Genomic DNA, 54,734 nt, shown 5'->3' on the forward strand with positions numbered 1-54,734 from the left:
GAACTCGTTCAGCGTCGCGCCGACGCTGGCCGCGGCCGTCGCCGCCGGCCTGGTCCTGGTCTTCGAGGGCGGCCTGCTCGTCGACCGCCTCCGCGGTGACGACGGGGCCGACGAGCCCGACGTGCCGGCCCCCGAGTACGGCGGCGACTACGAGCCCGACCCCGCCGAGGGCGAGGCTGGGCCGGGCGGCCGCGACCCCGACGGCGAGGACGAGCGTCGGGACGGCGGGGAGCCGTGACGCGGGTCCTCGTCGTCCGGCACGGCGAGACCGACTGGAACCGGCAGGGGCGCGTCCAGGGGTGGGCTCCGACCGGACTCACCGACCGCGGCCGCGAGCAGGCCGCGGCGCTGGGGTCGTGGCTCGACGGCCGCGAGATCGACCGCGTCCTCGGGTCCGACCTCCGGCGAGCGCGGGAGACCCTCGCGGTGGCCGGCGAGACGGCCGACGGGCTGCCCGACCCGGCCGTGGACCGCGCGTGGCGCGAGCGGGGGTTCGGCGTCTATCAGGGCTTTCTCGCCGAGGAGCTGTTCCGGCGGACGGGACAGACGGACGGGACCAGCGTCTCCGCGCTCGACGCCGCCCCGGAGGGCGGCGAGAGCGTCGACGAGTTCGTCGAGCGCGTCACGGACGCGTGGACGGGCCTGCGCGATCGGGTTGGCGACGACGAGACGGTCCTGCTGGTCACCCACGGCGGGGTCGTCAAGGTGCTGCTGTCGGTCGTCGACGGGCGCGAGGCGGCGCTTGACGCCCACTCGCCGCCGAACTGCTCGGTGACGGAGCTGCGGATCGGGGAGTCGGCGGCGGAACTGCTGACCGAGGGGGCGACCCCGTGGCGGGCGTAGGTCAGTCGACGCTGGGGTAGTCGGCGTCGAAGACGTCCGAGACGACGTCGTCCTCGCTCTCGTCCTCTGGACTGACGCTGCCGGTCTGGTACCCGTGCAGGTCCAGCGTCACGTGGTCGAACCCGCAGTCCTCGACGTGGTCCCGGGCGGCGCGCACGAAGTCGGGGTCCAGCGCCGTCTCCAGTTCCGCCTCGCCGACCTCGATGCGGGCGAGCCCGTCGTGGTCCCGGACCCGGAACTGCTCGAAGCCCCACGTCCGCAGGAGTCGCTCGGCCTTCTCGACGCGGGAGAGCTTCTCCTCCGTGACTTCCAGTCCGGTCGGGATGCGCGAGGAGAGACAGGCCATCGAGGGCTTGTCGGCCACCGAGAGGTCGTACTCGCGGGCGATCTCCCGGACCTCCTCCTTCTCGATGTCGTGTTCCAAGAGCGGCGAGTAGGCGTCGAGTTCGTCGACGGCCCGCAGGCCCGGACGGTGGCCCTCGCCGACGTCGGAGGCGTTGGTGCCGTCACAGACCACGTCGATGCCGAGTTCGCGGGCGCGGTCGTACATCGCGCCCAGGCGCATCGACCGGCAGTGGTAACAGCGCATCTCGTCGTTCTGGACGAACTCGTCGCTGTCGAGTTCGGAGAACTCCACGATCTCGTGGCGGACCCCGATCTCCTCGGCGACCCGGGTGGCGTCCTCCAGTTCGGCGGCGGGCAGCGTCTCGGACTTGGCGGTACAGGCGACGGCGTCGTCTCCCAGCGCGTCGTGGGCCAGCGCCGCGACGACGCTGGAGTCGACGCCGCCGGAGAACGCGACCACCACGCCGTCTCGCGACGCGAGGTCCTCGCGGGCGGCGGCCAGTTTCTCCGCGACAGCGGACATAGCCACGCCTACTGGGCCGACGCTGAAAACGGCTTCGTGTCCGCCGTTGCCGGGCCAGCGACGCGAACGGGAAGTATTTACCGCGCCGCTCTGAACGCTCGGCCGATGCCCTCCACGACTCACCGCCTCGCCGCGGCAGCGGCCGCGCTCGCGGTCCTGCCCGGCGTCGCCGCCGCACAGCAACCGACCGGCCAGTTCTCGCTGTCGCCGCTGGCGCAGTTCGCCGTCGCCGGCGGTTACAGCCTCGTCGTCGGCGCGCTCATGCTCGCCGCCGCACCGGTCTGGACCCGGAACGCCATCGAGGACATCTTCGACGACCCCGGCGTGGTCGTCGCCGTCGGGACGCTCGGCTACCTCGGGATCGTCATCGGGCTCGTCCTGCTGGCGCTGACGCTCATCGGCCTCATCGTCACCATCCCGGGGCTGCTGGCGCTGTTCGTCGTCGCGCTGATCGGGACGCCACTGGGCGCGTACGCCGTCGGTCGGTGGCTCACCGGGCTGGGCGACGTCGACAACCGCTGGGCGGCGCTGGCCGCGGGTGCCGTCGTCATCGGGGCCGTCAGCGCCATCCCGCTGCTGGGGGACCTGCTGAACGCGGTGGTCGCCAGCCCCGGCATCGGCCTGCTCCTGCTGCGCGGGAAAGAGAGCCTGCTGGGCTGATGCTGGCGGCCGCAAGTGCGTAAAGAGGGGCGTCACCCCGGAGTGGCGAAAGCCTTCAGTTACAGTCGCCAGGGTCAGCGAGCGGAGCCTTCTTGCCGCCGACCCGCCCAGTACGGGTATGGACCAGACACGTCGCCCGCGCCGTCTGCGGACCGACGGCGTGCGGCCGCTCGTGCGCGAGACGGAGGTCTCGGCGTCGGACCTCATCGCCCCCGTGTTCGTCGACGCGACGACCGACGAGCGGGTGCCCATCGAGACGATGCCGGGCCACGAGCGGGTGCCGGTCGAGGAGGCCGTCGCCCGCGTCGAGGAGGTACTGGAGACCGGCGTCGAGGCCGTGATGGTGTTCGGCGTCCCCGAGTCGAAAGACGAGCGGGGGAGCCGCGCGTGGGCCGAGGACGGCGTCGTCCAGCGGGCCGTCCGCCGAGTGACGAGCGAGACGGACGCCTACGTGATCACGGACGTCTGTCTCTGCGAGTACACGAGCCACGGCCACTGCGGGGTCCTGGAGGAGGACGCGGCCGAGGACCCGGACCTGACCGTGCGCAACGACGAGACCCTGGACCTGCTGGAGCGCATCGCGGTCAGCCACGCCCGGGCCGGCGCGGACATGGTCGCGCCCTCCGGGATGATGGACGGGATGGTCGGGGCCATCCGCGCGGCGCTGGACGGCGAGGGGTTCACCGAGGTGCCGATCATGAGCTACGCCGCGAAGTTCGAGTCGGCCTTCTACGGCCCGTTCCGGGACGCCGCCGACGGCGCGCCCGCCTTCGGCGACCGCCGCCACTACCAGATGGACCCGGCCAACGCCCGCGAGGCCCGCCGCGAGGTCGACCTGGACGTCCGGCAGGGCGCGGACGTGCTGATGGTCAAGCCCGCGCTCCCGTACCTGGACGTGGTCCGGGAGGTCCGGGAGCGCCACGACCACCCCGTCGCCGCCTACAACGTCTCCGGCGAGTACGCGATGTTGCACGCCGCCGCCGAGAAGGGGTGGCTGGACCTCGAATCGGTCGCCCACGAGTCGCTGCTGTCGATCAAGCGGGCCGGCGCGGACCTGATCCTGACGTACTTCGCCGAGGACGTGGCCGGGCGGCTGTAGCGGTGGCGGTCCGGCCGGCGGCGGGCCACGAGGGCCAGCGTCCGTCCACCGACGGACGACGACACACCGCACAGTCGAGGTGTTCCGGCGGGTGCGCGTGCGCTATTTCGGCTGTTTCGGCCGGAAACGGCCGGAACGCCGGTTGACGAGCGTCCAGAATCCCCGGAGACGATCGGCCGGTTTCTGGACAGAGAACAACCTTATATCCATAATACCGTGGGATAGAACTGACGTTCGTCTACTTCCAGGGCACGAATATCTACTTCTGTAAAGCAAACTATTATGTAGTGCTGTTCCCAGAGGATTCCCCGTGAACCAGTTGACGAAGTTGGCGTCTGAGACGATAAAGTTGGACGAACAAACGCAAACTCAGCAATAGACAACACATATGGTACTCGCACCACTCCAGGCGAGCGTCGACGCGCTCAACTACACGTGGATACTGGTCGTATCGTTCCTGATCTTCTTCATGCACGCCGGCTTCGCGATGCTCGAGGCGGGGCAGGTCCGCTCGAAGAACGTCGCGAACCAGCTGACGAAGAACCTCCTCACCTGGTCGGTCGGGGTGACGGTGTTCTTCCTGATCGGCTCCGGCATCGCGTCGCTGGCCGGCGGTGGCGGCTGGGGGGCCGCCTACCTGACCAGCGGCACCGGCTGGATCAGCTGGCTGTACGGCGCGGTGTTCGCGATGACCGCCGCCACCATCGTCTCCGGGGCGGTGGCCGGTCGCGCGAAGCTCCGTGCGTACGTCACCTACACGTTCCTGCTGGCCGCGGTCATCTACCCGGTCGTCATCGCGATGACCTGGAGTTCGACGGGCCCCGGCCTGGTCGAGCTCATCACGGGCACGGCCTTCACCGACTTCGCCGGCGGGATGATCGTCCACGGGATGGGCGGCATCGCCGGCCTCACCGCGGCGGCCATCCTCGGCCCCCGGATGGGGCGGTTCAACGAGGACGGCAGCGTCAACGTCATCCCCGGTCACTCGATGACCTTCGCCGTGCTGGGGACGCTGATCCTCGCCTTCGGCTGGTACGGCTTCAACGTCGGGACTTCCGCCATCATCGGCAGTGAGGGCTTCCTGGCCGAGCAGCTCGGTCGCGTCGCGATGACGACGACCATCTCGATGGCGATGGGTGCCATCGGCGCGGCGAGCGTCGCGTGGTACAAGACCGGCAAGGTCGACACGCTGTACGTCGCCAACGGGCTGCTGGCCGGCCTGGTCGGCATCACGGCGATCCCCCACACGACGGCGTGGTGGGGCGCGTTCGTGGTCGGCATCCTCTCGGGTGCCCAGCTCCCCGTCGTGTTCGGCTTCGTCGAGAAGACGCTCAACATCGACGACGTCTGTGCCGTCTTCCCGGTCCACGGGAGCGCGGGCGTCCTCGGCACGCTGCTGTACCCGTTCGTCGCCGCCGGCAGCGTCAACGTCGCCGGCGCGTTCATCGCCCAGCTGGTCGGCGTCGTCATCATCGGCGGCTGGACGATCACCGCGACGGCGGTCATCTGGTACGCGTTCAAGATGGTCGGACAGGCACGCGTCACGCCCGAACACGAACAGGAGGGGCTGGACGTCAGCGAGCACGGCGTCGAGACCTACCCCGAGTTCGGCTCCGGCGAGAGCGTCGTCGCCGACGGTGGCATAGTGAACGAGAACGTGCGGTCCGACGGAGGTTCCACGGATGACTGACGACGACACCGAGATCAAGATGGTAGTCGCGATGGTCCGCCCCGACAAGCTCGGGGACGTGAAACAGGCGCTCGCGGAGATCGGCGCGCCCTCGCTGACGGTGACGAACGTCTCCGGCCGCGGGTCCCAGCCCGCGAAGAAGGGGCAGTGGCGCGGCGAGGAGTACGTCGTCGACCTCCACCAGAAGGTCAAGATCGAGACCGTCGTCGCCGACATCCCCGCGGAGGACGTCGTCGAGGCGATCGCCGAGGGAGCCCACACCGGCGAGAAGGGCGACGGGAAGATCTTCGTCCTCCCGGTCGACGACGCCTACCAGGTCAGGACCGGCAAACAGGGCCCAGAGGCCGTCTGATCGGCCGCCGATGGTCGACGACATCGACAGACGAATCGTGAACGCCCTGCTCGACGACGGCCGGGCCAGCGTCCGGGACATCGCCGTCGAGACCGGGGTCGCCGCGACCACCGTCTCCCGGCGGATGGACGACCTGGCAGAGACCGGCGTCGTCGAGAACTACACCGCCCGCATCGACTACGGCGCGCTGGGCTACGACGTGACCGCCGTCTTCCAGCTCTCGGTCGAGGGGGACGGCCTCGCGCGCGTGACCGAACGGCTCGCCGAACAGCCCAACATGATCGCCGTCTACGAGGTGACCGGGAGCCACGACGTCGTCGCCGTCGGGAAGTTCCGCGACACGGACGAGATGAACGCCCGGATCAAGGACCTCCTGACGGCCCCGGACGTGCGGTCGGCCGCCACTTCGGTGGTGCTGAACACCGTCTGCGAGCACGAGCAGTTCCCCCTCGAGGACGGGGCGTAGCGCCCCCGTCCTCCCGTCGACGCGTCGGTTCGAGCGCGGGGCCACCGCTCCCCGGCGGAGACGACGCGGCCGGCGGGAGGCGAGCGTCCCGGGAGGATTAAGCCGCTCGCGGCGCTCGACGGCGTATGGGCCTGCAAGTGGACGTGCGGAAACTCGATCTCTTCAACCAGATGGCCAGGGAGGGGTCGGAGACGGTCGCCGACCACCTCGAACAGATGACCGGGCTGGCCGCCTCGGTCCACACCTCCCAGATCAACTTCCTGGACATCGCCGACGTGAAGACCCACATCGGGAGCCAGCGGAAGGTCGGGATCTACGTCGAGCTGAACGAGCCGCCGTACGGCTACGTCCTGTTCGTGCTCGATCCGGCCGACAGCAAGCGCCTGGCCGGGGCGATGATGGGCGGGCTGGGCGAGACCAGCGACGGCGACGGGTTCACCGAGATGGAGCGGTCGGCGATGCAGGAGATCGGCAACATCATGACCTCCGCGTTCATCGACGGGTGGGCGAACGTGCTGGACACGACCATCGACATGGGGACGCCCGGGTTCATCTTCGGGCCGGCCAACGGCATCGTCGACGAGATGGGCGGCTGGCCCGACTCCGAACTCGCCTTCGTCGTCGACTCCCAGATCACCGTCGAGGACGGCGACTTCGGGATGACCGTCTACACCTTCCCGGACCTGGCGTCGCTGGTCGAGCTCATCCAGGGGATCGACCTCGACACGGACGTGGCCGCCGACACCGAGGCCGGCGACGTCGTCTGAGCCGTCCGGTGGTCCCCGAGCGGGCGAACGGGTGACCCGTCAGGTTCTTTCTCCGGGCGGCCGAACGCCGCGGTATGAACCACGAGCAGTCGCGTGACCTGTACGACCGGGCGCTGTCGGTGCTGCCCGGCGGCGTCAACTCCTCGGTCCGGGCGGTCCGCCCGTACCCCTTCTTCGTCGAGTCCGGCGACGGCGGCCACGTCGTCGACGCCGACGGCAACCGCTACCTGGACTTCGTGATGGGCTACGGCCCGCTCCTGCTGGGCCACGACCTCCCCGAGCAGGTCCAGTCGGCGATCCAGGAACACGCCGCCGCGGGGCCGATGTACGGCGCACCGACGGAGGTCGAGGTCGAACTCGCCGAGTTCGTCACCCGCCACGTCCCCAGCGTGGAGATGCTCCGGTTCGTCAACAGCGGGACGGAGGCGACCGTCTCGGCGGTCCGGCTGGCCCGGGGCTACACCGGCCGGGACAAGATCGTCGTGATGCAGGGGGGGTACCACGGCGCACAGGAGTCGACGCTGGTCGAGGGCGAGCGCGACCACACCCAGCCGTCGAGTCCGGGCATCCCCGAGAGCTTCGCCGAGCACACGCTGACGGTGCCGTTCAACGACCCCGAGGCCGCCAGGACGGTGTTCGCCGAGCACGGCGACGACATCGCCGCGGTCCTCACGGAACCGATCCTCGGCAACTACGGCATCGTCCACCCGGTCGAGGGGTACCACGAGACGCTGCGGGACCTCTGTGACGAACACGGGTCGCTGCTGATCTTCGACGAGGTCATCACCGGCTTCCGGGTCGGGGGCCTCCAGTGTGCCCAGGGGAAGTTCGGGATCGAGCCCGACCTCACGACGTTCGGGAAGATCGTCGGCGGCGGCTTCCCGGTCGGGGCCATCGGCGGGAAAAGCGAGATCATCGAGCAGTTCACGCCCGCCGGCGACGTCTTCCAGTCGGGCACCTTCTCGGGCCACCCGGTGACGATGGCCGCCGGGCTGGAGACGCTGCGGTACGCGGCCGAACACGACGTCTACGACCACGTGAACGGCCTGGGCGAGCGGCTGCGGTCGGGCCTGCAGGACATCGTCGAGGACCAGGCCCCGTCCTACACCGTCGTCGGCACCGACTCGATGTTCAAGGTGATCTTCACCCGCGAGGGACCGGACACCTTCGAGGGCCACTGCGAGGCCGGCTGTTCGCAGCGCGAGGACTGCCCCCGTTTCGACCACTGTCCGAAGAACGGGGGCGACGTGGCCGACGCCCAGACCGAGCGCTGGGAGCGGCTGTTCTGGCCGGCGATGCGAGACCGGGGCGTGTTCCTCACGGCCAACCAGTTCGAGTCCCAGTTCGTCTGTGACGCCCACACGGAGGCGGACATCGACGAGGCCCTGGAGGCGTACAAGGAGGCCCTCTGAGTGCCGGACGACGACCTCTCCCTCTCGGAGAAGCGCATGTACGGCGAGACCCGTCCGGAGACCCACGCCTACGTGGCGTCGGGGCTGGGCGTGACCCGCGTCGAGACCGCCGGCGGCCAGGTCGGCCGGTTCAGTCTCGAACACCGCTGTACGGCCCGGGACGTCGCCGGCAGCAACGGCGAGGTCGCGGTCGCGACCGACGAGTCGGTGCTGGTCTCGACGGCCGAGGGGTTCGCCGCGACCGGGTTCGGTCCGGCGACTGCGGTGGGTTACGACGCCGACGGCCTGCTTGCCGCGGGGGACGGCCGCGTGGCCCGATACGCCCACGGGGAGTGGGAGCCGCTGGGCGAGCTGAGCGGCGTGCGGGCGATCGACGGCGACCTGCTGGCGGCCGCCGACGGCGTCTACCGCCTCCCCGACTGCGCGTACGACGGCCTCGACGACGCCGCGGACGCGACCCCGGGCTACGCGGCCACGAGCGCCGGCCTCTACGAAGCGGTCGACGGCGAGTGGGCCGAGACCAGAACGGGACCGCACCACGCCGTGGCCGCCGACGGCCGGCGGGTCCACGCGGCCGACGGCGCGGGGCTCTACGAGCGGACCGCCGAGGGCTGGCGGGCCTGCGACCTGCCGGTCGCCGAGCGGGTCGTCGACGTGACCCACGGCGACGACACCTACGCGGTCACCGAGGACGGGACCTTCCTCGTCGCCACCGACGACGAGGCGACCGCCGACGGCCGCGGCGGCTGGCGGCGGCGCTCGCTCGGGGTTCCCGAAGTCGTCGGCGTCGCCGTGGCGTAGGCGGGAGTACCGCCGCCGACAGCGCCGACCAGTTCCTGCCGACGCGACGGCCGACCCGTGTCTGCCAGTGACACAGCCGACCGGTTTCTGCCACCGCCACAGCCAGCGGGTGGGACTGAAAGGGGCGCGGCGCTCGACGAACCCCGACGAAGTAAGGACCGCAGGGAGCGAAGCGACCGAGGACCGCAGCGAGTCGCGGGAGTCGAGCGCCGCGGGGCTTTCGGGCTGGTCACCGTTGCGGCAGTCGCGTCGACACCATCGAGAACAGCGATTGCTAGCCCCCGAATCGAAAAGCGGTTTAGCCCGGCCGGACACCCCTCGCGTATGATACTCCCGGGGGCGGACACGCAGGCGTTCGCGGCGGCGCTGGCCGAGGCGACCGGCGAGACGCTGGGGCGCGTCGAGTACGAACGGTTCCCCGACGGCGAGCACGTCGTCCGCGTGCCCGAGGCCGTCGCGGGCGAGCGCGCGGTCGTCGTCGCCTCCACCGTCGACAGCGACGCGCACGTCCAGGTCCTGCAGCTGCAGGACGCCGCCCGGGAGGCGGGGGCCAGCGAGGTGGTGACGGTGCTGCCGTACATGGGTTACGCCCGGCAGGACGAGGCCTTCAGGGCCGGCGAGCCGGTCTCCTCGCGGGCGGTCGCCCGGGCCATCTCGACGGGGACCGACCGCGCGGTGACCGTCAACCCCCACGAGCCGGCCGTCTGTGACTTCTTCACCGTGCCGACGACGGCCGTCGACGCCGCGGGCGTGCTCGCGGACCCCCTGCCGGAGAACCTCGAGGACCCGCTGTTCCTCTCGCCGGACGAGGGGGCGGTCGATCTCGCCGTGACGGCCCGGGACGCCTACGGCGAGGGGGAGACCGACTACTTCGAGAAGGACCGCGACTACGACACCGGCGACGTCGAGGTGACCCCCAGCGACGCCCCGATCGAGGGGCGTGACGTGGTGCTGGTCGACGACATCGTCGCCACCGGATCGACGATGAGCGAGGCCGTCGGCGTGCTGGCCGAGCGGGACGCCCAGCGCGTGTTCGTCACCTGCGTCCACCCGATGCTGGCCGGCAACGCGCTGACGAAGCTCTCGACGGCCGGCGTCGAGGCGGTGTACGGCACCGACACGCTCGAACGGGCGGTCACCGAGGTCAGCGCCGCGCCAGTCGTCGCCGACGAACTCTGAGTCCGCCGCCTACCACTCCGCGATGCCCCGCGGCCCGTAGCGGTAGGTCAGGATGCCCAGGAACGCGGCGACGCCGGTGAACGCGGCCCCCGCGCCGAGGTAGAACACCGCCGCCATCCCGACGTTCGTGGTGAGCCAGCCGCCGGCCAGCGGCGCGAGCACCGAGCCGGGCCGCCAGACCAGGTCCCGCACCCCGAAACTCGAGGCGACGCCGTTGCCGGCCCCCTCGTCGGCGAACAGCGCCATACTCGCGGGCTCGCGGATGGAGTCGGCGATCCCGAGCAGCCCGTTCAGCGCCACCAGCGGGAGGAACGCCGCAGAGAGGTGACCGAAGAAGGGGTAGGTCGCGGGCAGGCCCAGCGCCGCGCCGATCGCGGGCGTCGAGGGGACGACCAGCGCCACCAGCCCGTAGCAGAGGCCGCCGACGAAGACGAACCGCGCGCGGCCGAAGCGGTCCGAGAGCCCGCCGGTGTGGGGCTGGGCGAGCATGTTGGTGAACTTCTCGGCGGCGATGACGACGGCGACGGCCGTCGCGCCGTTGACCGCCGCGTTGTAGCCCAGCCCCCCGCGGGCGGCGGCGACGCCGGCGAAGATGGGGACCCACGTCCGGACGAGGGTGACCGCGACGGCGTACTGGGCGCGGAAGCTCGTGATGGTGAGGATGCGGCGGTTCAGCGCGAGGTCCGCGAGCCGGAACCGCTCGGTGGACGTCTCGTCGGGGTCGACCACGGCCCAGACGGCGAGGCAGGCGAGGCCTGTGACCCCCATCAGCAGGCCGAAGACGGCGTCGAAGCCGAAGGCGTCGTACAGTGCCCCCGCCGAGAGGGCCCCGCCGATGGCCGCCGCGAACCGCCAGGCGTTCGAGGTCCCGATGGTGGTGCCCCGCGCGTCGTCGCGGGAGAGTTGTCCCACGAGCGCCAGCGAGAGCAGGCCGGCGACGGTGGTCGCGATGCCCTGCAACCCCCGGACGAGGATGAACCCCCAGCTGGAGGAGACGTGCGGGAAGAGGCCGTAGACGACCGTCGCCAGCGCCAGCCCCGCGAGGAGGACGGTCCGCTTGTCGAAGCGGTCGCCGAGGTAGGCGACGGGGACGACGGTGCCGGCCTGGGCCAGCGTCAGCCCCGTGGCGAACATCCCCAGCACGAGCCCCGAGGGGTCCAGCAGGTCGACGTACGTCGACAAGAGCGTCAGCAGGGTCACGAGCCCGAAGGCGTTCGCGAAGCGCGTCAGGAACAGCGCCTGCAGTTGTCGGCGAGTGCTCACTGGGCGAGCGCAGGCGAGGCGGGGTGTAACGTCTTACGATGGCGAGAAGATTCCGTCCGTCGAGGCCCGGAACGAAAGGGGACGAGCCGGCCCGTCAGTCCGACGCTTCCGCCGCCGCCACCGGACTGATCGCGATCTCCACCGCGACGCCCTCGACCTCCCAGGTCCGCCGGTGGCCGTCCTCCACGTCGCCGAACTCGTCGGCCCGCACTTCTTCGGCGATCAGGGCCTCGCGCTCCCGGACGAGGTCGGCAACGCGCTCGTCGGCCACGTCGAGGTCGACGACGATGCGCTCCTCGATGTCCAGTTCGAGGTCCTTGCGCATCTCCTGGACCCGGCGGACGACCTCGCGGGCGTACCCCTCGCTCTCGATGTCCTCGGTCAGCGAGGTGTCGACGTAGACGACGCCGCCGCCGTCGAGTGCGCTGAACTCCGTCCCGGTGACGCCCTCGGGCGTCTCCCGGCGGAACGCGACCATCTCCTCGGTCAGGTCCACGCCCTCGCCCAGCGCCTCGGAGACGGCGGCTTCGAGGGCGTCGAGGGACCGCTCGGCGACCCGGGCCTCGTTGAGCGCGTTCATCACCCGGCCGGCGTCGTCGCCGAAGGCGGGGCCGAGTTCGCTCATATCGGCCTCGGCGGAGTAGTGGAGCTCGCCCCACTCGTCGTCGGCCCCGACGACCTCGACCGAGCGCGCGTTCAGCCGGTCGGCGACGATGGCTCGCTGTCGCTCGACGGCGTCGGCGACGGCCTCGCTGTCGGCGTCGTCAGACGACGTCTGACTGCCCGCCGGACCGCGTCCGGCGATGTCGACGACGACCCGCGGGACGGGCCAGCGTAGTTTCCGCTCGGCCTGCTGGCGGGCGTTGGAGCCGGCCTCCTCGACCTCGCGGACGACCGCGACGTCGTCCTCCAGTTCGGGTCGGTGGAGGGCCTCGTCGGGCTCGGGCCAGTCGCACATGTGGACCGTCGGGTGGCCCGAATCGCCGGTCAGCGCGCCGTAGACCCGCTCGGCGACGAACGGCGTGAACGGGGCGAAGAGGGCTGCGACCTCCTCCAGCACGCGGTAGAGGGTGGCGTAGGCGGCCCGCTTGGAGTCGCTGTCCTCCGCCTCCCACATCCGCTCGCGGACGACCTGGATGTAGAAGCGAGAGACGTCCTCGACGACGAAGTCGAGCAGTTCGCCGACGGCCTTGTCGTTGTCGAAGGCGTCCATGTGCTCGGCCATCGCCGCCTCGACGCTCTGGAGCCGCGAGAGGACCCACTCGTCGACGAGTTCGAGGTCGGCTTCGACGTCGGCGAGGGCGACGCTCTCTGGGTCGAAGTCGTCGGCCCGCATGTACGGCAGCGGGAAGCGGGCGACGTTCCAGAGGATGTTGAGCCGGCGTTGCATCTCCTGGGTCTCCTCCCAGGAGAAGTTCATGTCCTCGCCCTGGGCGGTCACCGACAGCAGGAACAGCCGCATCGGGTCCCGACCGTGCTTCTCGATGACCTCGTGGGGGTCGATGAGCACGCCCTTGGACTTGGACATCCCGCGGCCGTCGGGCATGTTGGCGTAGCCGTGCATCAGCACCTCCTCGTAGGGGATCTCGCCGACCGACGCGCCGCCCATCCCGAGCTGGGACCAGAACCAGCCCCGCGTCTGGTCGTGGGCCTCGATGATGAGGTCGGCCGGCCACAGCTCGTCGAAGGCCTCGGTCTGCTCGGGGTAGTCGATGGTGCCCCACGTCGCCACCGAGGAATCCAGCCACACGTCGAAGACGTCGCCGACGCGGGTGTAGGTGGTGCCGTCCTCGGTGATGGTCAGGTCGTCGACGGTCCCCTTGTGGAGGTCCACCGTCTCGGGGTCGACGTCCTGGTCGACGCGCTCGGCCAGCTCCTCGCGGTCGCCGATCACGATCACGTCGTCCATCGACCCGTCCCAGTCGACGGCTTCGCCGTCTCCGTCCGAGGCTGTCGCCTCGCTATCGGGCGTCCAGATGGGAATCGGGATGCCCCAGTAGCGCTGCCGGGAGACGTTCCAGTCGGGGGCCTCCTCGACGAAGTCACGGAAGCGGTTGTCCCGCGCCCACTCGGGGTGCCACTCGGAGTCCTCGATGAGGTCGAGCAGTTCCTCCTTGATGTCGGTGATGGTGATGAACCACTGGTCGGTGACGATGCGGACGATGTCGGTGTCACAGCGCCAGCACTGCCCCTCGCGGACGGTGTGGCCCTCCTCGCTGGAGAGCAGGTGGCCGCCGTCGTCGAGGTCGGCGACGATCTCGTCGTTGGCGTCCCGGACGAAGGTGCCGGCGTACTTCCCGGCGGCGTCGGTGTAGACGCCGTCGCTGCCGACCGGACAGAAGATCTCCAGGCCCAGTTCCTGGCCGCGCTCGAAGTCCTCCTCACCGTGGCCGGGCGCGGAGTGGACCAGGCCGGTGCGGTCGGCCTCGACGTAGTCGGCGGTGTAGACCTGGCCCGACCCCTCGCCGTCGGCGTGGTCGGGCACCGCCTCGGCCAGCGGGTGGTCGTATGCCCAGCCGACGAGGTCCTCGCCGGTCAGTTCCTCGACGACCTCGTAGTCCTCGTAGCGGCCCGCCTTCAGCACGCCCTCGACGCAGGGCTCGGCGACGTAGAGGCGCTCGGTCTCGCCGTCCTTCGTGGCGTCGACGCCGACGTAGGAGAGGTCGCCGTCGACGGCGACGAACGTGTTGGCGACGATGGTCCAGGGCGTGGTGGTCCAGATGACGAGGCTGCCCTCGCGGCTCGCGGTTTCACCGCTCGCGTCGTCCGAGACCTCCCCTCGGTCGGTCTCGCTGAGCGGGAACTTCACGTAGATCGACGGCTTGCCGACGTCGTGGTACTCGACCTCGTTGTTGGCGATGGCCGTCTCACACCGGGGACACTGGTTGATCGAGCGTTGCCCCTGCTCGACGAGGTCCCGCTCGTGGGCCTGCTGGAACCCCCACCAGGCGGCCTCCATATAGGAGGGGTCGACCGTCTTGTAGGGGTCGTCCCAGTCCATCCAGACCCCGAAGTCCCGGAAGTCCCGCTGGAGGCCGTCCAGTTGCTCCTCGGCGAAGGCCTTGCACTCCGCGATGAAGTTCTCCTCGCCGAACTGCTCGATGTCCTTCTTGTTCTCGAAGTCCAGCCGCTCCTCGACCTTCGTCTCGATGGGGAGCCCGTGCATGTCGTAGCCGGGCCGGTCGGTCACGTCGTAGCCCAGCATCCGGTGGTAGCGGATGTAACAGTCCTTCAGTACCTTGTTCCAGGTCGTCCCCATGTGGGCCGCCCCGGAGGTGTAGGGCGGACCGTCGACGAAGAAGAAGTCCTCGCCGTCGGCGCGGTGCTCGACCGTCTGCTCGTAGGCGTCGACGTCGTCCCAGTACTCGAAGACGCCCTCCTCGACGTCCTCGGGGTCGTACTGGTCGTCGACCACGGCGAACCGTTCCATACCGGGACATACCTTGCCGGCGTTAAAGGACAATCGGTTGTGTGTGTCGGTCTCAGCGCTCGCGTCCCAGGCGGAGCGCGCTCGTCTGACCGCTGTTCTCCGTGATGGGGGCGACGACCGCCACCCCTCCGCACCGAGGTCGGTCAGTTCCCCTGCGGGGACGCTGCTGCCGCCGAGCGTCCCGGTGTCGACGTCGCGGACCGTGTACTCGTAGGCGGGCGTACGGGCGAACCGGGGGTCACGGCCGGCAGATCGCTGTGGCGACGCGCGCGGATGGAAACACAATTAGTCCCTGACCCTCCTGACGTAGAGACAATGGTAGCTACGAGTGTCATCGGCTGCGGGAACATGGGCAGCGCCCTGGTGACCGGGCTCTGGAAGTCCGGGAACCACACGGTCGTCGCCTGTGATCTCGATCCCGCCGCCCGGGAAGCCGTCGCGGAGTACTGCACGGAGACGACCGACGACGTCTCGCGGGCGGGGGAGGCCGACGTGGTCTTCCTCGCGGTCAAGCCCGACGTGGTCGAGGCGGTCCTCGAGGAACTCGACCTGTCGGCCGACCAGACGCTGGTGACCATCGCCGCCGGCGTCCCCACCGACTTCGTCGCGGCCCGGACCGACGCCAGCGTCGTCCGCATCATGCCCAACCTCGCCGCCGAGACCCGTGACATGGCCGCGGCCGCCACCGGCGACCTCTCGGCCGAGGTCCGCGAACTGCTCGCGGACGTCGGCGAGTACGCCGAGATCGCGGAGGAACAGATGGACATCGCGACCGCGGTCAACGGCAGCGGTCCCGCCTTCGTCTTCTACTTCATCCAGGCGATGACCGAGGCCGGCGTCGCGGGCGGGTTAGACGAGGAGGAGGCCGAGGTGCTCGCGGCCCAGACGTTCAAGGGGGCCGCCGAGACCGTCCTGCGGGACGACCGCACCGCCGACGAGCTCATCGACGCCGTCTGTTCGCCCAACGGCACGACCATCGAGGGGATGGAGGTCCTCTGGGACAGCGACGCCGACGAGACCCTGGCCGCGGCCGTCGCGGCCGCCGAGGCACGCTCGGAGGAACTGGCGGCGGCGTTCGACGATGGCTGAGCGCGTCGACCCCGAGACCGCCGACGCGACCCGCCGGCTGGCGGCCCAGGCCGACCGCGTGATCGTCAAGGCCGGCACCAACTCCCTGACCGACGAGGCGTCGAACCTCGACGACGCGAAGCTCGACAAGCTCGTCGACGACATCGAGGCCCTGCTCTCGCGGGGCAAGGAGGTCCTGCTCGTCTCCTCCGGTGCGGTGGGGGCCGGCATCGGCCGGGTCGGCCACCAGAAGGGGACCATCGAGGAGTCACAGGCGCTGTCGACGGTGGGCCAGAGCCACCTGATGCGCCGCTACACCGAGAGCTTCGAGCGGTACGACCGCAAGGTGGCCCAGATCCTCATCACGGAACACGACCTGGAGAACCCCGAGCGGTTCACCAACTTCCGCAACACCGTCGAGACGCTCCTCGACTGGGGCATCGTCCCCATCATCAACGAGAACGACGCCGTCGCCACCGAGGAGCTCCAGATCGGCGACAACGACATGATCTCGGCCTCCATCGCCATCGGCGTCGAGGTCGACCTGCTGGTGACCCTGACCGACGTGGACGGGGTCTACACCGGCAACCCAAAGGAGGACGGCGACGCCGAGCGCATCCCGGTCGTCGGCGAGAACTACGGCGAGGTCGAGGAGATCGTCTCGGAGAGCTCCACCAGCGGGTTCGGCGGCATCCGGACGAAGGTCCAGGGCGCGCGCGACGTCAGCGAGCACGGCATCCCGGCGATCATCGCCGGGTCGGCCGAGCCCGACGTGCTGGCGAGGGTGGCCCGCGGCGAATCGGTGGGCACAATATTCGTCCCCATCAACGGTGGGGTAGATGACTGACGCCACCGAACGCCAGGTCGAGCAGGCACAGTCCGCGGCGCTGCGGCTCGCCAACGTCGACGCCGCAGAGCGCGACGCCGCCCTCGAGGCGATCGCCGACGCCGTCCGCGAGAACAGCGAGGCCATCCTCGCGGCCAACGCGGAGGACGTCGCGGCCGCCGAGGAACTGCTCGCCGAGGGCGAGTACACCCAGGCGCTGGTCGACCGGCTGAAGCTCGACGAGGGGAAACTCGAGAGCATCGCCGAGATGGTCGAGTCCGTCGCCGGCCAGACGGACCCGCTTGGCGAGACGCTGGCGGCGCGGGAGCTGGACGAGGACCTCGAACTGTACAAGGTCGCGGTCCCCATCGGCGTCGTCGGGACCATCTTCGAGTCCCGGCCCGACGCGCTGGTCCAGATCGCCGCGCTGGCGCTGAAGTCCGGCAACGCCGTCATCCTCAAGGGCGGCAGCGAGGCCAGCGAGTCCAACCGCGTCCTCTACGAGACCATCGTCGAGGCGACCGACGCGATGCCCGACGGCTGGGCCCAGCACATCGAGGCCCACGCCGAGGTCGACGCCCTGCTGGGGATGGACGACAAGGTCGACCTGCTGATGCCGCGTGGCTCCTCGGAGTTCGTCTCCTACATCCAGGACAACACCCAGATCCCCGTCCTTGGCCACACCGAGGGGGTCTGTCACGTCTACGTCGACGAGGCCGCCGACCTGGAGATGGCCGAGGACGTCGCCGTCGACGCCAAGGTGCAGTACCCCGCGGTCTGTAACGCCGTCGAGACGCTGCTGGTCGACGACGACGTGGCCGAGCAGTTCCTGCCCGGGGTCGTCGAGCGCTACCGCGAGGCGGGCGTCGAACTGCGCGGGGACGCGGCCACCCGCGAGGTGGTCGACGTCGACCCCGCGACCGACGACGACTGGCACGCCGAGTACGGCGACCTCGAACTCTCCATCAAGGTCGTCGAGGACGTCTACGAGGCGGTCGAGCACGTCAACGCCTTCGGCTCGAAACACACCGAGTCCATCCTCACCGAGGACGCCGACGCCGCCGAGACGTTCATGACCGGCATCGACGCCGCCAGCGTCTTCCACAACGCCTCCACCCGCTTCGCGGACGGCTACCGCTACGGCCTGGGCGCGGAGGTGGGCATCTCGACGGGCAAGATCCACGCCCGCGGCCCCGTCGGCCTCGACGGGCTGACGACCTACAAGTACTACCTGGAGGGCGACGGCCAGCTGGTCGCCACCTACGCCGGCGAGGACCCCCGGCCGTTCACTCACCGGGAGTTCGACGGCGACTGGCACCCCGGCCACCTGGCCGACGAGTAGCGTGGCGCGGTTCCCGGCCGAGGACGACCGGCACGCGCTGGCGGCGGACTGCCGGCGCTGTCCCGAACTCGCCGAGAGCCGCGAGTGCATCTCGTGGGGCAACGGCCCGCTGGAGGCCGACGTGGTCGTCGTCGGCGAGGCCCCCGCAGCCGGCGACCCCGACGCCGACGAGTGGCGCGGCGGCAACCTGACCGGGCTGGCCTACACCTCGCGGGCGTCGGGCCGGAAGATCCGCGATCTGTTGTCCGACGCCGGCTTCGGCCACGACGACTGTTACTTCACGAACGCGGTGAAGTGCCACCCGCCCGGGAACCGCGACCCGACCGACGCGGAGCTGGCGAACTGCCGGCCGTACCTCGTCGGCGAGGTCGAGACCGTCGCGCCGCGGGCGGTGCTGCCGACCGGGAAACACGCCACGCGGACGGTGCTGGCGCTTGACGACGCGGAACTGGCGGGCTTCCTCGACAGCGTGCTCACCGTCAGCGAGAGCGAGACGCTCGGCGTCCCCGTCGTCCCGCTGTTGCACCCGAGCTACCAGGAGGTGTGGCTCTCGCGACTGGGCTACGACCGCGCCGAGTACGTCGACGCCATCGCGGCGACGGTGGCCGAGGCCGCCGGCGACGGTCCCGCGTGACCGCCGGCGGAGAAACCTTCATACGCTCGCCGGCCACACCGCCGGACATGGACGACTGCATCTTCTGTCAGATCGTCGACGGCGAGATCCCGAGTCGCACGGTCTACGAGGACGACACCGTGCTGGCGTTCCTCGACGCCAACCCGCTGGCACGCGGACACACGCTCGTCATCCCGAAGGCCCACCACGAGCGGGTCGGCGAGATGCCGAGCGACGTGGCCGCGGCGGTGTTCGCGGCGGTCAACGACCTGACGCCGGCCGTCGAGGCCGCCGTCGACGCCCCCGGAACGACGGTGGCGTTCAACAACGGCGAGGCGGCGGGCCAGGAGGTCCCCCACGCCCACTGCCACATCGTCCCGCGGTTCGAGTCCGACGGCGGCCGCCCGATCCACTCGCTGTTCGGGGACCGGCCCGACCTCTCGGACGCGGAGCTGGACGACGTCGAGGCGGCCATCGAGGCCGAGCGGGACTGAGACGGACGGCGGTCCGACGGAGACCCGTAGCCTTTTATTCCAGGCCGTTATCCAGTGAACGGTATGGGGGTTCGCACACTCGCACTCGCGGGGGCGACCGGCGGTGCCGGGACGACACGCACGACGCTTGAACTGGCGGCCACGCTGGCCCGGGACGGGCGCTCGGTGGGCGTCCTCGACGCGGCCTACGCCACGCAGGGACTGGCGACCCACGTCGGGGACCGGATCCCGACCGACCTGACCGCCGTCGTCGCCGACGACGACCCGCTGGCCGAGGCGCTGGCCGACTGGGGGATCGACGCGCCGGGGAGGGTGGCGATCGCCCCGGCTCACGCGCCCTTCGAGCGGCTCGCTCGCGCGAAGACGCCGGCGGCCGCACAGGCCTTCGAACGTGCCGTCACGGACGCCGTCTCGCGGTTCGACCACGTCCTGATCGACGTGCCGCCGGTGGCGGCCAACCAGGCCGTCGCCGCCGTCTCGGCCGCCGACCGGACGGCGCTTGTCGCGCCGGCGACCGAGCGGGGCGTCGACCTGCTCCCGAGACAGCGGGGCCGGCTGCGCGACGTGGACGCGCCGGCCGACGCCGTCGTGGCGACCCGGGTGGACGCGGCGGGTGCCGTCGAGGTGCCCGACGCCGACTACGGGCTCCCGGCGGCCGCTCCGTCGGCACCGGTCCCGACGGCGCTGGACCCGGAACGGGACCTCGCGCCGGCGGCCGCCGTCGCCGCCGAGGGCCTGCTCGACGTGACCCTCGACGTCGAGTTCCCCGACCCCGGCCTCGTCGAGCGCCTGACCGGTTAGCGCTCGGGGAACGGGACGACCACGGCGGGCCGGTCGAGCGCCGCCAGCAGTCCGCGGGCGGTCGACCCGAGCCCGTCGTCGCCCTCGCGTCCGCCGTGTGGCCCCAGGATCACCTCGTCGGGGTCGTGTTCCGCGACGGCGGCGCGCAGTTCCGCGACGGGGTCGCCCGCTCGCGTCTCCGTCGCGGGCATCGCGGCGGCCAGCCGCGAGCGGGCGACGTTGGCGGCGTCGGCGGCGTCCCGGTCGGGGGCGTCCGGTTCGTCGACGGCGACGACCACGACGCTGTCCTCGCTGGGGTCGAGGCGGGGCTGGAGGTAGTCGGCGGCCGCGGCGGTGACGTGGACCGACGCGGTGGCGACGAGGAAGTCGGTCATGGCCGTCGCTCCGGGCCGGCGGGCCTTGGCGGTTCCGGCCCGAGCGACGAACTTACGTACGGGCTCGCGCTACCGGGACGCGTGCGCGTCGAGAACAGTTTCATCGGGGTCGACGGCGTCGGCGAGCAGACCGAGCGGTCCATCTGGCGGCAGGGGGTCACCCACTGGGACGAGTTCGAGCCCGGCGTCGTCGGCGGGAAGCGCGGCGACCGCATCGCGCAGTTCATCGACGAGGGGTACGACCACCTCGACGACGAGGACGTCGCGTTCTTCGACAGCCGGTTCCCCAGCGGCGAGCGCTGGCGGCTCTACGAGACGTTCCGCGACCGGGCCTGCTTCTTCGACATCGAGACGACGGGGTTAGACGAGCGCCGGAACCGGGTGACGACGGTCAGCCTCCACCAGGACGGCGACACGCAGACGCTGGTGGCCGGCGACGACCTCACCGCGGGGAACCTCCGGGCGGCCTTCGCCGACGCCGACCTCCTGGTGACGTTCAACGGCAAGCGCTTCGACGTCCCCTTCCTCGAACACAACTTCGACGTCGACCTCGACCGCCCCCACCTCGACCTGATGTACACCTGCCGGCAGCTCGATCTCACGGGCGGGCTGAAGGAGATCGAGGGGGCCGTCGGCATCGAGCGCGACCGGCCGGACATCTCCGGGAAAGACGCCGTCCGCCTGTGGCGCGAACACGAGCGGGGTCGGGACGGCGCGCTGGAGACGCTGGTCTCGTACAACCGCGAGGACACGGTGAACCTCCGGACGCTGGCCGACGAGGTGACCGGCCGGCTGGACGAGCGGGTCTTCGAGGGGTAGTCAAGCCGCCGGCGCGTCGTCGACGGTCGCACCGTCCTCGGGCCGCAGCAGGTGCGTCCGGCCGGCGAGAAAGCCCAGCAGGAGGCCGGTGAAGTGCGCGATCAGCGCGACCCCGGGGTTGGCGGTCGCGACGGTGACGGCCGCCGCCAGCACCGCCGCGACGGCCAGCTGGGTGCGGCCCGAGAGGTTGAACCCCCCGACGACCGTCTCCGTGACCCGGTTCCCGCCGAGCAGGTAGCCGAACAGCCCGAAGACGGCACCGCTGGCCCCGAGGACGCTGACGTGCCCGGGCAGGCCGGGCACGAGCGAGCCGAGGACGCCGACGGCCGCGACCTGTGCGACGCCCGAGAGCGCCCCGACGGAGACGAAGAAGGCGTGAAAGCGGGCGCTGGTCGTCACCCGCTCCAGCAGGAGGCCGGCAAGCGCCAGCGCCGCGGCGTTGGCCAGCAGGTGTCCGACCCCGGCGTGGGCGTAGACGCTCGTCACGATCGTCCACGGCTGTGCGAACAGCGGGTTCGACAGGGCGAACGGGGCGCGCTGGGGAGCGACCAGTCCGACGACCTGCTGGCAGGCGAAGACGACCGCAAGCAGCCCCAGCGTGACCACGGTGGGGCTCTCGGAGGGACTGCGCATACCCGGTATTGGCGGCCGAGCCACGTGAAATTACGGGTGGGCGACCGCCGCCGCGGCCGGCGGCCACCGTTATCCGTGCCCGGGTCGAACGTCGACGGGATGACCGGCGTCTACGAACGCGCACTCGGCGACGACGCGGCGGCCCTCCACCCGAAGGTCCGGGAGCGGTACAGCACCGGCCCCGACGACGGGGTCACCGTCGGGCAGGGCGAGATGGACATCACCCGCGGGACCCACGTCCTCCCGGCGCTGTACGCGATGGCCAGTCGCGACATGCTGTTCCCGGAGGCCGGCCACGGGGTCCCGTTCTCGGTGACCACCGTCGGGTACGAACTCGACGGCCACGAGGCGATGACGACCCGCCGGACCTTCGAGTTCGGCGGCAAGCGCCGCCGCTTCGACTCCGTGACGGTGTGGGACGAGCGCGGCGAGCGCCTGCTGGACTTCCTCGGCCGGGGCGGGCCGATCGCGACCGAACTGCACCCCCGCGTCGAGGCCGGCGCGCTGGTCGTCGAGGCGGGCCGCCAGTGGCTCCACCGCGACGGCGACTACCACCGGCTGCCCGGCTTCCTCGCGGCCGGCGTCGAGGTCCGGGACCGCTACGACGAGACCGACGAGCGCTACCACGTCCTCGCCACCGTCGAGAACGCGCTGGCGGGCCACGTCCTCAGCTACCGCGGGTCGTTCACGCAGGCGATGACCGGGCGCGAGGCGGTCGGCGACCTCCGACCGCTGGCCGGCCTGCCGGACCTGCCGCCGCGATGAGCGACGGGGCCGAGGGCGCAATCGGAGGGGAGGTGCCCGGCGTCGCGGTCACGGACGCCAGCGCCGTCGGGGGCGCTGTGCTCTGGACTGCCCTCGTCGCCGCCGGGACGTTCGGCCCGGTCGAGCGTGCGCTCGCGCTCGCACCGCTCGTGCTGGTCCCGCTCGGTCTCGGGATGGCGGCGACGGCGGCGTTCGGCGGGGCGGCCGGGCGACTCGTCGGCGCGGCGGCGTGGCTCCAGCCCGTCGGGGCTGTCCTGCTCGCCGCGTCGCTGGCGCTCCCGGTCGGCGGTGTGCCGGCGGCCGCGCTGGCGACGCCGTGGCTGCTCGTGGCGGCCGCGATCGGATTCGCCGCCGTCCTGCGGACCCGCGCTCGCGGCGGGCTCGCGCTCCCCGAGACGGCCGCCGACGCCGGCTTCGCGTACCTCCCGGTCGGCGCGACGGCGCTGTTGCTCCACCACCTCGGGGTGACGTTCTGGTTCGACGCCGCCATCGTCTTCCTGACCGCGGTACACTTCCACTACGCCGGGTTCCTCCTGCCGGTGCTGACCGGGCTGACGGGCCGGTGTGCCGGCGGAAGCGACGACCGACTGTTCCGCCGCGTCGCGGGCGTGATCGTCGTCGGACCGGCACTGATCGCCGTCGGCATCTCGTTCTCGCCGCTGGTCGAGGTGGTCGCCGTCGGCGTCTTCACCGTCGCAGTCGCGCTGTTCGGCGGACACGTCCTCCTGTGGGTCGCGCCGACGCGACCGCGCCCGCAGGCAGTCCTGCTCGCGGTGTCGGCGCTCGCGCTGCCGCTCTCGATGGCGCTGGCGCTGGGCTACGGCGTCTCGGCGTTCACCGGCTGGTCGCTGGGGCTGGACCTCGCGACGATGGTGGCGCTGCACGGCTCGCTCAACGCCTTCGGGTTCGGCCTGCTCGGGACGGTCGGGTGGCGGCTGGCGGTGCCGGACGCGACCGGCGAGTGACCACGCTCACTCTAGCGACGCGCCGCAGTGCCGACAGGCCTCGCGGTCGAGCCGGTTCGGTGCCCCACAGTCCCCGCAGTTCCGTCGCTCGGTCGACGTCGCCGCCCCGAAGACGCCGCTGTACTGCGCGAGGACGAGCCCGGCCACCACCAGCGACGCCGCCAGTCCCCAGCCGACCGGTCCGAGGAAGAGCAACCCGACGACGGCGACGGCGAGCAGGGCGACGAGGGTGGCCGAGACGAGCGCGTCGGCGCGGTCCATAGCGGCAGTGTGCGGGACGGCAGAATACGCTTTGTGGTGGTTACTGCTCGGCGCGACCCGGGTCGAGCCGATAGCGGGCGGTCGGTTCGCCCTCGAACTGCGGACCGGTGCCGGTCCGCGTGAAACCGACGGACTCGACGGCGGTCTCGACGGCGTCTTCCCCGTCGGGGACCAGCAGCTCCACGTCCATCCGCTCGCGCTCGGCGAAGGCGATGGGCTCGGCCAGCAACCGCTCGCAGGCGTCGGCCGACCCGGCGAGCTGTGTGACGTGGACGGTCCCCTGTTTGGCGTCGTAGCTGACGAACCCGACGATGGTGTCTTCCTCGGTCGCGACGCGGACCGTCCGGTCGTGGACGAGGTTGCGCATCACGTCCGGCGGGCTGTCCGCGAGCTCTGCGAGCCGCCCGGCGTCGGCCTCGACGGCGTCGCGTATCTCCATACCCGTGGGTCGGAGCCACACGCTATTAAACGGTGTGTCGGGGCCCCGGCGCGGTCCCCGAACCGAAGCAGATGAACACAGTTATCCCGAGCGACTGCCAACGCGCTGGCAATGACTCACGTTCGCACGGTGCAGGTGGTCGTATGCGCGTAATCGCCAAGTTCGGGGGGACGAGCCTCGGGAACGGCGACCGCATCAACCGGGCCGCCGACTCCATCGCGGCGGCCGTCGAGCAGGGCCACGAGGTCGGCGTCGTCGCCTCGGCGATGGGCAACACGACCGACGAACTGCTCGACGGGATCGAGTACGACGCCGCCGACGAGGACCGCGCCGAGATCGTCTCGATGGGCGAACGCACCTCCGTCCGGATGCTGAAGGGCGCGCTGGCCGCCCGGGGGATCGAGGCCGTCTTCCTCGAACCCGGGAGCGAGGACTGGCCCATCATCACCGACGAGTACGGCGAGGTCGACGTCGAGGAGACGAGGAAACGCGCCCACGCGCTGGCGGGACAGATGAAAGACGTCGTCCCGGTCCTCACCGGCTTCCTGGCCGAGGACTACGGCGGCAACGTCACGACGCTGGGCCGAGGCGGGTCGGACACGACGGCCGTGATGCTGGGCAACTACATGGACGCCGACGAGGTCGTCATCGTCACCGACGTCGAGGGCGTCATGACCGGCGACCCCCGCGTCGTCGAGGGCGCGCGCAACGTCGGCGAGATCAGCGTCGACGAACTCCGCTCGCTGTCGTTCCGCGGGGCCGAGGTGGTCGCCCCCTCCGCGCTGTCGTACAAGGACGCCGACCTTGGGGTCCGGGTCGTCCACTACCAGCACGACGACCTGCTGCGGGGCGGGACCTCCATCGAGGGCGAGTTCCAGAACCTCATCGACCTCCAGGAGAACCCGCTGTGCTGTGTCACCGTCGCCGGCCGCGCCATCCGCAACAGCCCCGGCATCCTCGCGCAGCTCTCCTCGGCCATCGGCGACGCGGACATCAACATCGAGGCCAACTCCTCCGGGATGGACTCGCTGACGTTCTACGTCGACGGCGACGACGCCGACGAGGTCGAGGCGCTGCTCCACGAGCAGATCGTCGAGGACGAAGCCCTCTCCTCGGTCACCGTGGAAGACGAGATCGCCGTCATCCGGGTCACCGGCGGCGACCCGAACCAGGCCGCGCTCCCCTACCGCGTCGTCGAACCGCTGGCCGACGCCCACATCCACCTCTACGACGTCATCACCTCCGCGACCAGCGTCTCCGTGTTCGTCCCCTGGGCGGACCGCGAGCAGGCGCTGGAACTGATCCAGGACGTCTTCTAAGGACCCCACTTTTTCACGTCGTCGGGTGGCCTCGCGCGGCGAAGCCGCGCTGCGGGCACCGCTCCTGGCAAAGGCGTGGGAAAACCGCCGGCACGCTCCGCGCGACCGGTGAAACGCGGCGCGAAGCGCCGCGGATGCTCGATAACCGCGATAGCTACCCGCAACTGCGACCCCACTGTACCCGCGACCGCTACCGCCCGGCTCCGCGACCGGCTACCGGCCCTGCGTCAGTCGGAAGCCGATCTGTCTGGGGAGGCCCGCCTCCTCGACGGCCGAGATGACGGCGCTGGTGTCGTACTCGACGCGGCGTTCCTCGACGGCCAGTTCGTCGAGGTCGAGGACCGCGTAGGCCGCGCGGTGGTCGTCGTCGCGGGGCTGGCCGACGCTGCCGGGGTTCAGCACGACTCCCGCGTCGTACACCTCGTGGTACTGGTGGTGGGTGTGGCCCATCACGAGCACGTCCTCGTCGCCCAGCAGGTCCGGTCCGAACTCCTCGGGGTAGGTGTAGTGGTCGGGGTCGTCGGGGTGGCCGTGGACGAGCTTCACGCGGCCGTCACACGCCCGCCGCTGCTCGGGCAGGGCCGCGAGCCAGTCCAGTTGCGCCTCGGAGAGCTGCCCGACGGCGTGTTCGACGCCGGCCCTGGCCATACTGTTGAACGCGAACGGCGTCTCGTCGGCGACGGCGCGGTCGTGGTTGCCCATCACCGTCGGGACCTCGTCGTCCGGCCAGGGGACGCCCTCGGGGAGGCCGGCGGACGTGCCCCGCATCGCGTCGACGCAGTCGGCGTGCCAGGGGTTGTAGCCGACCACGTCGCCGGCACAGAGCAGTCGGTCGACGGGAGGCATGTCCGACAGCACCGCCGCCAGCGCGACCCTGTTCCCGTGGATGTCGGAGATGACGCCAACCTTCATTACGTCGCCCTAACAGGTGGGGGGTCTTGAGTGGTGCCACTAGCTCAGTCCGTGTGCCGCCCCCTCACTCGCCGTTGTAGACGGCCACGTCGAAGTCGCCGACGGTGCCGTCGACGCCGGCGGCACAGACCGCGTGTTCGTACTCGTGGTCGTAGACCTCGCGGGCGGCCCCCGCGGCGTCGTCGGCGGCCAGGTCGAATGCGGTGGGGCTGTCCGCCTCGTAGGTCGCGACCAGCGTCGGCTCGGCGACCTCCTCGACGAGCAGCGCGTCCCGCCGGACCGTCCCGACGACCGCACCCGGACCGTCGGCGGTCGTCGTCGGGTCCGACCCGTCGACGCCGACGACGCCGGCCACGCGGGGGGTGTCGTAGTCGTCCTTCTCGAAGTCCAGCGCCAGCAGCGGCTCGGCGACGGCGTCCCGCGCCGGGTAGCCCAGTGCGAGCTTCTCGGCGATCGGGTCGACGTGGGAGCCGTTGCCCACGACGGCACCGCGGTCGGTCACCCTGACTCCGTTGTAGGAGATGTAGGGGTTGTCCGTCTCCGGGGCGTCGGGGGTCGGTTCGACGGTGACGGTCCCGTCGCGCTGGACGGCCCGGCGGTTTGGGAACGACCGCGAGGAGACGCGGTAGGCACCGACGCGCGGGCTGACGACGACGAAGCGTCCGACGTACATACGCGCTGGTGGCGGCCAGCGCCGCATAGCCGTGTCGATGTTCGGCGACGGGGTTGCCGCCGTCGCCCCCGTTGAAGTGTCGGCCGGTCGAACGGCCGCCGTGACCGACCTGTCCCTCCGCCGGTACGACCCCGCCGACGCCGACGCCGTCTGGGACCTCCACGTCCGGGCGCTCCGGGACGCCGGCGGCGACGACGAGGCGTCCGTCCACCGGGACACGGATCTCCGTACGGTAGAGAGCGAGTACATCGATTCGGGCGGCGAGTTCCTCGTCGGCGAGCGCGGCGGCGAGGTGGTGGCGACGGGCGCGTTCCAGCCACATCTGTCCGACCCCGAGGCCGTCGTCCTCCGACGGCTGCGTGTCGACCCCGCCTGCCAGCGCCGGGGGTACGGCACGCGCGTCCTCCACGGGCTGGAGGCCCGCGCCCGCAAGCGGGGCTTCGAGCGGGTGGAGCTGGACGCCGCGCTCGGCCAGGACGCCGCCGTCGCGTTCTACGAGCACCACGGCTACGAGCGGATCGGCCGGGAGTACGTCGAGCCCGCGGACACGACGCTGCTGTTCTTCGAGAAGTCGCTGTGACGCCTGCTGTCGTGTCACAGACCCGGACTGATCGCGCAACGCTTACAAGGCACCACCGGGTACGGTCTGGTGCGCTCAGTCCATTGGGGTAGCGGCCAATCCTGAAGCCTTCTGGGGGCTTCGACCCTGGTTCGAATCCAGGATGGACTACTTCTGTCGCGACCAGTCCGGGAGCGACGGCGTCGTGACGCCTGATTCGAACCCCGGCAGACGAGCACCGCGAGTCTGCCGTCGGTTCGAATCCAGGACGGACTACTTCTCTCCGACGCTGGGCCGCGAGCCGCGGCACCACCCGGCTACTTGAGCCTCCGTCACGGAGGTAGGGTATGTCGCCCGAACACGTCCTCGTGCCGCTGGACGGGTCGCCGCTGGCCGACGACGCACTGGCCCACGCGCTGGCGACGTTCGACTGCCGCGTGACGGTGTTGAACGTCGTCAAGCCCATCGACAGCGGGATGAGCGAGGGCGGCGTCCTGGAACCGGGCGAAGAACGCCGCGAGGCGGCGACGGCCCGGGCCGACCGGCTGGTCGAGGACGCGGCACGGCGGGCCGCCGAGGCCGACCGGACCGTCGAGACGGTCGTGGCGACGGGCGACCCCGCCGAGACCATCCTCGACTACGTCGCGGCCCACGACGTGGATCAGGTGGTGATGGGCGGCCACGGCGGCGACCGCAGCGACCTCGCGCGGCGGTTGCTGGGGACGGTCGCGACGACGGTCGTCGGCGAGGCACCGGTGACGGTGACGGTGGTGCGCTAGGCCAGCCCCAGCACGGTCGCGAAGAGGCGGTAGACGCCGAACCCGAGGGCGACGGAGCTGACCAGCGTCAGGACCCAGAACCCGATCGTGACGCCGATCTTCCGGCGTGAGACGCCCGCGGAGCCGCCGGCCAGCCCGCCGCCGATGACCCCGGAGATGATGATGTTGTTGAACGAGATGGGGATGCCAAGCGCGATCGCGACCTGGGCGATGATGAACCCCGGGACCAGCGCCGCGATGGAGCGGCGCACCCCCAGCTGGGCGTACTCGCGGGCGGTCGCCTGCAGGAGACGGGGCGCGCCCATCCACGCGCCGCCGAGGATGCCGACGGCCCCCACGGTCAGCAGCACGACGCCCGGGAGTCCGAGTTCGGCGCGGTAGAGGTTCTCCAGCGGGCCGGTCGCGAGGCCGACCTGCGAGCCGCCGCTGGAGAAGGCGACGACGGCCCCGAGGACGACCAGGAACGTGCGGATGCCCCGCTCGACGGACGCCTGGGTGCGCCGGCGGATGAACAGGAAGCTCGCGGCGGCCAGCGTGGCGGTCGCGAGGGCGGCGACGCCGGGTACCGGGACGAACAGCGCGGCGACGCCGGCCAGGGAGTTCTGGGCCGCGCCGGGTGGCGCGGGCAGGACGCTCAGTTCGACGTTGGCGACGATGCCACCGACGACGGCCGCCAGCAGCGGGACGCCGACGGTCTCGGGGATGTCGTCCCGGCGGAGCACCGTCGCGGTGAGGTAGGCGAGGCCGCCCGAGACAGGCGGGACGAGCGCCCAGAACAGGGCGATGCGCCGGTAGGTGTCGAACACCGGCGCGCCGCCCAGCGAGAGCCCGACGCCGATCATCGCGCCGGTCGTGGCGAAGGCGGCCGGGACCGGGTAGCCGGTGTAGACGCCGAAGGCCATGAACGCCGTCGCGGTCAGCAGCCCCGCCGTCGCCGCCAGCGACGTGATCTGGACGCCGCCGATGAGACCCGCGCCGACCGTCTCGGAGATGCTGCCGCCCTGCGTGAGCGCGCCCAGCGCGGCGAGGATGCCGATGAGGAAGGCGGCCCGCATCGTCGAGATGGCGTTGGCACCGATCGCCGGGGCGAAGGGCGGCGAGTTGCTGTTCGCACCGAGCGCCCACGCGGTGACGAGCCCGGTCAGCGTCGCGAGCGCGACCAGCGCCCAGAAGAGGACGTCTACCACCTGCGAGTCAGCCCTCCGGAGCGGGTCGGGAGTCGTTCATCACAGGGAGTTCACACGACGGGGCGATAAGCGTTCCCGCGCGAACCGGCGGGTGTGGGCCGAACACTCATACGGGCGGGCGACGGACTCCCCGGTATCGAATGTCGCGCCGCTACGACCACACACGGGTCCAGGAGTACTGGCAGCACGTCTGGGAGCGGGAGGGCGTCTACGAGTGTCCCGACCCCGCCGACGGCGACCGGACGTACGTCCTCGGGATGTTCCCCTACACCTCCGGGTCGCTGCACATGGGCCACATCCGCAACTACGCCATCACCGACGCCCACGCCCGCTACCGGCGGATGGCCGGCGACGACGTGTTGCACCCGATGGGGTGGGACGCGTTCGGCCTCCCGGCCGAGAACGCGGCCTACGAGCGGGACACCGATCCCGAGTCCTGGACCCGGACCTGCATCGAGCGGATGCGCGACGACCTGCAGGAGATGGGCTTCGGGTACGACTGGTCCCGGGAGATCACCACCTGCGACCCCGACTACTACCGCTGGAACCAGTGGCTGTTCACCCGCCTGCACGACGCCGGCCTCGTCGAGTACGACGCCGCGACGGTGAACTGGTGTCCCGACTGCGAGACGGTGCTGGCCGACGCCCAGGTCGAGACCGAGTCGGGTCACGACCACGCCCACGGCGGCGTCTGCTGGCGGTGTGGCACCGGCGTCGAGCGCCGGGAGCTGGACCAGTGGTTCTTCACGATCACCGACTACGCCGACGAGCTGTACGACGGGCTGGACGACCTGGAGGGGTGGCCGGAGGGGGTCCGGGACAGCCAGCGAAACTGGATCGGCCGTCAGTCGGGTGCCGAGGTCGCCTTCGCGGTCGAGGGCCACGGCGAGGTGACGGCGTTCACGAAGCGACTGGACACGGTCCACGGGGCGACCTACCTCGCGCTGGCCCCCGGCCACGAGGTCGTCCGGGACCTGGCCGAGTCCGACGACGCGGTGGCCGAGTACGTCGAGAGCGTCGCCGGCACGGACGACGCCGGCCGCAGCGGCGTCGACACCGGTCTGACCGCGACCAACCCCTACACGGGCGAGTCGATCCCGGTGTACGTCGCCGCCTACGTGCTCGACGACGTGGGGACGGGCGCGGTGATGGGCGTGCCCGCCCACGACGAGCGCGACCACGCGTTCGCGAGCGAGCACGACCTCCCCGTCGAACAGGTGGTCGAACCCGTCGACGGCAGCGGAACCGACCTGCCCGCCGAGCCCTTCACCGACGAGGGGATGCTCGCCACCGGCGACGAGTACGACGGCCTCGCGAGCGCGGCCGCCCGCGAGCGCCTGCTGGCCCACGACGCCGCCAGCGAGGCGACGACCTACCGCCTGCGGGACTGGCTCATCTCCCGGCAGCGCTACTGGGGCACCCCGATCCCGATGGTCCACTGCGGGGACTGCGGCCGGGTGCCGGTCCCCGACGAGGACCTGCCCGTCGAACTCCCGGAGTACGTCCAGACGACCGGCAATCCGCTGGACGCGGCCGAGGAGTGGAAGGCGACCGAGTGCCCGGAGTGTGGCGGGGCGGCGACCCGGGAGACGGACACGATGGACACCTTCGTCGACTCCTCGTGGTACTTCCTGCGGTACCTCTCGCCACACCTGGAGACCGCGCCCTTCGACCAGGACACCGCCGACGAGTGGCTGCCCGTCGACGTCTACGTCGGCGGCGAGGAACACGCCGTGCTCCACCTGCTGTACATCCGCTTTTTCACGCGGGCGCTGGCCGACCTCGGGCTGCTCGAGCGGCGCGAACCGGTCGAGCGGCTCATCAACCAGGGGACGGTGCTCCACGGCGGCGAGAAGATGTCCAAGTCCGCGGGCAACGACATCGCGCCCCACGAGTACGGGGCCGAGACCACGCGGCTGTTCGTCCTCTCGGCGGCCCACCCCGCCCAGGACTTCGAGTGGACCGCCGAGGACGTCTCGACGGCCTACGAGTTCCAGCAGGACGTCTACGGGATGGTCGCCGACTACGCCGGGAGCGAGACCCCCACCCGAACCGACAGCGCCCCCCACGACGCCTACCTCGAACGCGAGATCGACCGCACCGTCGCCGCCGTCACCGAGGAGTACGACCGCTTCCGCTTCCACCGCGTCGTCGGCGAACTCCAGCGGTTCGCCCGCCTGCTGCGGCGGTACGCGGGCTACGCGGAACCGTACAGGTTCGCCTACGGGCGGGGGCTGCGCGTCCTGACGAAGCTGCTCGCTCCCATCGCTCCCTACCTGGCCGAGGAGCTGTGGAGCCTGCTCGACGAGGACGGGCTGGTCGTCACCGCCGACTGGCCCGAGCCGTTCCGGGACGTCGACGACCACCGAATCGAGCGGCAGGTCGTCCGGGCGACGCTGGCCGACGTCCGGGACATCCTCGGGATGGTCGACATCGACGCCCCCGAGACCATCGAGATCGCCGTCGCCGAGGACTGGAAGTACGAGGCCTACGAGCGCGCCCGCGCCGTCGAGCGCGGCGAGGCCGACGCCGACGACGTGGTCGCGGCGGTGATGGGCGACGAGTCGCTCCGGGAGCACGGCGACGCCGCGGCGGAGTTCGCCGCCGACCTGGCCGACCGGGCCGGCCTCGAACCGATCGTCGACGGCGACCACGAACTCGACGTGCTCTCCCAGGCCGCGTGGCTCTTCGAGGACGAGTTCGACGCCGAGGTGCGGGTCCACCGCGCCGAGACGGGGACCGAGCGAGCCCGGAACGCCCGGCCGAACCGGCCCGCCATCCACATCGCGTAGCGGGGCACTCTCGGCCGACCACCGTTGCAGCTGCCGGCCTCGCGTTTTTGGGACTCGACGGGCTACGCTCGCCTATGCGACAGCGAACGCTCGGCGTCACCGGGATAGAGACCGAGGAGTCAGAGGAGACGGTCGAGGGTGCACTCACCGGCGTCACCGGCATCAAGTCCGCCGTCGCCGACAGCGAGACCGGCGAGGTGACCGTCGAGTCCGAGGACGGCGTCGACGACCAGTCCATCGTCGACGCGCTCAGCGAACTCGGCTACGAGCTGAAGGACTGACACGGCCGGTCGACCGCGGGCGGATCGGCGTCACGCGGCGTCGGCGTGGGCGCGCTCGACGGCTGCCGAGAGCGTGGCGCGGTTCTCGTGGTGGTAGAGGTGCGAGCGACAGCCACAGTCCGAACAGCCGAAGGAGTCGACGCCGTCGAACCGCTCGCCCAGTTTCCGGGCGACCGCACACTCGGCGTCGGCCTCGGTCGTGACGACGGTGTCGACCCGTGTCCCGTCGGCCCCCAGCAGGTAGTCGACGTGCCAGTGGCGGGCGTCGTTGTCGCCGGCGGCGACGGCGCGGTGGCGGTCGACGCGGGCGAACCCGCCGCTGCCCAGCGCGCTGCCGGTGTAGGCGTACCACCCCGCCGGCAGCGACAGGTCGCCGAGCGCCCCGACCTCGACGGTGCCGCCACTGGGCCGCTCGACGAGCAGCGTGTACGTCCCGCCGGCCATCTACGCGGCCATATCGGGGTCGGCCGCGAACTCGTCGTAGCCGCCCAGCCGGAACTCGCGGGTGTCGGTGCAGTCCTCCTCGCCGGCGGCGAGTTCGCCGACGAGCCAGTTGAACCGGTGTTCGAAGTCGTCGTAGGGGGCCTCCGCGAGGGTGTCGAGCGCGTCGTCGGCAGTCAGGTCCTCGTCGTACTGCTCGGCGAAGGCCGCGACGTTCTCGGCGGCGGTCGCGGCGGTCTCCTCGTCGGTCGCCTCGCTGAACGCGTCGGTCAGGTCGTCGGTGAGGTCGGACATGTCCGTGTCCAGGGCGCGGGGCCACGTATGCGTTCTGGACCTGGTGAAAAGTGTCGAAGGGGGCGGGCCCCGGTGTCACTCCTTCGACCGGAGTCGCCGGTAGAGGTAGGCGACGCCGAGCCCGCCGGCGATCAGCGCCGGGACCAGCGGCGAGTCGGCCGCCTTGGACGTCCCCCGCCGGACCGTCTCGGCGACCGACCGCGAGTCGTCGACGTACTCCAGGATCGCGTCGGTGTCGTTGGGCACCGGCTCGGGCTCTGCGCCGGCCTCGGCGGCGGCGTCGGGGTCTTTCAGCAGGTGGCCGGTCGTGAGACAGACGACGGACTCGTCGTCTTCGACGACCCCCTGCTCGCGGAGTTTCCGCAGGCCGGCGATCGACGCCGCGGAGGCGGGTTCGACGCCGACGCCCTCGCCGGCGAGGTCTCGCTGGGCCGCGGTGATCTCCTCGTCCGAGACGGCGACGGCGGTGCCGCCGGTCTCGCGGATGCCGGGCAGGGCCTTCGGGGCGTTGACCGGGTTGCCGATGCGGATGGCCGTCGCGCGGGTCTCGACGTCCTCCCAGCGACGGGTCTCGTCGTAGCCCTCCTCGATGGCCTCGACCATCGGGGCGGCCCCCTCTGCCTGTGCGCCGGTGATCTTCGGCACCTGCTCCTCGGTGATCGCGCCGGCCGCGACGAGTTCGCGGAAGCACTTGTACAGCGCGGCGGTGTTGCCGGCGTTGCCGACCGGCAGGACGATGCGGTCGGGGTACTCGCCGTAGTCCTCGTAGTGGGCCTCCAGGATCTCCAGGCCGATGGTCTTCTGGCCCTCCAGGCGGAAGGGGTTCAGCGAGTTCAGGAGGTACGCCTCGCCGCGGGCCGCGAGGTCCTGCACGCGGTCGAGACACTGGTCGAAGTTGCCGTCGACCTCGAGGATGCGGGCCTGGTGGAGCGCGGCCTGTGCGATCTTGCCGGCCGCGACCTTCCCCTCGGGCAGGAGGACGAGCGTCTCCATCCCGCCGCGAGCGCCGTAGGCGGCCAGCGCCGCGGAGGTGTTCCCCGTCGAGGCACAGGCCAGCCGGTCGACCCCGACCGCCTGGGCGACCCGCACGCCGACGGTCATCCCGCGGTCCTTGAACGAGCCGGTGGGGTTCATCCCCTCGTGTTTGACCCGCAGGCTCTCGACGCCGACCTCCGCTTCCAGCCGGGGGACCCGGTGCAGCGGCGTGTCGCCCTCGGGCAGGGAGACCCCCTCGTCGAAGGGGAGCGCGTCGCTGTAGCGCCAGACGCCCCGTCCCTCGAAGTCCTCGAAGGTGGGGAGGTCCGCGTAGCGAACTTCGAGGAGGCCGTCGCAGTCGTCGCAGGTGTACCGGACTGCCTCGAAGGGGGCGAACGTCTCGCCACACTCGATGCAGGCCAGCCAGACGCCGTCGTCGGCGACCGGCGGCACGTCGTCGGTGAGTTGCAGGTCGGCCATCACCGGGAGGCACGGCCCCACCGGGCAAAAGTCGGACGGTTACGCGCCGTGGACGGCCGATCGGCGCGGCCCGCGTCGACGGCTCAGGCGTCGCTGGCGTCGAACTCGTCGATGCGGTCGTGGACCGCCGCGGTCCACTGGTCCAGGGCCTCGTGCATCAGGTCGCGGGCCTCGGCCAGCGGCGTCGCGGTGTACTGGTAGACGTGGCCGCCGCCGTCGAGGAGCCGGCGTTCGCGGCTGGCCAGCCCCCGGTCGCGCAGCGTCGACAGCGACCGGTTGACGTTCGAACGGTCGCGGTCGAGGGCGGTCGCCAGTTCCGCGACGGTGCTGCCGGGGTTGTCCAGCAGCGTCCGGTAGGTCCGGACCTCGTGGGCTTGGATGCCGAAGACACAGGCCATCACCTCGTCGAGGTTCGGGTCCTCGTCGGGCATCAGGTCCTCGAAGGACTCCGCTGCGGGGTCGGCGGTCATGGCCACGGATAGGCGTGGCACACGCATAAGCGGCCGCGTTACCCGCGGCTCACCCGGTGGCGTCGCCGTCACCGCCGGACGCGTACCCCTGTCGCTCCAGACAGGTCCGCATCTCCTCGCGCGAGTCGTGCTTGTGCAGGCGCGTCGGCGTGTCGCAGTACCAGACGCCGTCGTACCGCAGCGTCACCTCGTGGGCCTCCCCGAGGAACTGCGTGCGGACGATCACGCGCCGCCCCGACTCCAGCGCGTCGAGGATGTCGTCGGTCGTGGCCTCGCCCGCGTCGACGACCAGTGGTTCCATCCGGAGGTACTACCGCTTCCACCTCCTTAACTGTCGGCTGGATCGGGTCCGCTCCGTCGGCACCGGCCAGTCCCGACGACCGGATCGCTCGGACGTGAACCGGTCCCGAACGCGCCGGAAAGGGAACGGTTTCGGGTGGAGCCGGAACACGAACTCGTGTGTGAACCGTTCTCGAACGTAGCGGAAAGGGTAGCGTTTCGGGTGGAGGTTCGATCCACGTCACCGTGTGCCGTACCACCGTCCCGCAATCGCTATGTTCCGTCGGGACGCGAGAGTAGCTATGGCGACCGACACACTGGCCGGACAGACGGTACTGGTCACGGGTGCGAGTTCGGGCATCGGCGCGGCGACGGTCCGGCGCGTCGCGGACGCCGGCGGGGACGTCGCGCTGCTGGCCCGCCGCGAGGAGCGGCTGCGCGACGTCGCCGACGCGGTGGCCGCCGACCACGGCGTCGACACCCACGTCGTCCCCGCGGACGTGAGCGAGAGCGCCGCGGTGGCCGCCGCCGTCGAGTCCACCGTCGACGCCCTCGGATCGCTGGACGGCGTCGTCGTCAACGCCGGCCTCGCTCGCGGGAGCGACGTCGAGACGATGACCGACGAGGAGTTCCGGACGATGCAGCAGGTCAACGTCGAGGGTGCCTTCTACACCGCCCGCGAGGCGCTCCCGCACCTCCGGGAGGGCGACGGTGTGCTGGTGTTCATCGGCAGTTTCGCCGGGCAGTACCCCCGCCCGTTCAACCCCGTCTACGCCGCGACGAAGTGGTGGGTCCGCGGGTTCGCGGCGAGCCTCGCCGGCCAGGTCGGCGGCGACGGGGTCGGCGTCACGGTCGTCAACCCCACCGAGGTCCGGTCGGAGTTCGGCAGCGAGGAGGGCGACCCGTTCACCGAGCGGTTCGACCCCGGCGAGGTGACCGAGCCCGAGGAGGTGGCCGACGCCGTCGGTTTCGCGCTCGCACAGGAACCCCCGACGACCGTCAACGAGATCGACGTCTACCGGCGGGACAAGTTCGGCGGGTTCTGAGCGGCGGGGGAGAGCGCACCGGTGACTGCGTCGACCTACTCTAGGTCGAAGCGGTCGAGGGTCATCACCTTGTGCCACGCGTCGACGAAGTCGGAGACGAACGTCTCCTCGGCGTCGTCGGCGGCGTAGACCTCCGCGAGCGCGCGCAGGCGGGCGTGGGAGCCGAAGATGAGGTCCGCACGGGTCGCGGTCCACTCGACCTCGCCGGTGTCGCGGTCGCGGATCTCGTAGCGGTTGTCACCGACCTGCACCCAGTCGGAGTCCATCCCCAGCAGGTTCACGAAGAAGTCGTTGGTCAGCGTCCCGGGCCGGTCGGTGAGGACCCCGTGGTCGTCGTCGCCGTGGGTGGCGTCGAGCGCCCGCAGCCCGCCGACCAGCACGGTCATCTCCGCCGGCGTCAGGTCCAGCAGGTCCGCCCTGTCGACCAGCAGTTCCTCGGCCGGCCGGTCGGCGTCGTCGGACCGGTAGTTCCGGAACCCGTCGGCGTCGGGTTTCAGCGCCTGGAAGGACTCGACGTCGGTCTGCTCCTGCGTGGCGTCGGTCCGCCCGGGCTCGAACGGCACCTCGACGTCGTGGCCGGCCTCGGCGGCCGCCCGCTCGACGGCCGCGTTGCCGCCCAGCACGATCAGGTCGGCCAGCGAGACCCGCGTGTCGTCGTCGCGGGACTCGTTGAACGCCGTCTGGATCTCTTCGAGCGTGTCCAGCACGGTCGCCAGCTGGTCGGGCTCGTTGACCGCCCAGCTCCGCTGGGGTTCCAGCCGGATCCGCGCGCCGTTCGCGCCGCCGCGCTTGTCGCTGTCGCGGTACGTCGACGCCGACGCCCACGCGGTCTCGACCAGCTCGGAGACCGAGAGGTCCGAGTCGAGGATCTCCGCCTTCAGGTCGGCGGCCGCCTCCTCGTCGATCAGGTCGTAGTCGGCCTCGGGGATCGGGTCCTGCCAGACGAACTCCTCGTCGGGGACCTCCGGGCCGTGGAACCGCTCGGGCGGACCCATGTCCCGGTGGGTCAGCTTGTACCAGGCCCGCGCGAAGTTGATGCCGAACTCCATCGGGTTGTCCTGGTACCGCTCGACGATCTCGCGGTAGTCCGGGTCCTCCTTCAGCGCGATGTCCGTCGTGAGCATCATCGGCGTGCGCTGCTCGTCGGGATCGTGGGCGTCCGGGACGGTGTCCTCCAGTTCCCCGTCCGCGGGCGTCCACTGCCACGCGCCGCCGGGACCCTTCTCGGGCTCCCACTCGTAGTCCAGCAGATTGTCGAGGTAGCCCATGTCCCACTCGACGGGCGACTGGGTCCACGGTCCCTCGATGCCGCTTGTGATGGTGTCGGCACCCTTGCCGGACTCGTAGTCGTTCTCCCAGCCCAGTCCCTGCTTCTCGATGGGGGCGGCCGCGGGCTCGGGGCCGAGGTTCTCGGGGTCGTCCGCGCCGTGGACCTTCCCGAACGTGTGGCCGCCGGCGATGAGCGCGACCGTCTCCTCGTCGTTCATCGCCATCCGGCTGAACGTCTGCCGGATGTTCTTCGCCGACGCCTCGGGGTCGGGCTGGCCGTCGGGGCCCTCGGGGTTGACGTAGATGAGCCCCATCACGGACGCCCCGAGCCCCTCCTCGATCTCGCCGGGCTCGTCGAAGCGCTCGTTGGTCTCCATCTCCGACTCCGGCCCCCAGTCGACGGCGTCGTCGGGGGCGAAGGCGTCCTCGCGGCCGCCGGCGAAGCCGATCGTCTTGCCGCCCATCGACTCGATGGCGACGTTGCCGGCCAGCACGATGAGGTCGGACCACGAGAGGCTGCGGCCGTACTTCTGCTTGACCGGCCAGAGCAGTCGGCGCGCCTTGTCGAGGTTCGCGTTGTCGGGCCAGCTGTTCAGCGGCGCGAAGCGCTGTCGCCCGCCGGCCGCACCGCCGCGGCCGTCGGCCGTCCGGTAGGTGCCGGCGCTGTGCCAGGCCATCCGGATGAACAGCGGGCCGTAGTGCCCGTAGTCGGCGGGCCACCAGTCCCGGGAGGTCGTCATCACGTCCTCGATGTCGGCTTTCACTTCCTCGAGGTCGAGGTCCTGGAACGCCTCGGCGTAGTCGAACTCCTCGTCTCTCGGGTCGACATCCCGCGCGTTCGCGTCGAGGATGTCCAGGCTCAGCTGATTGGGCCACCAGTCCTGGTCGGACTCGCTCATACGCGAGCGGTTGACGCCTTCGACTTATAATTGTGTCTAAGACGGAAACAAATCCTTCGCAGATCACAAACGATATTTTCGGTATATAAATATGGGGCGTGAGCGTGGTTACGCCGGCGGCAGTGATGGATACGCGGCGAGCGGGCGGGTCGCGCCCCGGGGACCCTCGCTCCGTTCGGCTCTCGGTCACCCACGCCGGCGGCCCCTCCCGTCCGTGCAGCCGGTTCTCCGCCCGGTCAGGGAGCCACCTTTTCCCGCTCGGGTGTCCTCGCTCGCTCCGCTCGCTGCGGGCACCACTCGCGGCAAAAACCTGGGGAAAGCGCTCGCTCACGCCGTTCGCTCGCGGGAGTCAGTCGCCGTTACGCCGCGTTCCCCATCACTGCTCGCGGCTACGCCGCTCGCGTCCGGGGACCCTCACTCCGTTCGGCTCCCCGCCAGCCACGCCAGCAGCCCCTTCTGCGCGTGCAGCCGGTTCTCCGCCTGGTCCCAGACGACGGCGTTGTCGCTCTCGATGGCGTCGTCGGTGACCTCCTCGCCGCGGTGGGCGGGCAGGCAGTGCATCAGCGTGCGGTCGCCCAGCAGGTCGGTCGTCACCTGGAACCCATCGAAGTCCGCGAGCTTCTGTTCGCGCTCGTCTTCCTGACCCATACTGACGAAGACGTCGGTGTACACCACGTCGGCGTCCGCGACGGCGGCCTCCGGGTCGTGGGTCGTCTCGGGGGCGTTGCCGAAGCCCTCCGCGCGTTTCAGTACCCCCTCGTCGACGCCGTAGCCCTCGGGCGTGGCGACGGTGAGGTCGATCCCGCTCATCGCCGCGCCCAGGACGAACGACTGGCAGACGTTGTTACCGTCGCCGACCCACGCCACGTCCACGTCGAAGGTGCCGAAGGCCTCGTAGATCGTCAGCAGGTCCGCCAGCGTCTGACAGGGGTGAGCGTCGTCGGTCAGGGCGTTGATGACGGGCACGTCGGCGTACTCCGCCAGCTCCACCACGTCGGCGTGGTCGAACACGCGGGCCATCACGAAGTCGACGTACCGCGAGAGCGCCCGCGAGGTGTCCTTGACCGGTTCGCCGTGGCCCAGGTGGATGTCGTCGGGGCCCAGGAAGACCGCGTGGCCGCCCAGTTGTGTCATCCCCGTCTCGAAGGAGACCCGCGTCCGCGTCGAGGGCTTCTCGAAGATCATCCCCAGCGTCTGCTGGTCGAGGGTGTCCTCGTAGGCGGCCGGATCGGCCTTGATCTCGGCCGCGCGGTCGAGCACGGCGGTCAGTTCGTCGGTCGTGAGGTCGTCGACGTCGAGCAGGTGCATGGTCACAGGAGGCGGTCGGTCACGTCTTCGAGGACGCTCACCGAGCGGTCGTACTCCGCGAGTTCGATGTGTTCGTTCGGCGCGTGGTCCAGGTCGGAGTCGCCGGGGCCGTAGGTCGCCATCGGGCAGTCCCAGGCCTTCGCGTAGACGTTCATGTCGCTGGTTCCGGTCTTGCGAAGCAGGTGGGGTTCGCCGCCGTGGTCCCGGATGGCCGCCCGGAACGCCCGGGCGACGCTGGTCCGGGGGCTCTGCATCACGGGCTCGACCTTGTCGTTCCAGTTGACGGTGCCGTTGTCGAGGTAGCCGTCGGCGATCTCCCGGATCTCGTCGGTGGTGTACTCCGGGGGCACCCGGAGCTGGACGTCCATCGTCGCCTCCACGGAGAGGCCGTCCTCGGAGATGCCGCCCCGGAAGTCGACGGGCTTGCACGTCACCCGCTCGAAGACCGGGTGCCACTCGTCGTGGGCGAACTCGTCGTCGACGGCGGTCCACCAGTCCATCGCGTCCTGGATGGCGTTGTTCTCCGGGCGCGAGGAGTGGCCGGACTCGCTGGTGGCGACGTAGGTGCCGCCCAGCAGGCCCCGATACCCGAGCGTGATCCCCTCCCAGCCGGACGGTTCGCCGTTGATGACGGCGTCGGGTTCGCTGTCGCGGTCCGCGACGAGGTGGCGGCCGCCCGTCGAGTCGACCTCCTCGCCGACGACGCCGACGAAGGAGGCCCCGGTCCGGACGGCCGCGACGGCCATCGCGCACAGCGGCCCCTTCGCGTCGACGCTGCCCCGGCCCCACAGCACCGCGCCGTCGTCGGTCTCCTCGACGCGGACGGGGATGTCGCCGGGGACGGTGTCGACGTGGGAGGTCAGCAGGACGCCGTCGTCGGCCGGCGCGCGGACGTTGCCCACCTCGTCGAGCCAGACCTCGCGGTCGTGGGCCTCGAAGAAGTCGGCGAGCCGCTGGGCGGCCTCGCCCTCGTTCCGCGAGACCGAGGGGATGCGCACGACGTCCTCCAGCAGGTCGCGGGCCTCGGTGTCGGCCTCGCGGGTCGCGGCCTCGCTCATCCCACCACCTCCGTCATCGCCGCGACGACGGCGTCGGCGTGGGACTCGTCGATCGTCAGCGGCGGGAGCAGGCGCACGACGGTCCGGCCCGCCGGCAGCGCGAGTATCTGGTGTTCGAGCGCGAGTTGCTTCAGCGCCTTGTTGGCCCCGCGGCCGACCTCGACGCCGATCATCAGCCCCTCGCCGCGGATCTCTCGCACCTCGTCGCCGATGGCGGCCGCCAGCTCCGTCCGGAGGTAGTCGCCGACGGCGGCGGCGTTGTCGGGCACCGACTCCTCGACGACCGTCGAGACCGTCGCCCCGGCGGCCGCGGAGATCACCGGCCCGCCGGAGAACGTCGAGGCGTGGGAGCCGTAGTCCTCGGCGATCCAGTCGCGACACAGCGTCGCGCCGACGGGGAGGCCGTTGCCCAGGCCCTTGGCCGCGGTTATCATATCGGGGGCGACGTCCGCCCGCTGGGAGTTCCAGAGCGCGCCGGTTCGACCCATCCCGGTCTGGACCTCGTCGAAGATCAGCGCCGCGCCCGCGTCCTCGGTGATCTCGCGGGCGGCTTCGAGGTAGCCGCGGCTGGCCGGGTTGATGCCGCCCTCGCCCTGGACCGGTTCGACGATGAACGCCGCGGTGTCCTCGTCGACGGCCTCGGAGAGCGCCTCGCTGTCGTCGTAGGGGACGAACTCCACGTCGCCGATCAGCGGCTCGTACGGTTTCTTGTACTTGTCCTTCCAGGTGGTCGCCAGCGCTCCCATCGTCCGGCCGTGGAAGCCCTGCATCGTCGCCACGATCTTCGACTCGCCGGTGGCCGACCGGGCGAACTTCAGCGCCGCCTCGTTGGCCTCCGTGCCGGAGTTACAGAGCCACACCTTCGAGAGCGGGTCCGGGGCCGTCTCGGCCAGCAGGTCGTACAGCGCCGTCCGCTCGGCGTTGGGGTAGGAGGCCTGGACGTAGGTGAGCCGCTCCAGTTGCTCGGCGACGGCCGACCGGACCGCGGGGTGGCCGTGGCCAAGCGGGACGCAGGCGTAGGACGCGCCCATGTCCAGGTACTCCGTGCCGTCCTCGTCGTAGACGTACGCGCCGTCGCCGCGCTCGATGGGGATGGGTTTCTCGTTGAAGACGAATCCGCTCATTGTTCGGCCTCCGTGGCGTCGGTCTCGGTTTCGAGTGCGCTCGCGTGGACGTGCGTGCCGCCGCCGGACAGCGCCGACAGGATCGGCTCGTCGGCGTTGGCGTCGGCCACGACGGCCTCTGGTGCGCCACCGCCGAGCGCCTCTTCGACGGCCATCACCTTCCGGCCCATGAACCCCTCGGCCGCGTCTTCGAGGGCGGCCCAGTCGTCGCCGGTCTCGACTGACTCGATGAGGGTGTCGGGGTCGTCGGGGTCGGCGTAGACGCCCGCGACGTCGGTCAGGAGGACGAGCGTCGCGTCGAGTTCGGCGGCGATGGCCGCCGCCGAGCGGTCGGCGTCGGTGTTGACCGCCAGGACCTCCTCTCCGTCTTTCCCAGCCATCGGCGGTGCCGCGACCGGCGTGTAGCCGTCGGACAGCAGCGATTCGAGCAGGTCGCCGTTGACCTGCTTGATGCTGCCGGAGTGGTCGCCCCGGCGGATCTTCCGCTTGCCGTCCTCGACGACCCGGACGGCCGACTTCCGGGGGCCGTACAGCAGTTTGCCGTCGACGCCGTTCAGGCCGACGGCGTCGACCCCCTCGCTCTGGAGGCCAGCGACGAGTCGCGTGTTCAGGTGACCGAAGGCCATCTCGAAGGCCTCCATCGTCGCCTCGTCGGTGAATCGGCCGACGACGCCGCCGGGCGTCTCGACGTACTCCGGGTCGATGCCGAGCCGCTCGAGGGTCTCGTCGACCTTCGTGGAGCCGCCGTGGACGACGACGACGTCCTCGCCCTCTTCGACGAGCGTTGCCACATCCGCGAGCGCCCCCGCGGGGTCGACCGCGCGAGCGCCACCGACTTTGATTACGACCGTCATTGAGAATCACTCCAGAGCTATGGTGCGCCGACGGGGTGGAGCCCCTGGAACTCCAGCCCCGCCGTCTCCTCGATGCCGAGCGCGACGTTGGCGGCGTGGACCGCCTGGCCCGCCGAGCCCTTCATCATGTTGTCGATGGCCGAGAAGACGACCAGCCGCTCGTTGCCGGGGTCGGGTTCGAAGCCGACCTCGGCCCTGTTCGTGCCCGCGACGGCCTTGGGCTCGGGGTAGCGGTAGACGCCGCCACCGCCGGCCACGAGTTCGACGAACGGTTCGTCCTCGTAGCTCCCGCGGTAGGCCCCCCAGAGGTCGCCCTTCGAGACGGGCCCGTCGGGGAAGACGTGACAGGTCGCGCTCGCGCCGCGGGTCATCTCCACCGCGTGGACGGTGAAAGAGACGTCGACGCCGAGGAACTGCTGGATCTCGGCCTCGTGGCGGTGGCCCGTCGGGGCGTACGGGCGGACGACGCCCGACCGCTCCGGATGCGAGGAGGCCTCGCCGCCGCCGGCCCCGCCCTCGCTGGAGCCGACCTTCACGTCGACGACGATCCGCTCGTCGCCGCTCAGCACGTCGTGCTCGAACAGCGGGAGCAGGCCGAGGATCGTCGCGGTGGCGTTGCAGCCGCCCGAGGCGATCAGGTCCGCGCCCGCGAGGTTCTCGCGGTTGAGTTCCGGGAGGGCGTACTCGCTCTCCGCCAGCAGTTCGGGGCGCGCGTGGCCGTCGTACCACTCGTCGTACTGGGCCGCCGAGTCGAGCCGGAAGTCCGCCGAGAGGTCGACCACCGTGTCGGCCGCGTCCCGGAACCGGTCGATCTGCTCCATCGACACGCCGTGGGGCGTCGCCGCGAACAGCACGTCGACCGATTCGAGGTCCTCGGGCGAGGAGAACCGCAGGTCCAGGTGCCGGAGGTTCGGGTGCTGGTGACCGACGGTCTTGTTCGCCTTCGACCGGCTGGTCGCCTGGGCGAGATCGATCTCGGGGTGGCCGTCCAGCAGGCGCAGCAGTTCCCCGCCGGTGAACCCGGAGCCGCCGACGACGCTTGCAGTGTACGTCACGCCGACACCTCCGCGTCGGCCTCGCTCGCCGCCTTGGCTTCGAGCCAGTCGACCACTTCGGCGGGCACGTCCACGTCGGCGACCTCGTTCAGCGCCTTGAACTCGACGGTGTGGTTGACCTCGTGGACGGTGTAGTCGTCGCCTCGCGGCTCGCCGCCGCTCGGGCTGTCCGAGGCGCGTTGCGCCTCGCTCTCCTCGGACACCCCGACCTCCATCAGGTCGATGCCGAGCAGGCCGCCCCCGACCGCCTCGGAGGCCCGTTCGACAAGTTCGAGCGCGCGGTCGTCCAGCTCGAACGCGGCGGTCTCGGCACCCTTCGCGGCGTTGGTGAGCCAGTGGTCCGACGAGCGGACCATCGCCGCGATCGGGTCGCCGTCGACGGCCAGCACGCGGATGTCGCGGCCGGGCTTGTCGACGAACTCCTGGACGTAGAAGATCTTGTGCTCGTAGTGGCCCAGCGTCTCCTTGTGTTCGAGGATGGCCTCGGCGGCGTCCCGGGAGTCGATCTTCGCCATCAGGCGGCCCCAGGAGCCGACGACGGGCTTGAGCACGCAGGGGTAGCCGAACTCCTCGACGGACTCGAGGGCGGCGTCCTTGGTGAACGCCACGTCGGTGTCGGGCGTCGGGACGCCCGCCCGCTCCAGCGCGAGGCTGTTCTCGACCTTGTCCGCACAGACTTCGGCGACCTCGGGGCCGTTGACCACCGGGACGCCGTAGGCGTCGGCGAACTTCGTCGCGTAGACGCTGCGGGAGGTCGCCAGACAGCGGTCGACGACGACGTCGAGGTCCGCGAAGGCGTCGGGGGCCTCGGCGACGTTGAACTGCTGTTTGCGTACGTCTATCTTCTCGATGTCGTGGTCGCGCTCGCGCAGCTCCGAGAGCAGGAGCTTCTCGTCGCGGCGGATACGCGAGTAGAGGAGTCCGACGTTCATTGGTGGTGTGGGTGGCTCGTGGCGGCGGAGGCGGTCCGCCGCACCGCCGGGATCACTCGCCCCAGTCCTCTTCGAGCTCGGGCGCGCTGTCGAGCTCGACGGGGTCCGTGCCGACGACTTCGAGTTCCGCGCCGCAGGTGGAACAGTCGACGATCTCTCCGACTTCGAGGTTGTCGTGCAGGGAGACCTCCGCCCCGCACTCGATGCATTCTGCCATTGTACTCCACTCTCGCGCCCGTACCCACTTAAAGACTTCGGACTTGTCAGGAATAATAGTATACAGAAGGCGGAGCTAGCGGTATCGAGGCGTCGTTTTTGGCCCGCACCGAGATCCAGTATCAGATTCGTGGTACGATTTCCCCGCGAGGGGGTCGTGGCTCAGACATAGCGGTCGACCTCCGTCCGGCGGCGGTCGCGTGCGCGCTCGACGGCCCCGCGGCGGTCGGTCAGGCCGTCGCGGTGGTCGGCGAGGACGCCCTCCGCGGTCGACAGCTGGTCGGCCACGGCGTCGGGGGCGGGGCCGCCCCGCGAGTCGCGGGTCGCCACGCTCTCGGCCGGGTCGAGCGCCGCCTCGACGGCCTCCCGTTCGACGTACGCGGCGAGCGGGTCGCCGAGCACGTCCTCGGCGACCGCCGACAGTGCCTCGTAGTCGGGCGCGTCCTCGTCGGGCCCGAGGCCGGCCGCCGCCTCGGCGACCACCTCGTGGGCGGTCCGGAACGGGACGCCGGCCGTCGCCAGCAGGTCCGCGACGCCCGTCGCCGTCGAGAACCCCGCGCCGGCCGCCGCCGCCAGCCGCTCGGCGGGCCAGTCGGCCGTGGCGACCGCGCCGGCGGCCACCTCGACGCTGTCGGTGACGCTGTCGATGGCGTCCCAGGCGTGGCGACCGGCCCGCTGCAGGTCGCGGTTGTACGCCCGTGGCTGGCCCTTGAGGTTCGTCAGCAGGCCGTTCAGCCCCGCCGTCGCGTCGCCGGTGCGTCCCCGGACCAGCTCCAGCGTGTCGGGGTTCTTCTTCTGGGGCATGATCGAGGAGGTCGAGGCGTAGTCGTCGTCGAGGTCGACGTGGCCCTTCGAGGCCATCACGACCACGTCCTCCGCCAGCTGCGAGAGGGTCGTCGCGAGCGTCGCCACCGCGCTCGTCACCTCCACGAGGAAGTCCCGACTCGCCGAGGCGTCCATCGAGTTCTCCGCCACCGAGTCGAACCCCAGCAGTTCGGCGGTGCGCTCGCGGTCGACGTCGAAGGGCGTCCCGGCGAAGGCGGCCGCGCCCAGGGGGTTGCGGTTCACGCGCCCGTAGGCGTCCAGCAGGCGCTCGGTGTCCCGCCCGAGGGCCTGCTCGTACGAGAGGAGCCAGTGGGCCACCGTCGTCGGCTGGGCGGGCTGGAGGTGGGTGTAGCCGGGCATCACCGTCTCCGCCTCCGCGCGGGCCACGTCGAGCAGCTGCTCGCGGGCTCCCACCAGCGCCTCGACCAGTTCCAGCACGTCCTCGCGCAGACGGTAGCGGATGCAGGCCGCCACCTCGTCGTTGCGCGAGCGGGCGGTGTGCATCTTCCCGCCGTCCGGGCCGACCCGGTCGATGACCGCGCTCTCGATGGCCTCGTGGACGTCCTCGCCGTCGGGCAGGGCCTCGTGACCGGCGTCCTCCACGTCGTCCAGTGCGGCCAGGATCTCGCCGGCCGTCTCGCGGTCGACGATGCCCCGCTCGGCCAGCATCACGACGTGGGCGCGGTCGACGGCGAGGTCCGCGGCGAAGATGCGCTCGTCGTCGGCCAGCGAGGAGAGGAACGACCGCGCGGGGCCGCCGGCGAAGCGGTCGCGGCGGACGACCGTCTCGTCGCCGCCCTCCCCCGCGCCGTCGTCGTTCCGCTCCTCGCTCATCGGATTATTCCTCCGCGTCGTCCGCTTCGCCGCTCGCGTCGTCCGCGCCCCCGTCGGTCACGGGCGCGTTCTTCTTCGCGTCCGCGAGGATGCGGTTGGCGAGCCGGGACTGGAAGCCGTGGTACTTCGCGACGCCGGTGGCGTCTTCCTGGGTGATGCCGCCGGCGACGTCCTCCTCGTCGAAGGAGGCCGCGGACTCGCTGTAGACGGCGTAGTCGGACTCGCGGGAGACGGGCCGGCAGTGCCCGCCCTCCAGCTTGACCGTGACGGTGCCGGTACAGCGCTCGTTGGTCGCCTCCATGAACGCCTCCAGTGCGCCGGTCAGGGGCGCGTCGACGAGGCCCTCGTAGGCCTTCTGGGACCACTCGTGGTCGACCTGCTGCTTGAACGAGCGCTCCTCCTGGGTGAGGACCAGCCCCTCGAGGGCCTCGTGGGCCGTCAGCAGCACCGTCGCCGCCGGGTGTTCGTAGTTCTCGCGGACCTTCAGGCCGAGCATCCGGTCTTCCATCATGTCCGTGCGGCCGACGCCGTGGGCCCCGGCCCGCTCGTTCAGCCGTTCGATGAGCTCGACTTTCCCGAGCGCCTCGCCGTCCAGCGCGACGGGGACGCCCTCCTCGAACTCGAGCTCGACGAGTTCCGCGTCCTTTCCGGAGGGGTTGTCAGTCCACTTGTAGATGTCGTCGGCCGGGATGGTGCCGGGGTCCTCCAGTTCCGACCCCTCGATGGAGCGGCTCCAGAGGTTCGTGTCGATGGAGTAGCGGCCGCCGTCGCCGCCCTCGACGGGCAGACCCTTCTCGGCGGCGTACTCGTTCTCCCACTCGCGGGTCAGGCCGAGTTCGCGGACCGGCGCGATGACCGACAGGTCGGAGTCGCGCCAGACCGCCTCGAAGCGCAGTTGGTCGTTGCCCTTGCCCGTACAGCCGTGGGCGACGGCGTCACAGCCCTCCTCCTCGGCGACCGAGAGGATGGCCTTTGCGATGACCGGGCGCGCGAGGGCCGTCCCGAGCGGGTAGCCCTGGTAGTCGGCGTTGGCCTTCACGGCCTGCATACAGAGGTCGGCGAACTCCTCGCGGGCGTCGACGACGTGTTGCTCGACGCCGAGCGCCTCGGCCGTCTCCTCGGCCTCCGCGAACTCGTAGTCGGGCTGGCCGACGTCGACGGTGACGCCGACGACCTCGTCGTAGCCGTACTCCTCTTTCAGCAGCGAGACACAGACTGTCGTGTCGAGCCCCCCGGAGAAGGCGAGCGCGACTTTCCCGTTTCCGTCTGTCATAGGTGTGGTGTGGGTTGGTTCCGTGGTGTGACTGTCGATTCGGAGTGACCGCCGGACAGTCGGCCGGCGACAGTTGGCGACGAGACGAACCGTGTGAGGATGTGGATAGTAGTGGGCCTAACGGCCCGGTCGTCGTCGTCGGCTCGGCGACCGAGCCGACTGCTCGTCGGACCGAGTCCGACGGTGTCGCAGTCGGAGAACGCGGACGGACCCCTCGCTGGCGGCGGCGAGCGTCCCAGCGGCGGCGGTCCGTGTCATCTACCCGTGGCTACTGTCGAGCCGGTACTAATACTTTCCGTGTTCCGGGAGGCGTGTGCCCCGGTCACACGAGGCGGGACGTCAGGTCGCGTCGTCGCCGGCCGTCCCGCTCTCGCCCCGCGTCTCGCCGTCGTCCCCGCCGGCCGTGCCGTTGGTCGCGGTCGCGTCGCCCGTCTCCGTGGTCGCGGTCAGCTCGGGGTCGTCCGCGGGCGGGCCGTCGGTCGGCCCCTCGCCGTCACCCCGGCTGCGGTCCTCGGCCGGTGCGGGCAGCTCGCCGCCGGTCATCCCGGGACCGGCGATCTCCCGGGCGATCTCCGCCGTCTCCGGGCCCGTGAGTTCGTCGGCCTGCCGGGAGAGCGTCCGGATGGTCGACGGGTCGACCCCGTTCGCCCGCAGCGCCTCCGCGGGCAGGCGGCCGGCCGTCTCGTTGGCCCGCGCGGTCAGTCGGTCGGCCGTCTGTGCCTCGGCGTGGAGGCGGGCGACGCGGGCGCGGTACTCGCCCTCGCTCATCGACCCGTTCGCGCGGGCCTCGGCAAGCGCCGCGCGGCGCTGTTCGAGCCGGTCGAGTCGGGCGCGGACGTCCGCGAGGGTGGCGTCGACGATCGCGGCCCTCGCGTCGTCGGTCGCGGCGTTCGCCACCCGGATGCCGTAGGCGCGGCCCGCCACGTCGCCCTCCAGTTCCGCGCCCTGGACGCCGACGACGCCGGCGAACTGCGCGCCGGGGGCGACGGCGGCGTCGCTGGCGTTCGCGCTGGTCGTGTCGGGGCTGGTCGTCTCCTGGGCCATCGTCGCGGCCGGGACCGCGGCGAGCGTACTCGCCACGAGCAGCGCCGCCACGAGGACCGGGGTGGCTCGTCGCATCCGTGCTCCCGGCTTGGCCCCGCGTCCACGTGTAAACCCCCGACTGTCGTCCCGGTTCGCGCCGGATTAACGCGGATTAAACCGCGAGACGGCGGCGGACCGGGGCGAGAGGGGGGCTGAAGCGCCGGAGGGGTTACCGGTCGTCCCCGTCCCCGCCGTCGGACTCGGAGATGTCGGTGTCGGGGAGCGTGACGACGTTCTCCCGGCCGATGCGGAACGTCTCCAGTTCGTCCTCGTCCCGCAGGCCGCCGACGACCTGACTGGTCTTGGCGTCGGTCCAGTCGAGTTCGCTCGCGACCCGCTGTTGCTTGATCCGCCCGCCGTGTTCCCGGAGGAGCTTCAGCACCTGCTCCTCGTTGCTGAGCAGTTCCTCGGGCGGTTCGGTCGGGTCCCCGGCTCCGCCGGCGGCCGCCGCCCCGGCCCCAGCCCCGTCCGTCCCGCCGGTCGCCTCGCCGGCCCCGTCACCGGTCGCCTCGCCGCCCCCGATCGGGAGGCGGTCGCGGAACGCGTAGCCGGCGGCCGCGAGCGCGAACACGGTCAGCGCCGCGCCGCCGAGCAGCCCCAGGGGCGGGCCGTCCCCCGGCCGGTCGGGGGCCTGCCGTGCCAGCACGACCCGCGGCTCGTCGGTGGCGAACTGCTCCTGGCCGCGCCAGGTCGCCGAGGTGTTGTCCCGTTCGTCGGCCCCCGGCGAGACGGAGACGGCGCTGTAGGACGACGGCCACGAGAGCGTCAGCGACGTCTCGCTGTCGAGGAACAGCCCCGCGATGGCGTCCCCGACCCGCAGGCGGTCGCCGTCGACGGCGGCGAAGTTCGTCCACCGGAAGCGGTAGGTGACGACGCCGTAGGACTGCCCGAACGTCTCCGTGCGCGTCGCGACGGTGACGTTCTCGACGGCCATCTCCCGGCCGGTCGCGTTCTCGGCGGTGCGGGCGGTCCCGCGCATCCGCGCGCCGAAGCGGTCGGTGTACGCCGAGCGGTTGGCCCGGACGTCCCGTTGCAGCTCCTCGAAGGCCCGCGTGTCGTTGTCGCTGTCCAGCCGGACGCGGTAGGCGACGGTCCACTGCGCGGTCCCGTCGCCGGCGACGTCGGCGGTCAGCACGACCACGTCCGGGTCGACGGACTGCTGGGACAGCCCGCCGAACGCCGCGCCGGCGGCCGTCGCCGGCAGCGAGATCAGAACCACGAGAACGACCAGTAAACAGCCTGTTCGTCGCATTCGAGAGCGGGTTCGGGCTCTCCGACAATAGGGCTTGTTGCCGACGGGCGGCCACAAACGGTAATGCCGTCCATCGAGAGCAGTCGGGTATGAGTCGCGCCAAACTCGACGTCGACACGCTGTTGCGCATCGTCCTGGTGCTCGTGGTGATCTGGATCGCGCTGGAGGTGGTCGAGGGGTTCCTCGGCATCCTGGCGGGACTGCTCGGGCCGCTCCAGCCGCTGCTGGGGATCGCCCTCGTCGTCCTCATCGTCCTCTGGTTGGCCGACCGGCTGTGAGCGAGCGCGCGTGAGCGACCGCGGCGTTTTTCGCGCTCGCACCCCACCAGCCACGCGTGTACAGTCTGAACGCGCCGCCGCCGTCGGGGGTCACGGCGCTCGCGAGCGAGCTCGCCCGCGACGCCCCGCGTGCCCAGGCCCGCGCCCGCGGCGAGCACACGCTGGTGGCCAAGCGACTCGGCGAGGGCGACCACGCGGCCTACGCCCGCCTGGAGGCCAGGGCCCGGGAGGCGGTCCGCGGGACCGCCCCCTTCGCCGCCCGCGTCACCGGCGTCGAGCGGTTCGAGACCGCCGTCACCGGCACCTCGCCGGTCGTCTACCTCGCGGTCGAGAGCCCCGGACTCGTCCGTCTCCACCGGCGTCTCTGTGAGCGCTTCGACCCGGTCGACGGCCTGGAGGGCGACGCCTACGTCCCCCACGTCACGGTCTGTCGCGGCGGCGACCCGGAGACTGCCCGGCGGCTGACCGAGCGTCGGATCGACCCCGTCGAGTGGACCGTCGACGAACTGGCCTTCTTCGACGCCGAGCGGGGGCGGTCCGTCTCACGGGTGTCGCTGCCGGCCTGACGGGGCGGCGCGGACCGTCGGCTCCGGCGTCGAGCGGACGCGGCGGACGGGGGCCGATCGGCCGGGCCGAACCCTTTTGCCCGAGAGCGGCCAACGACTCCCCGTGGCGACGACCGACGACGGCTACCTCCGCTTTTTCCCGTACGAGGAGCCCTACGACCACCAGCGGGAGGCGATGGCGACCATCGCCGACGCGCTGGAGGAGGGGCGGGACGTCCTCTTCGAGGGGGCCTGCGGGACCGGCAAGACGTTGGCCTCGCTGGTGCCGGCGCTGGAACACGCCCGCGAGACCAACAAGACCGTCGTCATCACGACCAACGTCCACCAGCAGATGCGCCAGTTCGTCGAGGACGCCCGCGCCATCACCGAGCAGGAGCGCCTGCGGGCGGTGGTCTTCCGGGGCAAGGGGTCGATGTGTCACATCGACGTCGACTACGAGGAGTGCCAGGCGCTGCGGGACACGACCCGCGAACTCGTCGACGTCGAGGAGGACATCGCCGATCTCGAACGGCGGGAGGGGGAACTGCTCGACGCCGGCCAGGACGGCGACGCCGACGCGATGGAGGCCCGGACCGCCGTCGTCGACGAGCTGCGGGACCTCCAGGAACAGCGCGAGGAACTGGCGAGCGAGCGCTCGATCTGTGACTACTACTACCGCAACCTCACAGAGAACACCGACGACTTCTACGCGTGGCTGTACGACGACGTGCGGACCCCCGACGACGTCTACGAGTACGCCGACGAGCAGGGGCTGTGTGGCTACGAACTGCTGAAAGAGGGGATGGACGGCGTCGACCTCGTCGTCTGTAACTACCACCACCTGCTCGACCCGACCATCCGCGAGCAGTTCTTCCGGTGGCTGGGCCGGGACCCCGAGGACATCGTCGCGGTCTTCGACGAGGCCCACAACGTCGAGTCGGCGGCCCGGGACCACGCCCGCCGGACCGTCACCGAGAACACGCTCGACCAGGCGCTCGACGAACTGGAGGACGCCGACGACGCGCGGGCCGACGCCGCCGCGAACGTGCTGGCGACGTTCCGGGACGCGCTGGTCGAGACCTACGAGGACAGCTTCGGCTTCGGCGACCGCGAGGCCGTCGACGAGCACTGGGACGACGTCACGGTCGCCAACGACGACCGGAAGGACGACCTCACGCTGAACTTCCTGCAGGGGTACACCGGCCCTGGCTTCCACGAGGAACTCGACCAGGCCGTCGACCTGGGACGGGACCTCGACGAGACCTACGCCGAGCAGTTCAAGGAAGGGGAACTGGAGACTCGCAAGGAGTGTCAGACCCTCCAGGCCGCCGGGTTCCTCGCGGACTGGCTGGCCGAGTCCGACGCCGCGGGCCAGTACCCCGTGGTCAGCGTCCGCCGCGACGAGGCCGGCGGGGACGTCTACGGCCGGGCGGAGCTGTACACCTGCATCCCCGAGCAGGTGACGCGGACGCTGTTCGACGACCTCCACGCCGCCGTGCTGATGAGCGCGACGCTGCGCCCCTTCGAGGTGACAGAGGACGTCGTCGGGCTCGATGACCCGGTGACGATGGCCTACGGCGAGCAGTTCCCCGAGGAGCGCCGGCGGACCTACGCCGTCGACGGGCCGGCGCTGTTCGCCAGCGAGCGCGACGACCCCGAGACCCAGCGGTCCATCAGCCGGACCCTCGAGGACACGATCCGGTTCACGCCCGGCAACACGCTGGTCTTTTGCCCGTCCTACAGCGAGGCCCGGCGCTACCACGAGATGGTCGGCGTCAGCGGTACCCGCTATCTGGACGAGCCCGGGAGACAGGCCCGAGACCTGCGGGCGGCGTTCACCGACGACGACGACGCGGTGCTGTTCACCTCGCTGTGGGGGACGCTGGGCGAGGGGGTCAGCTACGACGGCGACGACGCCCGCACCGTCGTCGTCGTCGGCGTCCCCTACCCCCACCTGGACGACCGGATGGAGGCGGTCCAGGACGCCTACGCGGAGGCCTTCGGGGACAGCGAGGACGACCATCGGGAGTCCTCGAACGACGAGGCCGGCTGGCGCTACGCCGTCGAGATCCCGACCGTCCGCAAGACCAGACAGGCCCTCGGGCGAGTGGTCCGCTCGCCGGAGGACTTCGGCGCGCGGGTCCTGCTCGACGCGCGCTACACCGAGCGGGCCGAGGTGGAGATGGGCGACTACGCCGTCCGCGGGTCCTTCCCGCCCGAGGAGCGGCGGGAGATGGTCGACATCACCCCGGAGAAACTGAAGTTCGCGATGCTGAACTTCTACCAGGACATGGACGCCTACGACGGCGGGCCGCCGAAGCCGTAACACGGGCCGCCGAGCGGTACGTCTTTGCCCGACGGCGACGACGGTCGGACGATGCCCGAACGGCCCCTCCGTGCGGTCGCACGGTCGTACTTCGACGACGCGATGAGCCCGGCCCACGACTGGCACCACGTCCGGCGGGTCGAAGCGCTGGCCGACCGCCTCGCCGGCGAGTACGACGTCGACGACCGGACCCTCGAACTCGCGGTCTGGTTCCACGACGTCGGCCGGGCGCGGGAGGACGCCGGCGAGATCCGCGACCACGCCGCGTGGGGCGCTGAGGAGTGCGAGCGGGTCCTCCCGGACCACGGGGTGCCCGACGAGCGCGTCGAGACCGTCGCGCAGGCGGTGCGGGCTCACCGCTACTCCAACGCCGTCGACCCCGCCAGCCGCGAGGCCGAACTCCTCTGTGACGCCGACAACCTCGACGCGCTGGGGGCGGTGGGGCTGGCCCGCTGTTTCACCTACGGGGGCGAGCGCGGGGAGGTCCTCCACGACCCCGACCTGCCGGCGGCCGCCGACGACTCGCCCGCTGGCGCGACCCAGTACAACCACGTCCGGAAGAAACTGCGCGCTCTCCCCGACCGGATGTACACCGACGCCGGCCGGCGGATGGCCGAGGAGCGCCGTGACTTCGTCGACCGCTTCCTCGCGCAGTTCGACGCCGAAGTCGCCGGCCGGCGTTAGAGGTCCGGTTGCAGTTCGGTCCCGCAGTCGGGACAGCGCAGGACCATCCCCTCGTCACCGGAAGCCAGCGCCAGCACGTCGCCGTCACACTCGGGACAGGGCTGTGCGACCCGCCCCTCCGTGGTCTCTCGGGGGGCACCGAGCGCCAGCGCCACCACGCGCTCGTCGCTCTCGTTGCGCCCCTGCTGGTAGTCGCCCGGCG

The 54,734-nt window shown here is 71.2% G+C and carries 58 protein-coding genes and 1 tRNA gene (2 of these 59 running past the window's edge); 31 read left to right on the top strand and 28 right to left on the bottom strand.

All coding sequences use genetic code 11. The features are described 5' to 3' along the window. On the top strand, nucleotides 1–238 hold the final stretch of the coding sequence (gene tatC, locus P0592_RS05800) for a twin-arginine translocase subunit TatC (RefSeq protein ID WP_276273332.1). The gene continues 1,769 nt to the left of window position 1, outside the view; 238 of the gene's 2,007 nt are visible here — the last part of the coding sequence; its start codon lies beyond the left edge, outside the window; its stop codon occupies nucleotides 236–238. Continuing rightward, a complete protein-coding gene (locus P0592_RS05805; protein ID WP_276273333.1) occupies nucleotides 235–843 on the top strand; it encodes a histidine phosphatase family protein in 609 nt (202 codons plus the stop codon). Before tatC ends, P0592_RS05805 begins: the two co-directional genes overlap by 4 nt. 1 nt (nucleotide 844) lies before the next feature. On the opposite strand, the gene larE is transcribed toward P0592_RS05805, so the two are convergent. Then, nucleotides 845–1,711 (bottom strand): ATP-dependent sacrificial sulfur transferase LarE, encoded by an 867-nt coding sequence (gene larE, locus P0592_RS05810; RefSeq protein ID WP_276273334.1) that lies wholly within the window; start codon nucleotides 1,709–1,711, stop codon nucleotides 845–847. 105 nt (nucleotides 1,712–1,816) lie between these two features. Between larE and P0592_RS05815 the strand changes: the two genes are divergently transcribed. From P0592_RS05815 to prs, 9 genes are all read left to right on the top strand, one after another. Then, nucleotides 1,817–2,371, top strand: a complete 555-nt coding sequence (locus P0592_RS05815) for a DUF8173 domain-containing protein (protein WP_276273335.1) — start codon at nucleotides 1,817–1,819, stop codon at nucleotides 2,369–2,371. 118 nt (nucleotides 2,372–2,489) lie between these two features. Beyond that, nucleotides 2,490–3,470, top strand: a complete 981-nt coding sequence (gene hemB, locus P0592_RS05820) for a porphobilinogen synthase (protein WP_276273336.1) — start codon at nucleotides 2,490–2,492, stop codon at nucleotides 3,468–3,470. A 388-nt stretch (nucleotides 3,471–3,858) separates the two neighbouring features. Beyond that, nucleotides 3,859–5,160, top strand: a complete 1,302-nt coding sequence (locus tag P0592_RS05825; protein WP_276273337.1) for an ammonium transporter — start codon at nucleotides 3,859–3,861, stop codon at nucleotides 5,158–5,160. Further along, nucleotides 5,153–5,512: a nitrogen regulatory protein GlnK1 gene (locus tag P0592_RS05830; RefSeq protein WP_276273339.1), complete on the top strand. Its 360-nt coding sequence runs from the start codon at nucleotides 5,153–5,155 to the stop codon at nucleotides 5,510–5,512. The genes P0592_RS05825 and P0592_RS05830 overlap by 8 nt, the downstream gene beginning before the upstream one ends. A 10-nt stretch (nucleotides 5,513–5,522) precedes the next feature. Further along, nucleotides 5,523–5,978: an HTH-type transcriptional regulator Lrp gene (gene lrp, locus P0592_RS05835; RefSeq protein WP_276273340.1), complete on the top strand. Its 456-nt coding sequence runs from the start codon at nucleotides 5,523–5,525 to the stop codon at nucleotides 5,976–5,978. A gap of 125 nt (nucleotides 5,979–6,103) precedes the next feature. After that, nucleotides 6,104–6,745, top strand: coding sequence for a chemotaxis protein CheC (locus tag P0592_RS05840; protein ID WP_276273341.1), 642 nt, complete (start codon nucleotides 6,104–6,106; stop codon nucleotides 6,743–6,745). A 74-nt stretch (nucleotides 6,746–6,819) separates the two neighbouring features. Further along, entirely contained in the window at nucleotides 6,820–8,157 is a 1,338-nt protein-coding gene (gene hemL / locus P0592_RS05845; protein WP_276273342.1) for a glutamate-1-semialdehyde 2,1-aminomutase, read from the top strand. Then, nucleotides 8,158–8,958, top strand: a complete 801-nt coding sequence (locus P0592_RS05850; RefSeq protein ID WP_276273343.1) for an HVO_0234 family beta-propeller protein — start codon at nucleotides 8,158–8,160, stop codon at nucleotides 8,956–8,958. It begins immediately after the preceding gene. A 324-nt stretch (nucleotides 8,959–9,282) separates the two neighbouring features. Next, nucleotides 9,283–10,137 (top strand): ribose-phosphate diphosphokinase, encoded by an 855-nt coding sequence (prs, locus tag P0592_RS05855; protein WP_276273344.1) that lies wholly within the window; start codon nucleotides 9,283–9,285, stop codon nucleotides 10,135–10,137. A gap of 9 nt (nucleotides 10,138–10,146) precedes the next feature. Here prs and P0592_RS05860 read toward each other — a convergent pair whose 3' ends face one another. Together P0592_RS05860 and ileS are read right to left on the bottom strand one after the other, a co-directional pair. Then, nucleotides 10,147–11,400: an MFS transporter gene (locus tag P0592_RS05860; RefSeq protein WP_276273345.1), complete on the bottom strand. Its 1,254-nt coding sequence runs from the start codon at nucleotides 11,398–11,400 to the stop codon at nucleotides 10,147–10,149. Nucleotides 11,401–11,494: 94 nt separating this feature from the next. Next, nucleotides 11,495–14,830, bottom strand: coding sequence for an isoleucine--tRNA ligase (gene ileS, locus P0592_RS05865; protein WP_276273346.1), 3,336 nt, complete (start codon nucleotides 14,828–14,830; stop codon nucleotides 11,495–11,497). 315 nt (nucleotides 14,831–15,145) lie between these two features. On the opposite strand from ileS, the gene proC reads away from it, so the two are divergent. From proC to P0592_RS05895, 6 genes are all read left to right on the top strand, one after another. Beyond that, the gene (gene proC / locus P0592_RS05870; RefSeq protein ID WP_276273347.1) at nucleotides 15,146–15,919 is read left to right on the top strand and encodes a pyrroline-5-carboxylate reductase; all 774 of its coding nucleotides are present in this window, start codon (nucleotides 15,146–15,148) and stop codon (nucleotides 15,917–15,919) included. After that, the gene (gene proB / locus P0592_RS05875; RefSeq protein ID WP_276273348.1) at nucleotides 15,912–16,745 is read left to right on the top strand and encodes a glutamate 5-kinase; all 834 of its coding nucleotides are present in this window, start codon (nucleotides 15,912–15,914) and stop codon (nucleotides 16,743–16,745) included. The genes proC and proB overlap by 8 nt, the downstream gene beginning before the upstream one ends. Further along, a complete protein-coding gene (locus P0592_RS05880; protein ID WP_276273349.1) occupies nucleotides 16,738–18,066 on the top strand; it encodes a glutamate-5-semialdehyde dehydrogenase in 1,329 nt (442 codons plus the stop codon). Before proB ends, P0592_RS05880 begins: the two co-directional genes overlap by 8 nt. Nucleotide 18,067: 1 nt before the next feature. Beyond that, nucleotides 18,068–18,700, top strand: a complete 633-nt coding sequence (locus P0592_RS05885; protein WP_276273350.1) for a uracil-DNA glycosylase — start codon at nucleotides 18,068–18,070, stop codon at nucleotides 18,698–18,700. Nucleotides 18,701–18,747: 47 nt separating this feature from the next. Further along, nucleotides 18,748–19,173, top strand: coding sequence for an HIT family protein (locus P0592_RS05890; protein ID WP_276273351.1), 426 nt, complete (start codon nucleotides 18,748–18,750; stop codon nucleotides 19,171–19,173). Nucleotides 19,174–19,236: 63 nt separating this feature from the next. After that, a complete protein-coding gene (locus tag P0592_RS05895; protein WP_276273352.1) occupies nucleotides 19,237–19,974 on the top strand; it encodes a ParA family protein in 738 nt (245 codons plus the stop codon). On the opposite strand, the gene P0592_RS05900 is transcribed toward P0592_RS05895, so the two are convergent. Beyond that, a complete protein-coding gene (locus P0592_RS05900) occupies nucleotides 19,971–20,348 on the bottom strand; it encodes a universal stress protein (protein ID WP_276273353.1) in 378 nt (125 codons plus the stop codon). The genes P0592_RS05895 and P0592_RS05900 overlap by 4 nt on opposite strands. An 81-nt stretch (nucleotides 20,349–20,429) precedes the next feature. Between P0592_RS05900 and P0592_RS05905 the strand changes: the two genes are divergently transcribed. Further along, complete coding sequence (locus tag P0592_RS05905; protein WP_276273354.1) at nucleotides 20,430–21,167, top strand: ribonuclease H-like domain-containing protein; 738 nt, start codon at nucleotides 20,430–20,432, stop codon at nucleotides 21,165–21,167. Here P0592_RS05905 and P0592_RS05910 read toward each other — a convergent pair whose 3' ends face one another. Further along, nucleotides 21,168–21,800, bottom strand: a complete 633-nt coding sequence (locus P0592_RS05910; protein ID WP_276273355.1) for a rhomboid family intramembrane serine protease — start codon at nucleotides 21,798–21,800, stop codon at nucleotides 21,168–21,170. Nucleotides 21,801–21,899: 99 nt separating this feature from the next. Here P0592_RS05910 and P0592_RS05915 point away from each other — a divergent pair, with 99 nt between their 5' ends. Further along, nucleotides 21,900–22,565, top strand: a complete 666-nt coding sequence (locus tag P0592_RS05915; protein ID WP_276273356.1) for a DUF4166 domain-containing protein — start codon at nucleotides 21,900–21,902, stop codon at nucleotides 22,563–22,565. Further along, a complete protein-coding gene (locus P0592_RS05920) occupies nucleotides 22,562–23,530 on the top strand; it encodes a YndJ family protein (RefSeq protein ID WP_276273357.1) in 969 nt (322 codons plus the stop codon). The genes P0592_RS05915 and P0592_RS05920 overlap by 4 nt, the downstream gene beginning before the upstream one ends. 6 nt (nucleotides 23,531–23,536) lie before the next feature. On the opposite strand, the gene P0592_RS05925 is transcribed toward P0592_RS05920, so the two are convergent. Both P0592_RS05925 and P0592_RS05930 read right to left on the bottom strand, forming a co-directional pair. After that, nucleotides 23,537–23,791, bottom strand: coding sequence for a zinc ribbon domain-containing protein (locus P0592_RS05925; protein ID WP_276273358.1), 255 nt, complete (start codon nucleotides 23,789–23,791; stop codon nucleotides 23,537–23,539). Between the two features lie 40 nt (nucleotides 23,792–23,831). After that, nucleotides 23,832–24,230 carry a hypothetical protein gene (locus P0592_RS05930; protein WP_276273359.1) on the bottom strand — a complete coding sequence of 133 codons (399 nt, stop codon included), beginning with the start codon at nucleotides 24,228–24,230 and terminating at the stop codon, nucleotides 23,832–23,834. Between the two features lie 143 nt (nucleotides 24,231–24,373). Between P0592_RS05930 and P0592_RS05935 the strand changes: the two genes are divergently transcribed. Further along, complete coding sequence (locus P0592_RS05935; protein WP_276273360.1) at nucleotides 24,374–25,549, top strand: aspartate kinase; 1,176 nt, start codon at nucleotides 24,374–24,376, stop codon at nucleotides 25,547–25,549. A gap of 213 nt (nucleotides 25,550–25,762) precedes the next feature. Here the strand turns inward: P0592_RS05935 and P0592_RS05940 are convergent, their stop codons facing one another. Together P0592_RS05940 and P0592_RS05945 are read right to left on the bottom strand one after the other, a co-directional pair. Beyond that, a complete protein-coding gene (locus P0592_RS05940; protein ID WP_276273361.1) occupies nucleotides 25,763–26,461 on the bottom strand; it encodes a metallophosphoesterase family protein in 699 nt (232 codons plus the stop codon). Between the two features lie 64 nt (nucleotides 26,462–26,525). Further along, complete coding sequence (locus P0592_RS05945) at nucleotides 26,526–27,134, bottom strand: IMP cyclohydrolase (RefSeq protein WP_276273362.1); 609 nt, start codon at nucleotides 27,132–27,134, stop codon at nucleotides 26,526–26,528. Nucleotides 27,135–27,234: 100 nt separating this feature from the next. Between P0592_RS05945 and P0592_RS05950 the strand changes: the two genes are divergently transcribed. From P0592_RS05950 to P0592_RS05960, 3 genes are all read left to right on the top strand, one after another. Further along, on the top strand, nucleotides 27,235–27,714 hold the full coding sequence (locus tag P0592_RS05950; RefSeq protein WP_276273363.1) for a GNAT family N-acetyltransferase: 480 nt from the start codon (nucleotides 27,235–27,237) through the stop codon (nucleotides 27,712–27,714). Between the two features lie 77 nt (nucleotides 27,715–27,791). Further along, nucleotides 27,792–27,864: transfer RNA gene (locus tag P0592_RS05955), tRNA-Gln, on the top strand. 176 nt (nucleotides 27,865–28,040) lie between these two features. Beyond that, nucleotides 28,041–28,472 (top strand): universal stress protein, encoded by a 432-nt coding sequence (locus P0592_RS05960; protein WP_276273364.1) that lies wholly within the window; start codon nucleotides 28,041–28,043, stop codon nucleotides 28,470–28,472. Here P0592_RS05960 and P0592_RS05965 read toward each other — a convergent pair. Beyond that, nucleotides 28,469–29,659: an inorganic phosphate transporter gene (locus tag P0592_RS05965; protein WP_276273365.1), complete on the bottom strand. Its 1,191-nt coding sequence runs from the start codon at nucleotides 29,657–29,659 to the stop codon at nucleotides 28,469–28,471. The genes P0592_RS05960 and P0592_RS05965 overlap by 4 nt on opposite strands. A gap of 140 nt (nucleotides 29,660–29,799) precedes the next feature. Here P0592_RS05965 and leuS point away from each other — a divergent pair, with 140 nt between their 5' ends. Next, nucleotides 29,800–32,451 carry a leucine--tRNA ligase gene (leuS, locus tag P0592_RS05970; protein ID WP_276273366.1) on the top strand — a complete coding sequence of 884 codons (2,652 nt, stop codon included), beginning with the start codon at nucleotides 29,800–29,802 and terminating at the stop codon, nucleotides 32,449–32,451. Between the two features lie 74 nt (nucleotides 32,452–32,525). Beyond that, nucleotides 32,526–32,732, top strand: a complete 207-nt coding sequence (locus P0592_RS05975) for a heavy-metal-associated domain-containing protein (RefSeq protein ID WP_276273367.1) — start codon at nucleotides 32,526–32,528, stop codon at nucleotides 32,730–32,732. Between the two features lie 30 nt (nucleotides 32,733–32,762). On the opposite strand, the gene P0592_RS05980 is transcribed toward P0592_RS05975, so the two are convergent. From P0592_RS05980 to P0592_RS06000, 5 genes are all read right to left on the bottom strand, one after another. Further along, nucleotides 32,763–33,176, bottom strand: a complete 414-nt coding sequence (locus tag P0592_RS05980; protein ID WP_276273368.1) for a GIY-YIG nuclease family protein — start codon at nucleotides 33,174–33,176, stop codon at nucleotides 32,763–32,765. Then, entirely contained in the window at nucleotides 33,177–33,467 is a 291-nt protein-coding gene (locus P0592_RS05985) for a hypothetical protein (protein ID WP_276273369.1), read from the bottom strand. Between the two features lie 75 nt (nucleotides 33,468–33,542). Then, complete coding sequence (thrC, locus tag P0592_RS05990; protein WP_276273370.1) at nucleotides 33,543–34,922, bottom strand: threonine synthase; 1,380 nt, start codon at nucleotides 34,920–34,922, stop codon at nucleotides 33,543–33,545. A gap of 83 nt (nucleotides 34,923–35,005) precedes the next feature. Beyond that, nucleotides 35,006–35,392: a helix-turn-helix domain-containing protein gene (locus P0592_RS05995; protein WP_276273371.1), complete on the bottom strand. Its 387-nt coding sequence runs from the start codon at nucleotides 35,390–35,392 to the stop codon at nucleotides 35,006–35,008. Between the two features lie 49 nt (nucleotides 35,393–35,441). Next, a complete protein-coding gene (locus tag P0592_RS06000; RefSeq protein WP_276273372.1) occupies nucleotides 35,442–35,693 on the bottom strand; it encodes a DUF8001 family protein in 252 nt (83 codons plus the stop codon). Nucleotides 35,694–35,973: 280 nt separating this feature from the next. On the opposite strand from P0592_RS06000, the gene P0592_RS06005 reads away from it, so the two are divergent. Continuing rightward, a complete protein-coding gene (locus P0592_RS06005; RefSeq protein ID WP_276273373.1) occupies nucleotides 35,974–36,717 on the top strand; it encodes an SDR family oxidoreductase in 744 nt (247 codons plus the stop codon). Nucleotides 36,718–36,752: 35 nt separating this feature from the next. On the opposite strand, the gene katG is transcribed toward P0592_RS06005, so the two are convergent. The 12 genes from katG to P0592_RS06065 all read right to left on the bottom strand — a co-directional run bounded on the left by katG (nucleotide 36,753) and on the right by P0592_RS06065 (nucleotide 50,699). After that, nucleotides 36,753–38,885, bottom strand: coding sequence for a catalase/peroxidase HPI (gene katG / locus P0592_RS06010; RefSeq protein ID WP_276273374.1), 2,133 nt, complete (start codon nucleotides 38,883–38,885; stop codon nucleotides 36,753–36,755). Between the two features lie 414 nt (nucleotides 38,886–39,299). Beyond that, complete coding sequence (argF, locus tag P0592_RS06015) at nucleotides 39,300–40,193, bottom strand: ornithine carbamoyltransferase (RefSeq protein ID WP_276273375.1); 894 nt, start codon at nucleotides 40,191–40,193, stop codon at nucleotides 39,300–39,302. A 2-nt stretch (nucleotides 40,194–40,195) separates the two neighbouring features. Then, on the bottom strand, nucleotides 40,196–41,251 hold the full coding sequence (locus tag P0592_RS06020) for a [LysW]-lysine hydrolase (RefSeq protein WP_276273376.1): 1,056 nt from the start codon (nucleotides 41,249–41,251) through the stop codon (nucleotides 40,196–40,198). Then, nucleotides 41,248–42,375, bottom strand: a complete 1,128-nt coding sequence (locus P0592_RS06025) for an aspartate aminotransferase family protein (RefSeq protein WP_276273377.1) — start codon at nucleotides 42,373–42,375, stop codon at nucleotides 41,248–41,250. The genes P0592_RS06020 and P0592_RS06025 overlap by 4 nt, the downstream gene beginning before the upstream one ends. Next, the gene (locus tag P0592_RS06030; protein ID WP_276273378.1) at nucleotides 42,372–43,229 is read right to left on the bottom strand and encodes an acetylglutamate/acetylaminoadipate kinase; all 858 of its coding nucleotides are present in this window, start codon (nucleotides 43,227–43,229) and stop codon (nucleotides 42,372–42,374) included. The genes P0592_RS06025 and P0592_RS06030 overlap by 4 nt, the downstream gene beginning before the upstream one ends. Before the next feature lie 17 nt (nucleotides 43,230–43,246). Then, complete coding sequence (gene argC / locus P0592_RS06035; RefSeq protein WP_276273379.1) at nucleotides 43,247–44,284, bottom strand: N-acetyl-gamma-glutamyl-phosphate reductase; 1,038 nt, start codon at nucleotides 44,282–44,284, stop codon at nucleotides 43,247–43,249. Next, nucleotides 44,281–45,216 (bottom strand): lysine biosynthesis protein LysX, encoded by a 936-nt coding sequence (gene lysX / locus P0592_RS06040; protein WP_276273380.1) that lies wholly within the window; start codon nucleotides 45,214–45,216, stop codon nucleotides 44,281–44,283. Before lysX ends, argC begins: the two co-directional genes overlap by 4 nt. A 52-nt stretch (nucleotides 45,217–45,268) precedes the next feature. Beyond that, nucleotides 45,269–45,433, bottom strand: coding sequence for a lysine biosynthesis protein LysW (lysW, locus tag P0592_RS06045; RefSeq protein ID WP_276273381.1), 165 nt, complete (start codon nucleotides 45,431–45,433; stop codon nucleotides 45,269–45,271). 161 nt (nucleotides 45,434–45,594) lie between these two features. Beyond that, nucleotides 45,595–47,091, bottom strand: coding sequence for an argininosuccinate lyase (argH, locus tag P0592_RS06050; protein WP_276273382.1), 1,497 nt, complete (start codon nucleotides 47,089–47,091; stop codon nucleotides 45,595–45,597). Between the two features lie 4 nt (nucleotides 47,092–47,095). Then, the gene (locus P0592_RS06055) at nucleotides 47,096–48,364 is read right to left on the bottom strand and encodes an argininosuccinate synthase (protein WP_276273383.1); all 1,269 of its coding nucleotides are present in this window, start codon (nucleotides 48,362–48,364) and stop codon (nucleotides 47,096–47,098) included. A 339-nt stretch (nucleotides 48,365–48,703) separates the two neighbouring features. Further along, a complete protein-coding gene (locus P0592_RS06060) occupies nucleotides 48,704–49,483 on the bottom strand; it encodes a hypothetical protein (protein ID WP_276273384.1) in 780 nt (259 codons plus the stop codon). Nucleotides 49,484–49,616: 133 nt separating this feature from the next. Further along, complete coding sequence (locus P0592_RS06065; protein ID WP_419181116.1) at nucleotides 49,617–50,699, bottom strand: helix-turn-helix transcriptional regulator; 1,083 nt, start codon at nucleotides 50,697–50,699, stop codon at nucleotides 49,617–49,619. A gap of 89 nt (nucleotides 50,700–50,788) precedes the next feature. Between P0592_RS06065 and P0592_RS06070 the strand changes: the two genes are divergently transcribed. The 4 genes from P0592_RS06070 to P0592_RS06085 all read left to right on the top strand — a co-directional run bounded on the left by P0592_RS06070 (nucleotide 50,789) and on the right by P0592_RS06085 (nucleotide 54,532). Further along, nucleotides 50,789–50,977 carry a DUF7554 family protein gene (locus P0592_RS06070; RefSeq protein ID WP_276273386.1) on the top strand — a complete coding sequence of 63 codons (189 nt, stop codon included), beginning with the start codon at nucleotides 50,789–50,791 and terminating at the stop codon, nucleotides 50,975–50,977. A 56-nt stretch (nucleotides 50,978–51,033) separates the two neighbouring features. After that, nucleotides 51,034–51,543, top strand: a complete 510-nt coding sequence (locus tag P0592_RS06075) for a 2'-5' RNA ligase family protein (RefSeq protein WP_276273387.1) — start codon at nucleotides 51,034–51,036, stop codon at nucleotides 51,541–51,543. Nucleotides 51,544–51,646: 103 nt separating this feature from the next. Then, entirely contained in the window at nucleotides 51,647–53,848 is a 2,202-nt protein-coding gene (locus P0592_RS06080) for an ATP-dependent DNA helicase (RefSeq protein ID WP_276273388.1), read from the top strand. A 51-nt stretch (nucleotides 53,849–53,899) separates the two neighbouring features. After that, on the top strand, nucleotides 53,900–54,532 hold the full coding sequence (locus P0592_RS06085; protein WP_276273389.1) for an HD domain-containing protein: 633 nt from the start codon (nucleotides 53,900–53,902) through the stop codon (nucleotides 54,530–54,532). On the opposite strand, the gene P0592_RS06090 is transcribed toward P0592_RS06085, so the two are convergent. Further along, on the bottom strand, nucleotides 54,529–54,734 hold the final stretch of the coding sequence (locus P0592_RS06090) for a cupin domain-containing protein (protein WP_276273390.1). 274 nt of this gene lie beyond the right edge of the window; only the last 206 of its 480 coding nucleotides appear in the window; its start codon lies beyond the right edge, outside the window — the gene reads right to left on this strand; it ends in the stop codon at nucleotides 54,529–54,531. The genes P0592_RS06085 and P0592_RS06090 overlap by 4 nt on opposite strands.

The organism is Haloarcula litorea (assembly GCF_029338195.1).
Taxonomy (GTDB): domain Archaea; phylum Halobacteriota; class Halobacteria; order Halobacteriales; family Haloarculaceae; genus Haloarcula; species Haloarcula litorea.

What these genes read in the sequence shown, in the direction of transcription:
- P0592_RS05960 (WP_276273364.1), top strand. Translation starts at nt 28,041, where the DNA reads ATGTCGCCCGAACACGTCCTCGTGCCGCTGGACGGGTCGCCGCTGGCC.
- prs (WP_276273344.1), top strand. Translation starts at nt 9,283, where the DNA reads ATGATACTCCCGGGGGCGGACACGCAGGCGTTCGCGGCGGCGCTGGCC.
- P0592_RS05920 (WP_276273357.1), top strand. Translation starts at nt 22,562, where the DNA reads ATGAGCGACGGGGCCGAGGGCGCAATCGGAGGGGAGGTGCCCGGCGTC.
- P0592_RS06025 (WP_276273377.1), bottom strand. Translation starts at nt 42,375, where the DNA reads ATGAGCGGATTCGTCTTCAACGAGAAACCCATCCCCATCGAGCGCGGC.
- P0592_RS05995 (WP_276273371.1), bottom strand. Translation starts at nt 35,392, where the DNA reads ATGACCGCCGACCCCGCAGCGGAGTCCTTCGAGGACCTGATGCCCGAC.
- P0592_RS05980 (WP_276273368.1), bottom strand. Translation starts at nt 33,176, where the DNA reads ATGGCCGGCGGGACGTACACGCTGCTCGTCGAGCGGCCCAGTGGCGGC.
- P0592_RS05880 (WP_276273349.1), top strand. Translation starts at nt 16,738, where the DNA reads ATGACTGACGCCACCGAACGCCAGGTCGAGCAGGCACAGTCCGCGGCG.
- P0592_RS05985 (WP_276273369.1), bottom strand. Translation starts at nt 33,467, where the DNA reads ATGTCCGACCTCACCGACGACCTGACCGACGCGTTCAGCGAGGCGACC.
- proC (WP_276273347.1), top strand. Translation starts at nt 15,146, where the DNA reads ATGGTAGCTACGAGTGTCATCGGCTGCGGGAACATGGGCAGCGCCCTG.
- lrp (WP_276273340.1), top strand. Translation starts at nt 5,523, where the DNA reads ATGGTCGACGACATCGACAGACGAATCGTGAACGCCCTGCTCGACGAC.
- P0592_RS05935 (WP_276273360.1), top strand. Translation starts at nt 24,374, where the DNA reads ATGCGCGTAATCGCCAAGTTCGGGGGGACGAGCCTCGGGAACGGCGAC.
- P0592_RS05900 (WP_276273353.1), bottom strand. Translation starts at nt 20,348, where the DNA reads ATGACCGACTTCCTCGTCGCCACCGCGTCGGTCCACGTCACCGCCGCG.
- P0592_RS05890 (WP_276273351.1), top strand. Translation starts at nt 18,748, where the DNA reads ATGGACGACTGCATCTTCTGTCAGATCGTCGACGGCGAGATCCCGAGT.
- lysX (WP_276273380.1), bottom strand. Translation starts at nt 45,216, where the DNA reads ATGAACGTCGGACTCCTCTACTCGCGTATCCGCCGCGACGAGAAGCTC.
- argH (WP_276273382.1), bottom strand. Translation starts at nt 47,091, where the DNA reads ATGAGCGAGGAGCGGAACGACGACGGCGCGGGGGAGGGCGGCGACGAG.
- lysW (WP_276273381.1), bottom strand. Translation starts at nt 45,433, where the DNA reads ATGGCAGAATGCATCGAGTGCGGGGCGGAGGTCTCCCTGCACGACAAC.
- P0592_RS05945 (WP_276273362.1), bottom strand. Translation starts at nt 27,134, where the DNA reads ATGTACGTCGGACGCTTCGTCGTCGTCAGCCCGCGCGTCGGTGCCTAC.
- proB (WP_276273348.1), top strand. Translation starts at nt 15,912, where the DNA reads ATGGCTGAGCGCGTCGACCCCGAGACCGCCGACGCGACCCGCCGGCTG.
- P0592_RS06000 (WP_276273372.1), bottom strand. Translation starts at nt 35,693, where the DNA reads ATGGAACCACTGGTCGTCGACGCGGGCGAGGCCACGACCGACGACATC.
- argF (WP_276273375.1), bottom strand. Translation starts at nt 40,193, where the DNA reads ATGCACCTGCTCGACGTCGACGACCTCACGACCGACGAACTGACCGCC.
- P0592_RS06065 (WP_419181116.1), bottom strand. Translation starts at nt 50,699, where the DNA reads ATGCGACGAACAGGCTGTTTACTGGTCGTTCTCGTGGTTCTGATCTCG.
- P0592_RS05830 (WP_276273339.1), top strand. Translation starts at nt 5,153, where the DNA reads ATGACTGACGACGACACCGAGATCAAGATGGTAGTCGCGATGGTCCGC.
- thrC (WP_276273370.1), bottom strand. Translation starts at nt 34,922, where the DNA reads ATGGCCGACCTGCAACTCACCGACGACGTGCCGCCGGTCGCCGACGAC.
- P0592_RS05825 (WP_276273337.1), top strand. Translation starts at nt 3,859, where the DNA reads ATGGTACTCGCACCACTCCAGGCGAGCGTCGACGCGCTCAACTACACG.
- P0592_RS05925 (WP_276273358.1), bottom strand. Translation starts at nt 23,791, where the DNA reads ATGGACCGCGCCGACGCGCTCGTCTCGGCCACCCTCGTCGCCCTGCTC.
- leuS (WP_276273366.1), top strand. Translation starts at nt 29,800, where the DNA reads ATGTCGCGCCGCTACGACCACACACGGGTCCAGGAGTACTGGCAGCAC.
- hemL (WP_276273342.1), top strand. Translation starts at nt 6,820, where the DNA reads ATGAACCACGAGCAGTCGCGTGACCTGTACGACCGGGCGCTGTCGGTG.
- larE (WP_276273334.1), bottom strand. Translation starts at nt 1,711, where the DNA reads ATGTCCGCTGTCGCGGAGAAACTGGCCGCCGCCCGCGAGGACCTCGCG.
- P0592_RS05940 (WP_276273361.1), bottom strand. Translation starts at nt 26,461, where the DNA reads ATGAAGGTTGGCGTCATCTCCGACATCCACGGGAACAGGGTCGCGCTG.
- P0592_RS05815 (WP_276273335.1), top strand. Translation starts at nt 1,817, where the DNA reads ATGCCCTCCACGACTCACCGCCTCGCCGCGGCAGCGGCCGCGCTCGCG.
- P0592_RS05910 (WP_276273355.1), bottom strand. Translation starts at nt 21,800, where the DNA reads ATGCGCAGTCCCTCCGAGAGCCCCACCGTGGTCACGCTGGGGCTGCTT.
- P0592_RS05915 (WP_276273356.1), top strand. Translation starts at nt 21,900, where the DNA reads ATGACCGGCGTCTACGAACGCGCACTCGGCGACGACGCGGCGGCCCTC.
- P0592_RS06055 (WP_276273383.1), bottom strand. Translation starts at nt 48,364, where the DNA reads ATGACAGACGGAAACGGGAAAGTCGCGCTCGCCTTCTCCGGGGGGCTC.
- P0592_RS06060 (WP_276273384.1), bottom strand. Translation starts at nt 49,483, where the DNA reads ATGCGACGAGCCACCCCGGTCCTCGTGGCGGCGCTGCTCGTGGCGAGT.
- katG (WP_276273374.1), bottom strand. Translation starts at nt 38,885, where the DNA reads ATGAGCGAGTCCGACCAGGACTGGTGGCCCAATCAGCTGAGCCTGGAC.
- P0592_RS06030 (WP_276273378.1), bottom strand. Translation starts at nt 43,229, where the DNA reads ATGACGGTCGTAATCAAAGTCGGTGGCGCTCGCGCGGTCGACCCCGCG.
- P0592_RS06005 (WP_276273373.1), top strand. Translation starts at nt 35,974, where the DNA reads ATGGCGACCGACACACTGGCCGGACAGACGGTACTGGTCACGGGTGCG.
- P0592_RS05840 (WP_276273341.1), top strand. Translation starts at nt 6,104, where the DNA reads ATGGGCCTGCAAGTGGACGTGCGGAAACTCGATCTCTTCAACCAGATG.
- P0592_RS05930 (WP_276273359.1), bottom strand. Translation starts at nt 24,230, where the DNA reads ATGGAGATACGCGACGCCGTCGAGGCCGACGCCGGGCGGCTCGCAGAG.
- P0592_RS05895 (WP_276273352.1), top strand. Translation starts at nt 19,237, where the DNA reads ATGGGGGTTCGCACACTCGCACTCGCGGGGGCGACCGGCGGTGCCGGG.
- P0592_RS06020 (WP_276273376.1), bottom strand. Translation starts at nt 41,251, where the DNA reads ATGAGCGAGGCCGCGACCCGCGAGGCCGACACCGAGGCCCGCGACCTG.
- hemB (WP_276273336.1), top strand. Translation starts at nt 2,490, where the DNA reads ATGGACCAGACACGTCGCCCGCGCCGTCTGCGGACCGACGGCGTGCGG.
- P0592_RS06085 (WP_276273389.1), top strand. Translation starts at nt 53,900, where the DNA reads ATGCCCGAACGGCCCCTCCGTGCGGTCGCACGGTCGTACTTCGACGAC.
- P0592_RS05975 (WP_276273367.1), top strand. Translation starts at nt 32,526, where the DNA reads ATGCGACAGCGAACGCTCGGCGTCACCGGGATAGAGACCGAGGAGTCA.
- P0592_RS06070 (WP_276273386.1), top strand. Translation starts at nt 50,789, where the DNA reads ATGAGTCGCGCCAAACTCGACGTCGACACGCTGTTGCGCATCGTCCTG.
- ileS (WP_276273346.1), bottom strand. Translation starts at nt 14,830, where the DNA reads ATGGAACGGTTCGCCGTGGTCGACGACCAGTACGACCCCGAGGACGTC.